Source organism: Tateyamaria omphalii (assembly GCF_001969365.1).
GTDB lineage: Bacteria > Pseudomonadota > Alphaproteobacteria > Rhodobacterales > Rhodobacteraceae > Tateyamaria > Tateyamaria omphalii_A.
The window spans coordinates 283,351-336,655 of record NZ_CP019312.1 but is presented as its reverse complement, the minus strand read 5'-3'; the positions used below and the strand labels follow the sequence as shown (position 1 = coordinate 336,655).

The 53,305-nt window shown below is 63.0% G+C and carries 65 protein-coding genes and 1 tRNA gene (2 of these 66 running past the window's edge); 29 read left to right on the top strand and 37 right to left on the bottom strand.

What is annotated here, in order from left to right; genetic code table 11:
• A protein-coding gene (locus BWR18_RS01665; RefSeq protein ID WP_076626413.1) for a formate/nitrite transporter family protein crosses the window boundary here: on the bottom strand, positions 1 to 832 show its 5' portion. Its footprint begins 41 nt before the window's first position; the window shows 832 of its 873 coding nt (coding positions 1-832); the start codon lies at positions 830 to 832; its stop codon lies beyond the left edge, outside the window.
• A gap of 114 nt (positions 833 to 946) precedes the next feature.
• Between BWR18_RS01665 and BWR18_RS01660 the strand changes: the two genes are divergently transcribed.
• Together BWR18_RS01660 and BWR18_RS01655 are read left to right on the top strand one after the other, a co-directional pair.
• Positions 947 to 2,419, top strand: a complete 1,473-nt coding sequence (locus tag BWR18_RS01660) for a TrkH family potassium uptake protein (RefSeq protein ID WP_076626412.1) — start codon at positions 947 to 949, stop codon at positions 2,417 to 2,419.
• Between the two features lie 6 nt (positions 2,420 to 2,425).
• Complete coding sequence (locus tag BWR18_RS01655) at positions 2,426 to 3,082, top strand: potassium channel family protein (RefSeq protein ID WP_076626411.1); 657 nt, start codon at positions 2,426 to 2,428, stop codon at positions 3,080 to 3,082.
• On the opposite strand, the gene BWR18_RS01650 is transcribed toward BWR18_RS01655, so the two are convergent.
• The 6 genes from BWR18_RS01650 to BWR18_RS01630 all read right to left on the bottom strand — a co-directional run bounded on the left by BWR18_RS01650 (position 3,073) and on the right by BWR18_RS01630 (position 8,053).
• A complete protein-coding gene (locus BWR18_RS01650) occupies positions 3,073 to 3,693 on the bottom strand; it encodes an HdeD family acid-resistance protein (protein WP_076626410.1) in 621 nt (206 codons plus the stop codon). The genes BWR18_RS01655 and BWR18_RS01650 overlap by 10 nt on opposite strands.
• A 43-nt stretch (positions 3,694 to 3,736) precedes the next feature.
• A complete protein-coding gene (locus BWR18_RS21850) occupies positions 3,737 to 3,889 on the bottom strand; it encodes a hypothetical protein (protein ID WP_172839342.1) in 153 nt (50 codons plus the stop codon).
• A gap of 75 nt (positions 3,890 to 3,964) precedes the next feature.
• Positions 3,965 to 5,587 carry a phospholipase D family protein gene (locus BWR18_RS01645; protein ID WP_254684914.1) on the bottom strand — a complete coding sequence of 541 codons (1,623 nt, stop codon included), beginning with the start codon at positions 5,585 to 5,587 and terminating at the stop codon, positions 3,965 to 3,967.
• A gap of 41 nt (positions 5,588 to 5,628) precedes the next feature.
• Positions 5,629 to 7,350 (bottom strand): sensor histidine kinase, encoded by a 1,722-nt coding sequence (locus BWR18_RS01640; RefSeq protein ID WP_076626409.1) that lies wholly within the window; start codon positions 7,348 to 7,350, stop codon positions 5,629 to 5,631.
• Positions 7,328 to 7,852 (bottom strand): hypothetical protein, encoded by a 525-nt coding sequence (locus BWR18_RS01635; RefSeq protein ID WP_076626408.1) that lies wholly within the window; start codon positions 7,850 to 7,852, stop codon positions 7,328 to 7,330. Before BWR18_RS01635 ends, BWR18_RS01640 begins: the two co-directional genes overlap by 23 nt.
• Positions 7,853 to 7,885: 33 nt before the next feature.
• Complete coding sequence (locus BWR18_RS01630) at positions 7,886 to 8,053, bottom strand: hypothetical protein (RefSeq protein ID WP_157598616.1); 168 nt, start codon at positions 8,051 to 8,053, stop codon at positions 7,886 to 7,888.
• A 218-nt stretch (positions 8,054 to 8,271) separates the two neighbouring features.
• Between BWR18_RS01630 and BWR18_RS01625 the strand changes: the two genes are divergently transcribed.
• The 3 genes from BWR18_RS01625 to BWR18_RS01615 all read left to right on the top strand — a co-directional run bounded on the left by BWR18_RS01625 (position 8,272) and on the right by BWR18_RS01615 (position 10,396).
• Positions 8,272 to 8,865 carry a YqaA family protein gene (locus tag BWR18_RS01625; protein WP_216637312.1) on the top strand — a complete coding sequence of 198 codons (594 nt, stop codon included), beginning with the start codon at positions 8,272 to 8,274 and terminating at the stop codon, positions 8,863 to 8,865.
• 116 nt (positions 8,866 to 8,981) lie between these two features.
• Entirely contained in the window at positions 8,982 to 9,341 is a 360-nt protein-coding gene (locus tag BWR18_RS01620) for a DUF3140 domain-containing protein (protein ID WP_076626406.1), read from the top strand.
• An 80-nt stretch (positions 9,342 to 9,421) separates the two neighbouring features.
• Positions 9,422 to 10,396: an amidoligase family protein gene (locus BWR18_RS01615; RefSeq protein WP_076626405.1), complete on the top strand. Its 975-nt coding sequence runs from the start codon at positions 9,422 to 9,424 to the stop codon at positions 10,394 to 10,396.
• Positions 10,397 to 10,399: 3 nt separating this feature from the next.
• Here the strand turns inward: BWR18_RS01615 and BWR18_RS01610 are convergent, their stop codons facing one another.
• A complete protein-coding gene (locus tag BWR18_RS01610; protein ID WP_076626404.1) occupies positions 10,400 to 10,606 on the bottom strand; it encodes a hypothetical protein in 207 nt (68 codons plus the stop codon).
• Positions 10,607 to 10,695: 89 nt separating this feature from the next.
• Positions 10,696 to 10,887 (bottom strand): NepR family anti-sigma factor, encoded by a 192-nt coding sequence (locus tag BWR18_RS01605; RefSeq protein WP_076630053.1) that lies wholly within the window; start codon positions 10,885 to 10,887, stop codon positions 10,696 to 10,698.
• A 333-nt stretch (positions 10,888 to 11,220) separates the two neighbouring features.
• Between BWR18_RS01605 and BWR18_RS01600 the strand changes: the two genes are divergently transcribed.
• Both BWR18_RS01600 and BWR18_RS01595 read left to right on the top strand, forming a co-directional pair.
• A complete protein-coding gene (locus tag BWR18_RS01600) occupies positions 11,221 to 11,412 on the top strand; it encodes a PLDc N-terminal domain-containing protein (protein ID WP_076626403.1) in 192 nt (63 codons plus the stop codon).
• 174 nt (positions 11,413 to 11,586) lie between these two features.
• The gene (locus tag BWR18_RS01595; RefSeq protein ID WP_083957606.1) at positions 11,587 to 12,135 is read left to right on the top strand and encodes a GNAT family N-acetyltransferase; all 549 of its coding nucleotides are present in this window, start codon (positions 11,587 to 11,589) and stop codon (positions 12,133 to 12,135) included.
• Between the two features lie 288 nt (positions 12,136 to 12,423).
• Here the strand turns inward: BWR18_RS01595 and BWR18_RS01590 are convergent, their stop codons facing one another.
• Both BWR18_RS01590 and BWR18_RS01585 read right to left on the bottom strand, forming a co-directional pair.
• On the bottom strand, positions 12,424 to 12,915 hold the full coding sequence (locus BWR18_RS01590) for a PRC-barrel domain-containing protein (protein ID WP_076626401.1): 492 nt from the start codon (positions 12,913 to 12,915) through the stop codon (positions 12,424 to 12,426).
• A 92-nt stretch (positions 12,916 to 13,007) separates the two neighbouring features.
• Positions 13,008 to 13,820 carry a response regulator gene (locus BWR18_RS01585; protein ID WP_076626400.1) on the bottom strand — a complete coding sequence of 271 codons (813 nt, stop codon included), beginning with the start codon at positions 13,818 to 13,820 and terminating at the stop codon, positions 13,008 to 13,010.
• 124 nt (positions 13,821 to 13,944) lie between these two features.
• Here BWR18_RS01585 and BWR18_RS21525 point away from each other — a divergent pair, with 124 nt between their 5' ends.
• The 5 genes from BWR18_RS21525 (at position 13,945) to BWR18_RS01560 (ending at position 16,598) form a co-directional block, all read left to right on the top strand.
• Complete coding sequence (locus BWR18_RS21525; RefSeq protein WP_157598615.1) at positions 13,945 to 14,118, top strand: NepR family anti-sigma factor; 174 nt, start codon at positions 13,945 to 13,947, stop codon at positions 14,116 to 14,118.
• 245 nt (positions 14,119 to 14,363) lie between these two features.
• Positions 14,364 to 14,558, top strand: coding sequence for a hypothetical protein (locus tag BWR18_RS01575; RefSeq protein ID WP_076626398.1), 195 nt, complete (start codon positions 14,364 to 14,366; stop codon positions 14,556 to 14,558).
• Positions 14,559 to 14,666: 108 nt separating this feature from the next.
• Positions 14,667 to 15,491, top strand: a complete 825-nt coding sequence (locus tag BWR18_RS01570) for a ParB/RepB/Spo0J family partition protein (RefSeq protein WP_083957605.1) — start codon at positions 14,667 to 14,669, stop codon at positions 15,489 to 15,491.
• A gap of 121 nt (positions 15,492 to 15,612) precedes the next feature.
• Positions 15,613 to 15,873 carry a DUF7218 family protein gene (locus tag BWR18_RS01565; RefSeq protein ID WP_076626396.1) on the top strand — a complete coding sequence of 87 codons (261 nt, stop codon included), beginning with the start codon at positions 15,613 to 15,615 and terminating at the stop codon, positions 15,871 to 15,873.
• Between the two features lie 11 nt (positions 15,874 to 15,884).
• Positions 15,885 to 16,598: a gamma-glutamyl-gamma-aminobutyrate hydrolase family protein gene (locus tag BWR18_RS01560; RefSeq protein WP_076626395.1), complete on the top strand. Its 714-nt coding sequence runs from the start codon at positions 15,885 to 15,887 to the stop codon at positions 16,596 to 16,598.
• A 79-nt stretch (positions 16,599 to 16,677) separates the two neighbouring features.
• Here the strand turns inward: BWR18_RS01560 and BWR18_RS01555 are convergent, their stop codons facing one another.
• From BWR18_RS01555 to BWR18_RS01530, 6 genes are all read right to left on the bottom strand, one after another.
• A complete protein-coding gene (locus tag BWR18_RS01555; RefSeq protein WP_076626394.1) occupies positions 16,678 to 16,869 on the bottom strand; it encodes a CsbD family protein in 192 nt (63 codons plus the stop codon).
• Between the two features lie 67 nt (positions 16,870 to 16,936).
• A complete protein-coding gene (locus tag BWR18_RS01550) occupies positions 16,937 to 17,404 on the bottom strand; it encodes a baeRF12 domain-containing protein (RefSeq protein ID WP_083957604.1) in 468 nt (155 codons plus the stop codon).
• Positions 17,394 to 17,600 (bottom strand): hypothetical protein, encoded by a 207-nt coding sequence (locus BWR18_RS01545; protein ID WP_076626393.1) that lies wholly within the window; start codon positions 17,598 to 17,600, stop codon positions 17,394 to 17,396. Before BWR18_RS01545 ends, BWR18_RS01550 begins: the two co-directional genes overlap by 11 nt.
• A gap of 2 nt (positions 17,601 to 17,602) precedes the next feature.
• Positions 17,603 to 18,061, bottom strand: coding sequence for a DUF4112 domain-containing protein (locus BWR18_RS01540; protein ID WP_076626392.1), 459 nt, complete (start codon positions 18,059 to 18,061; stop codon positions 17,603 to 17,605).
• Entirely contained in the window at positions 18,033 to 18,191 is a 159-nt protein-coding gene (locus BWR18_RS01535; RefSeq protein WP_076626391.1) for a YqaE/Pmp3 family membrane protein, read from the bottom strand. Before BWR18_RS01535 ends, BWR18_RS01540 begins: the two co-directional genes overlap by 29 nt.
• Before the next feature lie 36 nt (positions 18,192 to 18,227).
• Complete coding sequence (locus BWR18_RS01530) at positions 18,228 to 19,217, bottom strand: YihY/virulence factor BrkB family protein (protein ID WP_076626390.1); 990 nt, start codon at positions 19,215 to 19,217, stop codon at positions 18,228 to 18,230.
• Positions 19,218 to 19,337: 120 nt separating this feature from the next.
• Between BWR18_RS01530 and BWR18_RS01525 the strand changes: the two genes are divergently transcribed.
• From BWR18_RS01525 to BWR18_RS01505, 5 genes are all read left to right on the top strand, one after another.
• Entirely contained in the window at positions 19,338 to 19,823 is a 486-nt protein-coding gene (locus BWR18_RS01525; RefSeq protein ID WP_076626389.1) for a hypothetical protein, read from the top strand.
• Positions 19,824 to 19,826: 3 nt separating this feature from the next.
• Entirely contained in the window at positions 19,827 to 20,225 is a 399-nt protein-coding gene (locus BWR18_RS01520) for a phage holin family protein (protein ID WP_076626388.1), read from the top strand.
• Entirely contained in the window at positions 20,218 to 21,000 is a 783-nt protein-coding gene (locus tag BWR18_RS01515) for a DUF3618 domain-containing protein (protein WP_076626387.1), read from the top strand. The genes BWR18_RS01520 and BWR18_RS01515 overlap by 8 nt, the downstream gene beginning before the upstream one ends.
• Positions 21,001 to 21,086: 86 nt before the next feature.
• Positions 21,087 to 22,046: an AI-2E family transporter gene (locus tag BWR18_RS01510; RefSeq protein ID WP_076630051.1), complete on the top strand. Its 960-nt coding sequence runs from the start codon at positions 21,087 to 21,089 to the stop codon at positions 22,044 to 22,046.
• 99 nt (positions 22,047 to 22,145) lie between these two features.
• Complete coding sequence (locus BWR18_RS01505) at positions 22,146 to 22,412, top strand: DUF883 family protein (protein WP_076626386.1); 267 nt, start codon at positions 22,146 to 22,148, stop codon at positions 22,410 to 22,412.
• 93 nt (positions 22,413 to 22,505) lie between these two features.
• Here BWR18_RS01505 and BWR18_RS01500 read toward each other — a convergent pair whose 3' ends face one another.
• Positions 22,506 to 22,757, bottom strand: a complete 252-nt coding sequence (locus BWR18_RS01500; RefSeq protein WP_076626385.1) for a hypothetical protein — start codon at positions 22,755 to 22,757, stop codon at positions 22,506 to 22,508.
• Positions 22,758 to 22,907: 150 nt separating this feature from the next.
• Here BWR18_RS01500 and BWR18_RS01495 point away from each other — a divergent pair, with 150 nt between their 5' ends.
• The 4 genes from BWR18_RS01495 (at position 22,908) to BWR18_RS01480 (ending at position 29,298) form a co-directional block, all read left to right on the top strand.
• Entirely contained in the window at positions 22,908 to 23,402 is a 495-nt protein-coding gene (locus BWR18_RS01495; protein ID WP_076626384.1) for a YciE/YciF ferroxidase family protein, read from the top strand.
• A gap of 355 nt (positions 23,403 to 23,757) precedes the next feature.
• On the top strand, positions 23,758 to 27,705 hold the full coding sequence (locus tag BWR18_RS01490) for a chemotaxis protein CheB (protein ID WP_076626383.1): 3,948 nt from the start codon (positions 23,758 to 23,760) through the stop codon (positions 27,703 to 27,705).
• The gene (locus BWR18_RS01485; protein WP_076626382.1) at positions 27,702 to 28,070 is read left to right on the top strand and encodes a response regulator; all 369 of its coding nucleotides are present in this window, start codon (positions 27,702 to 27,704) and stop codon (positions 28,068 to 28,070) included. The genes BWR18_RS01490 and BWR18_RS01485 overlap by 4 nt, the downstream gene beginning before the upstream one ends.
• A gap of 343 nt (positions 28,071 to 28,413) precedes the next feature.
• Positions 28,414 to 29,298, top strand: a complete 885-nt coding sequence (locus tag BWR18_RS01480; RefSeq protein WP_254684913.1) for a DUF1206 domain-containing protein — start codon at positions 28,414 to 28,416, stop codon at positions 29,296 to 29,298.
• 72 nt (positions 29,299 to 29,370) lie between these two features.
• Here the strand turns inward: BWR18_RS01480 and BWR18_RS01475 are convergent, their stop codons facing one another.
• From BWR18_RS01475 to BWR18_RS21520, 4 genes are all read right to left on the bottom strand, one after another.
• Positions 29,371 to 29,955 carry an exopolysaccharide biosynthesis protein gene (locus BWR18_RS01475; protein WP_076630049.1) on the bottom strand — a complete coding sequence of 195 codons (585 nt, stop codon included), beginning with the start codon at positions 29,953 to 29,955 and terminating at the stop codon, positions 29,371 to 29,373.
• 91 nt (positions 29,956 to 30,046) lie between these two features.
• Complete coding sequence (locus BWR18_RS01470) at positions 30,047 to 31,687, bottom strand: BCCT family transporter (protein WP_076626381.1); 1,641 nt, start codon at positions 31,685 to 31,687, stop codon at positions 30,047 to 30,049.
• Positions 31,688 to 31,876: 189 nt separating this feature from the next.
• Entirely contained in the window at positions 31,877 to 32,614 is a 738-nt protein-coding gene (locus tag BWR18_RS01465; RefSeq protein WP_076626380.1) for a universal stress protein, read from the bottom strand.
• Between the two features lie 258 nt (positions 32,615 to 32,872).
• Positions 32,873 to 33,028 carry a hypothetical protein gene (locus BWR18_RS21520; RefSeq protein WP_157598614.1) on the bottom strand — a complete coding sequence of 52 codons (156 nt, stop codon included), beginning with the start codon at positions 33,026 to 33,028 and terminating at the stop codon, positions 32,873 to 32,875.
• A gap of 251 nt (positions 33,029 to 33,279) precedes the next feature.
• On the opposite strand from BWR18_RS21520, the gene BWR18_RS01460 reads away from it, so the two are divergent.
• On the top strand, positions 33,280 to 33,516 hold the full coding sequence (locus BWR18_RS01460; RefSeq protein WP_157598613.1) for a hypothetical protein: 237 nt from the start codon (positions 33,280 to 33,282) through the stop codon (positions 33,514 to 33,516).
• Between the two features lie 114 nt (positions 33,517 to 33,630).
• On the opposite strand, the gene BWR18_RS01455 is transcribed toward BWR18_RS01460, so the two are convergent.
• The 6 genes from BWR18_RS01455 to BWR18_RS01430 form a co-directional block, all read right to left on the bottom strand.
• Positions 33,631 to 33,705 (bottom strand) — tRNA-Phe (locus BWR18_RS01455).
• Positions 33,706 to 33,786: 81 nt separating this feature from the next.
• On the bottom strand, positions 33,787 to 33,957 hold the full coding sequence (locus BWR18_RS01450; protein ID WP_076626378.1) for a DNA gyrase inhibitor YacG: 171 nt from the start codon (positions 33,955 to 33,957) through the stop codon (positions 33,787 to 33,789).
• A complete protein-coding gene (locus BWR18_RS01445) occupies positions 33,954 to 34,976 on the bottom strand; it encodes a ribonuclease E/G (RefSeq protein ID WP_076626377.1) in 1,023 nt (340 codons plus the stop codon). The genes BWR18_RS01450 and BWR18_RS01445 overlap by 4 nt, the downstream gene beginning before the upstream one ends.
• The gene (locus tag BWR18_RS01440; protein WP_076626376.1) at positions 34,973 to 35,542 is read right to left on the bottom strand and encodes a Maf family protein; all 570 of its coding nucleotides are present in this window, start codon (positions 35,540 to 35,542) and stop codon (positions 34,973 to 34,975) included. The genes BWR18_RS01445 and BWR18_RS01440 overlap by 4 nt, the downstream gene beginning before the upstream one ends.
• A gap of 9 nt (positions 35,543 to 35,551) precedes the next feature.
• A complete protein-coding gene (gene infA / locus BWR18_RS01435; RefSeq protein WP_005978431.1) occupies positions 35,552 to 35,770 on the bottom strand; it encodes a translation initiation factor IF-1 in 219 nt (72 codons plus the stop codon).
• 81 nt (positions 35,771 to 35,851) lie between these two features.
• Positions 35,852 to 36,742 carry a carbon-nitrogen hydrolase family protein gene (locus BWR18_RS01430; RefSeq protein WP_076626375.1) on the bottom strand — a complete coding sequence of 297 codons (891 nt, stop codon included), beginning with the start codon at positions 36,740 to 36,742 and terminating at the stop codon, positions 35,852 to 35,854.
• Positions 36,743 to 36,891: 149 nt separating this feature from the next.
• On the opposite strand from BWR18_RS01430, the gene BWR18_RS01425 reads away from it, so the two are divergent.
• Together BWR18_RS01425 and BWR18_RS01420 are read left to right on the top strand one after the other, a co-directional pair.
• Complete coding sequence (locus tag BWR18_RS01425) at positions 36,892 to 37,854, top strand: LysR family transcriptional regulator (RefSeq protein WP_076630048.1); 963 nt, start codon at positions 36,892 to 36,894, stop codon at positions 37,852 to 37,854.
• 29 nt (positions 37,855 to 37,883) lie between these two features.
• Positions 37,884 to 38,582: an NAD-dependent deacylase gene (locus tag BWR18_RS01420; protein ID WP_076626374.1), complete on the top strand. Its 699-nt coding sequence runs from the start codon at positions 37,884 to 37,886 to the stop codon at positions 38,580 to 38,582.
• Between the two features lie 44 nt (positions 38,583 to 38,626).
• On the opposite strand, the gene BWR18_RS01415 is transcribed toward BWR18_RS01420, so the two are convergent.
• The 4 genes from BWR18_RS01415 to meaB all read right to left on the bottom strand — a co-directional run bounded on the left by BWR18_RS01415 (position 38,627) and on the right by meaB (position 41,047).
• A complete protein-coding gene (locus tag BWR18_RS01415) occupies positions 38,627 to 39,115 on the bottom strand; it encodes a copper chaperone PCu(A)C (protein ID WP_076626373.1) in 489 nt (162 codons plus the stop codon).
• Positions 39,116 to 39,158: 43 nt separating this feature from the next.
• A complete protein-coding gene (locus tag BWR18_RS01410; RefSeq protein WP_076630047.1) occupies positions 39,159 to 39,500 on the bottom strand; it encodes a hypothetical protein in 342 nt (113 codons plus the stop codon).
• 136 nt (positions 39,501 to 39,636) lie between these two features.
• Complete coding sequence (gene rpmB / locus BWR18_RS01405; RefSeq protein WP_039684004.1) at positions 39,637 to 39,927, bottom strand: 50S ribosomal protein L28; 291 nt, start codon at positions 39,925 to 39,927, stop codon at positions 39,637 to 39,639.
• 106 nt (positions 39,928 to 40,033) lie between these two features.
• Complete coding sequence (meaB, locus tag BWR18_RS01400; protein WP_076626372.1) at positions 40,034 to 41,047, bottom strand: methylmalonyl Co-A mutase-associated GTPase MeaB; 1,014 nt, start codon at positions 41,045 to 41,047, stop codon at positions 40,034 to 40,036.
• Positions 41,048 to 41,120: 73 nt separating this feature from the next.
• Here meaB and hrpB point away from each other — a divergent pair, with 73 nt between their 5' ends.
• Complete coding sequence (gene hrpB, locus BWR18_RS01395; protein ID WP_076630046.1) at positions 41,121 to 43,520, top strand: ATP-dependent helicase HrpB; 2,400 nt, start codon at positions 41,121 to 41,123, stop codon at positions 43,518 to 43,520.
• 3 nt (positions 43,521 to 43,523) lie between these two features.
• Here hrpB and BWR18_RS01390 read toward each other — a convergent pair whose 3' ends face one another.
• From BWR18_RS01390 to BWR18_RS01380, 3 genes are all read right to left on the bottom strand, one after another.
• Positions 43,524 to 44,507 (bottom strand): 2-dehydropantoate 2-reductase, encoded by a 984-nt coding sequence (locus BWR18_RS01390; protein WP_076626371.1) that lies wholly within the window; start codon positions 44,505 to 44,507, stop codon positions 43,524 to 43,526.
• Positions 44,508 to 44,511: 4 nt separating this feature from the next.
• Complete coding sequence (gene argF / locus BWR18_RS01385) at positions 44,512 to 45,417, bottom strand: ornithine carbamoyltransferase (protein ID WP_076626370.1); 906 nt, start codon at positions 45,415 to 45,417, stop codon at positions 44,512 to 44,514.
• A 72-nt stretch (positions 45,418 to 45,489) separates the two neighbouring features.
• The gene (locus tag BWR18_RS01380; protein WP_076630045.1) at positions 45,490 to 46,662 is read right to left on the bottom strand and encodes an aspartate aminotransferase family protein; all 1,173 of its coding nucleotides are present in this window, start codon (positions 46,660 to 46,662) and stop codon (positions 45,490 to 45,492) included.
• 250 nt (positions 46,663 to 46,912) lie between these two features.
• Between BWR18_RS01380 and BWR18_RS01375 the strand changes: the two genes are divergently transcribed.
• Positions 46,913 to 47,818, top strand: a complete 906-nt coding sequence (locus BWR18_RS01375; protein ID WP_076626369.1) for a DMT family transporter — start codon at positions 46,913 to 46,915, stop codon at positions 47,816 to 47,818.
• A 93-nt stretch (positions 47,819 to 47,911) separates the two neighbouring features.
• Positions 47,912 to 48,487, top strand: a complete 576-nt coding sequence (locus BWR18_RS01370) for a GcrA family cell cycle regulator (RefSeq protein ID WP_076626368.1) — start codon at positions 47,912 to 47,914, stop codon at positions 48,485 to 48,487.
• Positions 48,488 to 48,563: 76 nt separating this feature from the next.
• On the opposite strand, the gene cueR is transcribed toward BWR18_RS01370, so the two are convergent.
• Positions 48,564 to 48,953 carry a Cu(I)-responsive transcriptional regulator gene (gene cueR / locus BWR18_RS01365; protein ID WP_076626367.1) on the bottom strand — a complete coding sequence of 130 codons (390 nt, stop codon included), beginning with the start codon at positions 48,951 to 48,953 and terminating at the stop codon, positions 48,564 to 48,566.
• Entirely contained in the window at positions 48,950 to 51,343 is a 2,394-nt protein-coding gene (locus BWR18_RS01360) for a heavy metal translocating P-type ATPase (RefSeq protein WP_076626366.1), read from the bottom strand. Before BWR18_RS01360 ends, cueR begins: the two co-directional genes overlap by 4 nt.
• 132 nt (positions 51,344 to 51,475) lie before the next feature.
• On the opposite strand from BWR18_RS01360, the gene BWR18_RS01355 reads away from it, so the two are divergent.
• Together BWR18_RS01355 and BWR18_RS01350 are read left to right on the top strand one after the other, a co-directional pair.
• Entirely contained in the window at positions 51,476 to 53,125 is a 1,650-nt protein-coding gene (locus BWR18_RS01355) for a thiamine pyrophosphate-binding protein (protein ID WP_076626365.1), read from the top strand.
• Positions 53,109 to 53,305, top strand: partial view of a CaiB/BaiF CoA transferase family protein gene (locus tag BWR18_RS01350; protein WP_083957600.1) — the 5' end (the start) only. Its footprint extends 1,021 nt past the window's final position; the window shows 197 of its 1,218 coding nt (coding positions 1-197); the start codon lies at positions 53,109 to 53,111; its stop codon lies off the right edge, out of view. Before BWR18_RS01355 ends, BWR18_RS01350 begins: the two co-directional genes overlap by 17 nt.

Here is a 53,305-nt window from a genome sequence, read left to right as displayed (position 1 = left end):
TTTTCACCTGGCCCCACGCCAGCATTGTGAAAATGGCCGTGCCGCCCACGATGTTGCCTGCCAGCACGGGCAGGAAGAAATCGACAATGGCGGCGTAGGCACCCAACTGTCCCTGCCAGACCAGATATGCCATTTCGACGGACCCCGCGATGATGTGGGTCAGGTCCCCGGCTGCGATCATCCATGTAAAACCAAGGATGATGAAGAAGCCCCCGCTTTGCGATGATGGCATCATCCAAACGATAGAGGCGACCAGAACACCGGCCGGGATACCGCGCACAAACCCCTGCCACGCGCCCATGCCAACCGCATGTGACGACAGTTCCAGCAGGGATGCCTGCACCGCATCCGACACCACATCGGGCAGTGACAGAAAGAAGCCGGCGACAAACGCGCCCACGACATTGGCCAGAAGAACCAGGGTCCACAGACGCAGCATCGCCACCAGACAGGACCACGATTGCCGGTGCATCACCGGCAGGACGGTCGTGATGGTATTTTCGGTAAACAGCTGCATTCGGCCCAGGATCACGATCAGAAAGCCCAGCGAATAGCCAAGGTTTTCAACCAGAAAGGCATGCGGCGTGTCGGGCAGATACGTGCGCAGCACCGCCTCGCCCCAGACCGAGAAACTGATGACGATCCCGGCGGCCATGCCGGACCAGACAAGGGACGATGTCGGACGCTCCAGCTCTTCCTCGCCATCGCGGCGGATGACTTCGTAGATCAGGCGCGCGGACAGGCGCGTGGCCGTCTGGACCGACGCTTCGTCTTCCTCCGCGTTGGTGTGTTTCGGCTGGGGGTCGGATAGGGGCTGTTCGGTAATGTTCATATAGCGCAACGTCCCAGTCCGGGCATCGGTTCCGGCATCGGAGGGAACGATTCTGCACGACGCGCATTTTGCACATATGAAATCCGCCCTGAATCTTACGTGCCGAGACATCGCATGACGCGTGGCGATGCCGGCGAACTCGCGCGTCGAGGGCAGGCGGCGGCGTCCGTACGCGCGCGTCCCGCATTCGTGGGTCGCGCCGTGCTCAACCAGACGCCGGTGCTGGCCGTGTTGGTCGGCGCGCCCGGTCTGGCCGCCGCGATCGAAGGCGAATGGCCGCTGGCAGCCGCGCTGCTGGGGCCCACGGTCATTTTGGGCGCGCTTGGCGTCTGGTCACGGCAGTTCAAGACCGATGCGGACCTGCGCCGGATCGAGGCCGTCGCCACGCTGGCCCTGATCTTTGTCCTGTCGACGGTGCTGGCGGTGCCCGGCTTCATGGTGCTGGGCCTCGCCCCGCATGACGCGCTGTTCGAGGCGGCCTCCGGCATCACGACCACGGGTCTGTCCGTGGCACGGGATGCAGAAAGCTGGCCCGTGTCGGCCCATTTCTTGCGCGCCTGGATGCAGTGGTGCGGCGGTGTCGCCATTGCGGTGGCCGGTGTTGCGCTGCTGATGGACAGCGGGCGTGCGGCACAGGTGCTGGGCAAGCAATCGGTGGCGGGCACCGATTATCATGCCTCGACCCGGGCCAAGGCGCGTCTGGTGCTGATAGGCTATTCCGCCATCACCGCCGTCGGTGTCGTCCTCTCGATCCCCTTGTTTCCCGGGTGGTGGGAGGGGCCAATGGTCGCGCTGGCCGCCGTGTCCACGGGCGGGTTCACGCCCCGCGACAGCAGTCTTGCCGACTATTCCCGGCCCGCCCAGATCCTGACGCTGGCCCTGTGTGTGGCCACGTCGGTGTCGCTGTTGTTCTACGCGGTCGCGGTCAAGCTGGGCCCGCGGGCCGCCCTGCGCCGGGGCACGGTCCGCACCACGCTGGCCATCCTTCTGGTCGGCAGCGTGGCCTATGTGCTGGGGCACGGTGCCCTGCACGGCTGGGAACGCGAGGCGCTGGTCTCCGGTCTGCTCAACCAGCTGAGCGCACAGACCACGGCGGGGTTCTCGACCGCGCCGCTGATGCCGTTCAGCCCATTGATGCTTCTGTTGATCGTGCTGATGGCCCTTGGGGGCGATGTCGGGTCCACCACCGGGGGCATCAAGACCGCGCGCGCCAGCATGCTGTGGAGTATGGTGGCGCTGGTGTTCCTGCGCCTGCGCCTGCCGGAACGGGCGCTGTCGCATCTCAAGATCGGGGACAAGCGCGCCGATGCCGAAGCCATCCTGTTCGCGGCAGCGCTGCTGGCGCTCTATCTGGCCAGCGCCCTGCTCTTCTGGGCTGCGCTCTACGCCGCGGGCCACCCTGCCCTGCCCGCGCTGTTCGACGCGGTATCGGCCCTGTCGGGTGTGGGGCTGTCGGCGGGGGTGATCGGGCCCGATCTGGGCCCCGGCCTGAAGCTGCTGACAACATTCGCGATGCTCTTGGGGCGGCTCGAATTTTTCGTGCTGATCGCGCTCTTTCTCCCCTCGACCTGGATTTCACGGAGGTAACACATCATGCACATCACTGTTCTGGGGGCGTCGCGCTTTGGCGTGGCGCTGGTGCGACAACTGGTGGATGCGGATCACGAAGTCATCCTGATCGACATTGATCGGTCCCGGCTGGATGATCTGGCCGACGGGCTGGATTGCGCCATGGTCTGCGGCGACGGCACGCTGCCATCCACGCTGCGGGATGCCTATGGCGACGGGTCAGATGCTTTGGTTGCCCTGACAAACCAGGACGACGTAAACATCCTGGCGGCCATTGTCGGCCGGTCCGTCGGGTATGATCGGGTCATTCCGCAGATCGTGCGCGCCGAACTGATGTCGGTGGCCGAGGAATTGTCGCTCGACGATGTGGTGACACCGCATGAAAGCCTTGCCGCCTCGATCCTGTCGAACCTGACCGATCACAGCGAGATGGACACCGATATGGCGCTGCATCGGGACTTGCGCCTTGCCAACCACACGGTGCCGGACCGGATGGATGGATCCGCGATCAAGGATCTTGATCTGCCGGAAAACGCGCGCCCCATCGCCCATGCAGGCCGGGACAAGGAAACGTTCGCGGACCCCGACTCGACCCTGTCCGAAGGTGATCACGTGCTTTTCGTGGTGGCCAGCGAGGATGCTGAGGCGCTGACCAAGATCTTTGCGAAGGATCAGGCGTGACGCTCTGCGCCATGGCCGTCCGACGCGGGCGCGACTTTCCCGGCCCGCACGGCCAGGGCAATCTGCAACGCACCCAAAAGCACCAGGTCCACACCCAGCATGACACCGGGCACCCAGACCGCGCTGAAGGGCAGCCCGAAAAAGAGCAAGATGGCAAGGACAAGAGACAGCACGCCCGCCGCAACCATCCAACCGCCACCGTCGCGCACGGCGCGGGCACCATAGTAGACGCGAAGGGCCCCGCTCACCGCGAAATATGCGATCAGCAGCGTCGTCAACGCCAATAGACCGGCCCCTGGCAGGACCAGCGTCATCACACCCGCCAGGATCGACACGAGGGACAGCGCAAACGACGCGGCAAGCGACCACCCAGCGTCACGACGCACAGCGGTAACAAGACCAACCACGCCGCTTGCAATCAACACCCACCCCGCGAGCAGGGCCGCCGTCAGCGACGCCAGAAACGGCATCGCCAGGGCAATAACGCCCGCGACCACGGTCACGATACCGACCAGCCCAAGAAGCCAGCGGTTTTCCGCGGCACTCTTGCCCGCGCGAAAGGCATCTTCCCGCTCGGGCGCGGATGTATCGGTCGCGGTTTCGCTGGTCATCGCCGGTATCCTTTGCTCAACAACTGAATGATGTGGTGACGGGTCACTTGTCCGGGGCGTCCTTGGCCAGACGCGACTTGGGCGCATCATCGTCATTCATGCGTTGTTCTGTCTTCCGTTTGCTGACAAGGGCAAACACGATGACCATCACCAGGGTGGCGAGGGCAAGGACGGCAAGCAGGTTCGTGGCATCCATTTTCGATCTCCGGTTTCATGACTGCGTTGCGGGTGAAACGCGGCATCGGCAGCTGTGGTTCCCGCGCCTTGGCGTTTAGACCATCGCATCCGGCACACCGGGCAGAGGGCGCCCGAATTCGGTGGCGGGCGCACGATCGTGCGGCACCAGAAAGCCGGTGCGCGCCTCGGGCGCGCATTCGGCATTGCGGGAAATTATGTCCCGAAAGCCCGCAACGGCGCGCGCAGGGTCGTAACATGCAGGGTCCGCATCGGCGGACAGCCAATGGTCGAACACCCGGTGCCGCATCCCGCGGACGTCCTGCGCACGGTCCAGGACGACACCCGCCTCGGTGTCCCATTTCAGGCTGCGGGCGTTCAGATTGGCAGAGGACACGATGGCCCCGGCATCGTCAAAGACGGACACCTTGGCATGCACATAGATGATGGGCGACCCGCACAGGGTGTCGCGGCCGCGCCCCGCCACGCGCATCGGCTTGACAGGAGAGCAGAGCGCCAGCCGTGTCCCGAAGCCGTCGCTGATCCGGTCCAGCGCGCGCGCCTGCTGGTATTCGCCAAAGCGCGCGTCCGACCCGGTATTGCCGTCAAAGGCCACATCCTCGGGCGCGCCGGGCAGGATCAGGATCAGGCCCAGTTCCGGGGTCTTCTGCGCCGCCTCGGCCAACGCATCGGCGATGCGAACGTCCCGAAAGAACTGGGTTTCCAGATAGATCAACTGCCGCGCCTGCCGGATCATGTTGAAATGCGCGTCGGCCAGTTCGCAGACCAGGGGCCGCGGGCCCAGATGCGGCGCCTCCACCCGGCGTCGGCGCGACAACGTGCGCCGCAGGTGCGAGGTCTGCGGCACGTCACCGTCGCCCGCCACCGCATGCAGAAACGTCTCCAGATGCTCCTGCGCCTCCTGGACGACCGCGCCGCGACACATCAGCTGGATATCGTGCCAGGTTTCGTCTCGCGCGCGGTGGTGGCCCTTGTCGTCATAGCGCCGTTCGTCCAGGTCAAGCCCGCCCACACACAGGCGGGACCGGTCAAAGACGGCGATCTTCTGATGGTGTGTGCCCGGCACCAGCGGCGGGGGCCGCCACTTGCGGGCACTGAGGGTGCCACCCGTGCTTTCCTTCAACCAGGGCCGCAGGCCGGGGCTGCATTGCAGGCGCCGCGCACGCTGGTGGGATGGCATCGCGTTCAGTTTTCGGGCCAGCCGCGCGATCTCGCGCACCGTGCGGGGCCACAAAAGCATGCGGGGAATGATCCCCACCCGGCCGGAATGCGTGGCATTGACCACGTGCAGGTCCGCATCCGGTCCCGCCGCCTCGCCTGCGGCGATAAAGGCGCGGCGGGCCGTCCATGCGGCACAATGCAGCTTTGGCGCAAGGATCGGGTCAAAATCCGCCAGCACCATGTTGAGGCGCACGCCCCTGCGCAGCACGTGCACGATCAGGTCGAACCACGTCTCACCGATGGCGCGCCCCTCATCGCTGCGCAGCTTCGTCGCCAGATCGAACACGCGGTAGCTGGCCCAGATCTCACGCTCAGCGGCCAGAAAGGCGCGCTCCATCTCGGGGTAGGTTTCCGCCGCGGTGATGAGGATCTGTACATCGGACTGTGCGGGTGTTGTCGGCCGGGGCGCAGAGGGGTCCATATCGGTCTGATTGAAATCTGCCCGCATCATCGTCGCCCGCCCGCCGTTCCACTGCAAGGTCAAACGCGGCAGAAGCGCTCTTGTTCCCCTCAAGGCCGTCACAGTCGGTCAAAGACCAGTTCGACAATGTAACGGTCGCCTTCGCGGTCCTGCCGAAGGCTGCCGCCGACCTGCAAGGCGAAGGCCCGGATCAGCCGCGTCCCCAGACCGGACTCGCGTGGCTCCAACACATGCCCCGACAGCGAATTTTCGACGCGCAGGCGCATCTGCCGCCCGGTGTCGCCGCCCGTGCGCTTCATGGAAACGGCAACGAAAACAGGGGCATCCACGGAACCGCTGGCGTGTTTTATGGCATTTGTCAGCGCCTCGGTGACAAGCATGGCCAACGGGCCCGCCTGATCCGGCTCCAACGTGACCTTGTCCAGATCGAGCCGCAGGTCGATTTGTCGGTGCGCATCCGTGTTCAGGTTCACGTTCTGACGGGTCAGATCCTCCAACAGCTGATCGGCGCGCAGCTTGGACAGGGACGAGGTTTCATACAGGTCCTGGTGAAACTTGGCGAGGCTGGACAGCCGCTGCTGCACGCGGCGCAACGCATCCTCGGCCTCGGGGCCGACATCCTGACGGATCTGCATGTTGATGATCGAGGACATCAATTGCAGGTTGTTCTTGACCCGGTGGTGCACCTCGCGCAGCAGCAATTCACGCTCGTGCACCTTTTCTTCCAGATCGGCCTCGTCGCGCACCACCTTGTCGGCGACCTGTTCGAACGTCTCGCCGATCTCCTGCAACTCGCGCGGGGCGTTCGAGACGGAATTGGCCCGGAAGATGGCGCGCCCGTCGGCAAAGCTGCGCATACGCATCCGCAGGGCGCGCACTGGCCCGATGACCTGATGGCGCAGCGCCATGATGGCCACCGTCAGGCTGACCAGCCACATGAGCAACGGAAAGGACGCCGCCCGCAGGATCAGCGGCAGATCACCGGTATTCAGGCGTGGCACATCCCAGATCCCCAACGCGTAGGCGCGATCGGGGACAATCGGCGCAAGGGTGTAGTCGCGGCGCTGGCCGTCCACGCTGAGGGCGGAAAAGACGCGCTGACTGCTGCCGACAAGGGCGGTCAATCCGCCGTCGGCAGGCAACAGCGGGGCGACCCCCTCTCGGTCACCTCCGGTGGTCAACAGCTGACCCTGCCCGTCAAAGGTGACAAGGGTCAGGTTCGGGTCGGCATCGGCCGGGGCACGTGTTTCGGCCAGCGGCGTGGCCGGAAAGGACAGCGACACGAACCCGAAAAACGTGTCGTCGCGGCCGCGCACCGGCTGCCTGATGATCACCACCGCGTCGTTTGATACATTGCCCGACGGGTTGAAGGCGACATCCGGCAGGCGTGCGTCGAACAATTGATCAATTGCGGGATTGTCGGAGAAATCAAAGCGCTGCCCGGCGCTGTTGCACGTGGTCACCTGATCCATGTCGATGAAACCGGCAAAGGAGAACTTGTCGTTCTGCCTGACGGCATTCTGCATGGCCGCGACGCAGTCCTCCGAATCCTCCAGCAAGGCCGGAACCGCGTGGCTCAGCCCGCGGGCCAGGCCAAAGGCGCGCGTGATCGCCTCGGCCCCGGGCCGCGCGGCACGCAGGGTTTGCGCGGACAGGCTTTGACGGTAGCCGTCGCGCGCGGTGTTGATCGCTGACCATGATTGCAGGATGGCGATCACGCCGAGGGGCAACAGGGCCAGCGTCAGCAAGGCCCCGATGCGAAACGTCAGCGACGTGCGGTTCGCGTCCGCGGTGTCGTCACCCGAATTGTCTGCTGTCACTGGATTGCCTTCTATGTGCTTGAAGTATCATTGTGATCCTGTCGTTACTCAGGATGTCATGTCTGGCGTCCATGTCCATGAGGCCCGCCAATTTATTGTGCTCGTGGTTGACCCGGCCTTCGACGGTGTCGTGGGGCCCGTCGCACATGTTGGCCGCGTCCGCATCGTGGTATCCCGCGACACAGACCAGCAGCAGGGCCACGCGCTGATCCGCCGGACGCGTGCGCACAGCCGATAGAAGATCGTCACAGGCCAGCCGCTTTTCCTGCGCCGGTGGCGCGGTCCGCGTTGTGGCACCGTGCCCGTCGGCACCAAGACCCGCGCGCTCCGCGCTGCGCATCTGCGAACAGGGGGTGTTGCGCAGGATCGTGAACAGCCGGGCCATCATGTCGGACCCCGGTGGGACCCTAGGCAGCGCCTTCTCGACCGGTCTGTGGACCAGATCCACGACCCGCGCGGGGTCATCGGCAAGGCCCGAAGAAATGGCAAGTGCGGCGCCCATGCGTCTTTCGGGCTGAGAGTTTGCATGACGCACTCATTTCTCTGTCGCCGCGCCGGATGTCTTGCGCAGCGCATTGAGAAGGATGCCCAGCCGCTCGGGCCCCGAGTGCTCAGGCGCGCATGTGCCAAAGGCTTGTCGCAAGGACGCCCGGATCGCTGCCATGCGCCAGCGGTTGGTCTGACCGTTCAGGATCTGTGCCATGTTGCTTTGCCTCTGTGTTTTTTTGTCTGCCCGCTGGATCAAACCCTTCGCTCGCGCGTTTTGTTCCATGGGTGTCTCACACGGCGGACATGCGCAGAACGCACCGCCGGGGTGGATTGCGTGGCGATATGGGGCGCTGGTTGTCATACATGCCGACGGGGTCGGGCCACATGACCCCGTCCGCGCGCAGGGCAGCGCGGGCAAGGAGAGACAAGGGCATGATGCGTGACACCACATCTGATCCGGACACGGACGCACACGATCTGTTGCACCGCCTCGCGCAGCACCGCACTGGACTGGCCGCCGCATCCTTTGCCGAAAGCACGGTGGCCCCCATACCGCTTGAAACGGTCGTGGTGCCGCTGATGGTGGGGCACCCGCGCCGCGCCCTGACCATTGCGCTGGCCATCTGGCTGGGCTGCCTTGCAGGTGCTGCGTTGTTCTACGGGATCGGGCTGTGGCTGGCCGATCCGGTGGTGCGGCCCGCCCTCGCAGCCCTTGGGCTGGAACAGGACTTTGCAGAGATGACGGACCGGCTGGGGACCGATGGCCTGTTCTGGACCGTGTTCCTGGTGTCGTTCTCGCCCGTGCCGATGCAGTTGGCCACGCTGGGCGCCGGGGCGGCAGGCGGCAATGTCGTCAGCTTTCTGGCGGTCATCGCCCTGTCGCGCGGATTGCGATATTTCGGGCTGGCGATCCTTGCCCAGATCGTGGGGCCGCGCATCGCACGGGCCGGAGTGCCGAAACGCGTGCTGATCCCCGCGATGATCGGCCTGCTGGCCGTGGTCTGGGGGATATCCCGACTTGTCTAAGCCTGCGGGCCTCTGACACTGCAAAGAACGCCGTTACGCCTGCGCCGTGCTGCAACCAAAGCCGGTCCAGCGGCGTTCCACCCGTGAACCCACGCTGCTAAAAACGGAGCCTCGGCATGTCCTCCTCGAAATCACGCGACCAGATCTGGACCGAATGGCGGGAACAGGTCAACATGAGCCCGTCCGAGATCGAGGCGTGGCTGGACACGGACGAGAGCAAATCGGTCGGCGACACCGGCGACGCGCGTTCAACCGGGCGCGCATCCGCCAAGCGGATCGTCAAGATCAAGCGCACCAACAAAGACGATCTGACCGATGACCAATGGGACCACATGGCGACGGTCGTGGGCTACATCAATCGCCATTGCAGCCAGGGCGGGCCGGACGCGGATGTGGAACACAGCAAATGGCGCTACTCGCTGATGAACTGGGGGCATGATCCCCTCAAATCGGATGGCTGTTCGGACGCCGCATAAGGCGCAAAGCGGCTGCGCCGCCCCACCCCGCTGACGATCTGTTGACATCCGCCGCACAGCGGCACCACACAGGCCCTGACATGTCCCACACTGACACCCCCTTTGCACCGCTGCCCCGTCCGCAAGGGTCCGATGGCACCGACCGCCGCGTCGGTGTCGAGATTGAGTTTGCCGGACTGACCGAAGACGCCACCGCCACGCTGGTGCGCGCCGAATTGGGCGGCGACATCCACCGGGACGCGACCCATGACCTGCATGTCAGCGGAACGGAGCTGGGGACGGTCAAGATCGTCCTCGACACGGCGCTGCGCAGGCTGGGCGACGCCGGACCGGTCGACAAGGTGCTCGACGCCCTGCGCGGCCTGATCCCGGTCGAGATTGTCACCGATCCCCTGACCCGTGATCAGCTTGTCCGACTGGACACGTTTCGCGACACGCTGCGCCGGAACGGGGCCGTGGGGACGACGGACGGGGTGCTGTTGGGGTTCGGGGTGCATCTGAATGTATCCATCACGGACACACACGATCCTTTCACCTGGCAGACCGTGCTGGCATTCGCCCTGATGCAGGGGTGGCTGCGGCGGCGGATGCCCATCGACGGAACACGGCGGCTGATGCCCTTTGTCGCCCCCTGGCCGGATGCCTTCGTGACAGAGCTTGCGCATATCGGTCCGACACCCACGTGTGACGCGGTGCGCGACCTGTATGCGCAGCACTGCAACAGCCGGAACCATGCGCTGGATCTGCTGCCGATCTTCCGCCATGCCGATACAGAGGCTTTTGATCGCCTGTTCCCGAACCAGTCCAACACCAAGGGGCGCCCGGCCTTTCACTTTCGCCTGCCCGATTGCCGCATAGACGATGCCGCATGGTCGCTGAATCTGGAATGGCAGCGTTGGCGTCTGGTGGAGTTGTTGGCCGCGGATGCGGATGCGCTGTCCGCCCTGACGCGCAAGCGCCGCGCCTGGGCGGCTCAAACGGCTGCGGGCAGGCCCGGCTGGACAGATGTGGTGCAAGAGGTGCTTGGCACGGACTGGGCCGCGCTCACGCGCTGAGGCTTACTGTTTGTCGTCTTCGTCAACCAGACGGTCCACGTCACCCTCGGCCTTCGGCGCGGCAAATCCATATCTGGCATCAAGCAACTGCAACAATTGGCGACGCCCCTCCGGCGTGGTCTCAAGGGCGTTCATATCAAGGTCAGGATGCTCTTTGCGCAAGGATTTTTTCAAAGCGGGCCAGTGTTCTTGGATTTCATCCCAGTTCATGTCGATCTCCCATATCGTGAGACGAACGCGCGCCGGTGCAATCTGTTCCCGGGCGCAAGACCGCCCCGGGCACTGGCGCGTCACAAGGATCAGGTCATGTCGTTGCTGTCCGATTGCCCTGTTTCCGTATCGCCACCTGTTGCGTCCGCATCCCGGGCGCGTAGACGATCCAGCAATTTCAACAGGTGGTCGGGCACGGGTTCTTCCGCCACCTTTTCAAATGCCCGCTTGAGGTTGCGATCAATCTCGTCGTCGACCGTCCTGGAACCGCGACGCGTCATCCTATGCTCCTTGTCGATCCGTCGGATGAATTTATCGGCAAGATGCGGCAGGCGGTCAATGGGACGCACCGGCACGGCGGGGCCGATCCCGACATCGGGACCGCTGACGGTGCCACCGACAGGCCCAGGGCTGGGGCGACGTCGGCAAACCGAGGGGAAGCATGAAAAGCCATTGGGCATCGCTGCGCGCTTTGCCTCAGGCGCAGGACCGCTCCGGTCCTGCCCTCACCCCCTCGTGCCCGCCTTCGGTTGTGACCACCGCGCGGCGCGATGGAACCGTCTGCCCGACAGACAGGTTGTCCACGTGTCACTTCCAAAAAAAGGAGATCCCTCATGGTAGAGATATATGGCGTTGGCGGCTTCATCCTGCTGGTCCTGAACGTTTGGGCCATCGTCAGCATCATCGGTTCTGCCGCGTCCACCGGCGCCAAGGTCCTTTGGGTGCTCTTGATCCTCTTGCTGCCGGTTCTGGGCTTCATCGTCTGGTTGATCGCAGGACCCAAGGGCGCGCGCCGCACGGTGTGACCGGGCCGGTGGCACGATGCGGCGCGACAACGCGCAAGACCGCTGCGCTGTCGCGAAAAACCGTGGCGCGCATCCGATCCTCGCGCGCGATCAGCGGATGTACCGCGCCTGCACCCAGCCCCCCTGCCCGCGCCGTTCCGCGCGGCGGGGGCTTTGACATGAGGACGGCAAGCCATGACAGCGTGCAGACATCATGCGCAAGATATCCTGCCACGGCGCGCCCGACTGACGTCGGGCCGCGACGTTGAAATTCGAATGGTCAAGGCACAGGACAGCGCGCTGATCCGGGACGGTTTCGCGCACCTGTCAGAGCGTTCGCGCTTCATGCGCTTTCTTGCGACGCGCAGCGCACTGACCGACGCGGACCTGGCGCGCATCACGGATGCCAAGGATGAAGGGAACGTGGCCCTCGGGGCTGTCACCCGACCGGACAACACACCCGTCGGCCTGGGCCGCTTCATCCGTCTGGACCCGGAGGGCCCGGACGCAGAGATGGCGCTGACCGTGGTGGACGCATTTCAGGGACAAGGCGCGGGGCGACTGTTGCTGGGCACCTTGGCGCAGGTTGCGAAAGGGTGCGGCGTGACCACATTCATTGCGCTTGTACACCGCGATAACCGCGCGATGCTGGGCTTGCTGCGCAGCTATGGCGCGGTGGTGGAACAGGGCATAGAGGTCGATCTGGAATTGCGCCTGCCGCTGTCATCGGTGCCGGCCATCTGAGTAGCCCACGCGATCTTTATCACTCGTGCTATGCAGTATCGACCGGCGGCAGCGATACGTCCGGTGTCAGGGTCATGCCCTGCCCCCCCCCCCGCTCCCTGCCACATCAAGCGATGCGTCCAGATCGCTGACCCGCTGGCGCAGGATGCGTGCCATTCGGTTGCAGAGGCTCGTGTCGAGCAGATCACGCCTTTAGCCTTTGGCTTTGGTGCATGCTGCTCCGGCAGAGAACACAAAAAAGGGGGGCGTGACGCCCCCCTTCTCAGATGCTGAATGACCGTCAGTCAATCAGTTCCAGAAACCTTCATCGACGCCTTGCATCGCTTCCAGGTCTTCTTCGTTATACTTGGTCACATAGGCATAGGACATGTCATCCACGGCCACCAGGTTCAGGTCCGACACGGAAATGACGACGTGCTTGTCGCCGATGTCCAGAAAGCCGCCCACTTCGGCGACAATGCCTGTCACCTTGCCGTCGCTGGTCAGCACCAGGTCTTCAATCTCGCCGATCTGGTTCCAGTCGGCGCCGACCTCGTCGTAGTTCATTTCGGGGTTCCAGCCTTCGTCATTGGCTTGGTTCATCGTGTAGATGGCCCCACCGGTGATGTCGCGCGAGCGGATCAGCATGCCCTCGGACTGTGCCAGCTCTTCGCTCGACATGGCGGTTTTGGCAGTGTTGTTGTGCATCTCCCACCGGTTGTCCTTGGTCTCCATCTGCGCGAATGCGGCGGATGTGGACAGGGCCAGAACGGCGGCGGTGCTTGTGAGAATACGTGTCATCTTGGTTCTCCTTCGATTCCATCTAGGTTACGATTGAAGAACGCGCCGCAGCGAACGTCGGTTCCCGCCACGGCTGTATTCAAGGCACTTTTTTAAGCCTTCAGTGTCTTGGTCGATGAAAAGAACATCGCCTGGCTGATCGCGGTGCGCACCTGCGGTTCGCTAAAGGGCTTGGTGATCAGAAAGGCGGGTTCCGGCCGGTCGCCAGTCAACAATCGTTCAGGGAATGCGGTGATGAAAATCACCGGAATGTCGCCCAGATCCGCCAGAAGATCCCGGACGGCATCAATGCCGGACGAGTCGTCGGCCAGCTGAATGTCCGCCAGGATCAGGTCGGGCGGCGTCCGGCGCCCCAGATCGACGGCGGCGCTGCGCGTGCGGGCAATGCCCGTCACCTTGTGGCCGCATTCGGCCACCAGCGCCTCCAGATCCATGGCAATGATCGCCTCGTCCTCAATGATCATGACCTGTCCGGCGATGGCGTTGCCCATCTCGCTGTACGCGGTAGAGACCATCAGGTCTGCTTCCTGCCCGTTGATGCCCATGATCTGGGCGATCTCGGACACCGTGAAATCCTCGATCGTGGACAGCAACAGCGCCTCGCGGCTGTTCGGCGTCAACTTGTTAAGGTGCTTGCGCGCCGTGTCTTTCAGCCCGGTTTCGGACCCGGCATCAAGCGCTTCGCTGCGATGCCAGATCGTGTGAAAGACGCGAAACAGGGCCACCTTGTGCGACAGGGACCGGTCAAAGCTGGCTTCATCCCTGAGGATCGCCTCAAGCGTTTCGGCGGCGTATGCGTCACCGCTGGTTTGGCTGCCGGTCAGGGCGCGCGCATATCTGCGCAGATAGGGCAAGACCGGGCTGATCGCGTCCGCAAGCTCTGTCGAAGCGGCATTGGATGTCATGGAAGGGCGTCCTCTCAACAGTTTACGGAACTCAGCGTCCTACATAGGCATTAATCTGATATCCACCACAGGCGTTTATGTCTCTGGGCAAAAGGATCTTCGCAAGACGGAAAGGCAGCGAAACATGACAAGAAACAATAGAGCAGATACATCGCAGGCCCACATAACCGAGAACCTCAAGCGTGCATTTCAGGACACCTCGGACGAAGACGTCCCAGACAAGTTCCGGGTCATGCTCAATATGTTCAGGGATCAAAGCGGCCCCGTCGCGTTGAAACGCGGCACGCACTCCACCTAAGCGTCGGCGAAACATCCAGATGCTGCATCTGCGACATCTCTGGCAGGCAGCATAATCACCCCCGCGCACCGGGGACGTTGGCACCTGGCCGTTGCGCTGAAGCGCAACAGTCGTAATCCGTCGGCATCGCATACGTGCCGACCGCAGCGACCGTATCGCACCGATCACGCGAGCAGATATCGCGGAACCCTTCGGGCGCGGTTTTCGTTTCCCACATTGATACGCACCAAATTAGGAGGCCGCGCATGTCAGCCCCGAACACCAATATCGACCGTCAAAAGAAACGCCACCGTCCTGCACTTTGGGGTATGGCCGTTGTCGCCGTCTTTGCCGGTCTTGTCTTTTTTCTCAACGTGGCATTCTCGGTAGATGGCGACGGGCCTCTTGACGCGTTTTTCACCGACGACGCGCCCGTTCTGGAAAGCGATCCCGAAAACTGACGCAGGCCACCGAACGGTGCTGTCGCCGTTTGTCAATCATTGTCACGCACATCCGCAACCGCGCGCAGGTCGATCTGCGCGCGGTTTTTGCAGTGCAAAGGACATGACATGCCAAATGACTTCCAACTGATTGATCCCGCCCTGTGCCGCCTGTGGCCGGGCAATCCCCGCGCCGCCCGCACCCTGACCGATGACGCCTGCGCCGATCTGATCGACAGCCTGCGCACGCAGGGCCGTCAGGAACTGCCCGCCATCGTCCGACCCCTGCCCCAGGACGACACCCACAGCTACGAGATCATCTGCGGCGCCCGCCGCCACCACGCCGTCATGCATCTGCGCGCGGCGGGTATGGATATCGGATTTCTGGTCGAGCTGCGCGCGCTGTCGGACGAGGAAGCGTTCCGAGTGGCCGATGTGGAAAACCGGACGCGGGCGGACATCAGCGATTATGACCGGGCCAAATCCTATGCGGCGGCGCTGGACACCTATTACGACGGGGTGCAGGCGCACATGGCGGCACGGATGCAGGTCAGCACCGCCTGGCTGAGCCGGCACTTGCAACTGGCCCGTCTGCCGCAGGAGATCGTGGCTGCCTTTGCCGATCCCGGTGACATCCGCGAACGCCATGCCCGCCAGATCGGGCACCTGCTGGCCGACCCGGAGACCGCCCCCGATGTTCTGGCCGCTGCCGCCGCGATCACCGCAGACGGCACCGCGCTGCCTGCCCCGCAGGTTGTGTCGCGCTTGCGCGCCGCGGTGTGCACCGCACAGCGCCTGCCGCATGGCGCGCTCCAGTTTCGCCGGTCCATGCACGACGCGCCGATCACGATGCAGCGCCGGGGCAAGGAGGTCACGCTGCGCTTTTCCCCCACACTCGGGGAAAAGGCCCTGCGCGGGGCGTTCGAACGCTTTATCGCGCATACCTACGGCTAAGGGGCGGCGTTGCCCGTTGGCAATGCCGGTCAAGCCGTTGAAATCGAATATCTTTCCATGCAGGGACACGGGAACCTTTGTCCAGTTGGCGCGTTGCCAATTTGGACAAAGGAGACGCGGAATGACCAAGGATCATGGGCCATCCATCAAGGATGATGACACCTACGAAAGCCTGCGCGACAAGGGCTACGACAAGTCCAAGGCGGCGGCCATCGCCAACGCGCAGGCCAGCGACGACATGGACCCGTCCGCCAAGGGAGGGTCCGCCCCGCCCTACGAAGACTGGACCAAGGACGACTTGATGGACCGCGCCCGCGAGCTGGACATCGAGGGCCGGTCTGGCATGACCAAGGATGAATTGATTGACGCGCTCAGGGATTGAGTGAGGACCTCATGACACGTCCCTGCATTGCCGTCACCACCTCGACCCGGTCGGGCTGGCGCATCTTTCCACTGGTCAACCTGAACCTGTGGCTGGCCGGTGGGCGCGGCGTGCGTTGGGGCGCGGGCCGTCCCGCAGATCTTGACCGCGTCGATGGGCTGATCATCGGGGGCGGCGACGACATCTCGCCCGAGTTATACGACGGCGACGTGCGCCTGAGCGCCCGCATCGACGCGGCGCGCGACGCATTGGAACGGCGCCTTGCGGACGAGGCATTGGGCCAAAACATCCCCGTGCTGGGGATCTGCCGGGGCGCGCAGATGCTGAACGTCGCCCTTGGCGGGACGCTGCATCAGGACGCTTGGGATATCTATCCCGACGCCGATTTCGTGAAAACCATCCTGCCCCGTCGCGCGGTGCGCGTTGTGCCGGACAGCCACCTTGCCCGCCATGCAGGCACCGCGCCGATGCAGGTCAACGCGCTGCACACGCAGGCGGTAGACCGTCTGGGACGCGGTTTGCGCGTGTGTGCCCGCGACACCGCCGGAATGGTGCAGGGGGTCGAGCGGATGCAGGACCCGTTTGCCCTGGGCGTTCAGTGGCACCCCGAACACCTGTTTTACGCCCGCCGCCAACGCCGCATCTTCCGCGCGCTGGTCTTGGCGGCACGTGCCTATGCAAGGGGCCGCGATCAGGTCCACGCCGCCCGGACCGATCCGGCATAAAAAAAGCCGGCCCGAAGGCCGACCAAGGGAAATTGCCGCGACCCGAGGGAGGAAAAAGGGTCGCGGCGGTGGTGTATGTCTAGCTCGACATGCTGTCGAGTTCGCGTTCGGCTTCCTCTTTGGACTTGCCGTATTTCTTCTGGATCAGGCCCACCAGTTCTTCCTGGCTGCCTTTGGCCTGTTCCAGTTCGTCATCGGTCAACTCGCCATATTGCTGGCGCAGCTTGCCCTTTGTTTCGTTCCAGTTGCCTTTGATCTGGTCCCAATTCATCGCTGTCTCCTTTTCTCGTCTGTGTTCGCGGGGTCAACGCGCCGCGCGTCCGTCCGGTTCCACCGGTTCAGTCCGCGTCGGCCAGATCCCGCGCGAGGTGCTTTTCGATCTCGTCGATAGGGTGGTTTGTCAGCACCTTGGCGATGTCGAAGATCACCCGGTCCTGCACCTTCTGGTGCAGTTCCGCGCGCAACTGGCTGAGCACGACGCGGCTGGCGATCAGCACGATATGGTCGAACGCGCCCTTGTGCGCATATTTGTACAGCCGGTCCGCAAGGTCCGAGGCAAAGCGTTCCTTTTCCAGCTCGTGCCAGTCGGTGTCATCCACGGCAGAGCGCTGCACGGACGGGCCGTCGTTGAAGCGGCCGGGGCGGTTGGCGGCCCATTCGCGGGCCGGTGGATTGTCCTGTTCGTCCTTGCGGATGACGGTCAGGTCCATGTCCATCTTGTCGCCCTGGTTTTTCAGGAACAGCGCCTTTTCACCGTCGGCAACGATCACCCATGTGTTCTGGGGCAAGCCTGATTTACGCATCATTGTCTCCTGTCTTGTCTGATTTGGTGACGCGCGTCTGACCGGCGGGGCGCTCGGTCGCGCCCTTTTCTTCATCGCGGCTGGCGATGTCGCGTTGCAGCGTGCCGCCGCTGCGGCCCTGCTGGCCCACAGGGCCCGCTTCGCCCAGTATCTTGTCGCTGTCGCGGCTGCCGTCTTTCGATCTGTGTCTTTCTGCCATGTCTATGCCTCCTTTTCCGGTGTGTTCGTCCGGCGTGGCGCAGGCTGCGGTCGGCCCTCCCGCGCCTCGATCCGGGCCAGTTCGGCCTTCAGAACCTCGATGTTGCGGCGGTGCGACTTGAACGCGATGTCAAAGAGATCGCCCACAATCGGGATCGCCCCCACGGCCATGTCGATGCCGGTGTTGATCGCGATGCGGGTGCAGGCCCGGCGCCGCGCACCGATGCGCCGCGCTTCGTAGAACATGGCGGCACCGGGCAAGGCGGTGGCGATGTCGCCAACCCCGGGAATAAGCCCGAGAATGGAATCCCAGCCCACCGGAATGCCAAGGACGCGAAATCGCGCGTCCAGCTTGGTGGCCAGCCGGTCAAGGCGGGCGACCCGGTTGCGCCGCGCGGCACGCTCCTGCGTCGTGATGCGCGCGGCGCCGGGGTCATCTGCGTGCGATGATGTATATGGCATGTACGATCCCCGGAATGTAGCCCAGCAGGGTCAGCAGGATGTTGATCCAGAAATGCTTGCCGATGCCCACCTGGAGAAAGACGCCAAGCGGCGGCAGCAAGATGGCAATAATGATGCGGACAAGGTCCATGGCGGGGTCCAATCGGTCATGTGTCAGGTTGCCGGCTCAACGCGCAGGCGCGCCTGACTGTTCCGCATCCGCCCCATCATTCTGGTCGCGACGGGCACCCAGCGTGTCGGCCTTGACCGCGCCGCGTTCGCCCATGGGGCGGTCCGGTCCGACGGTCGTGTCCGTGGCGGTCTGCGCCTCAAGCTCGGCATCAAGCAGTGCGCCCAGCAGCACCACAAAGGCCGACAGCCACAGCCACGTCATCAGGATGATCACACCCGCCAGCGCGCCGAAGGTTTCGTTGTAGCTGGCAAAGGACTGGACATAGACGCTGAACCCGACGGTGCCCGCCACCCACAGCACGCAGCTGAACGCAGCACCTGGCGTCACCCAGCGCCAGCGCGGCGCGCGCCTGTCGGGACCGTGGCGATACAGAAAGGCGATGCCCAGCACGCCCAGCGCCAACATGATGGGCCAGCGCAGCATCAACGCGGCATCAATCAGGCCCTGCCCCGCGCCGACAAATGTCAGAGCCGCAGGAATGGCCGCCACCACAACCACCATCACCGCAAGCCCGAGAATGATGGCAAGCGTCAGTCCGATGACCAGCAACTTGGATTTGAGGAAACCACGTGTCTCGTCCTCTTCGTAGATCAGGTTCAGCCCTTCCACGAGACTGCCTGTCGCGCTTGACGCGGACCACAGCGCCAGCGCGATCGACACGATGGCCGCGAGGCCCAAGGCCCCTTGCCCGGCACCGGAGACGTCCGACAGTTGCCCGGTGATGACGTCACTTGCGGCCTGCGGCAGCATGTTCAAAAGCCAGCCCGCCTGGTCCACCAGTGACGCGGGGTCGTAGAACATGCCGGTGATCGCGACGCCTGCAGACAGTGCCGGAAACAGCGACAACAGGCCGTAGAATGCGACGCCCGCCGCCAGCAGGCCGATGTGCAGGTCGCCCATGCCCGACCAGACCCGTGCGGCAACATCAAACCATCCGGGGCGCGTCACGTGTCCGGGCGTGCGTGCGGTGCGTTCGCGGGTCATGGAAAATCCTCCGTTGGCGTACCGATGCAACGCCACGTGCCAGCCATTGTTCCGGGAACTTTCGTCGCCGCGACCGCGTTCAAGGAAGCAATCCACATATTTTGATGCAAGGAGAACGACATGGCCGAGACCTCCCAGAAGCCCTTGGTTAACAAGGTAAAGGACAGCGCCGCCAGTGCCGCGGCCGACATGTCCGATGCAGCAGCCGGAAAGGCCCGGAAGGAAGCGGAGGCGGCGCGCGACATGATGACGGACGAAGCGGAAAAGACCGCCGACGCAGCACAGGCCGCCGCCGATGAGTTCGACCCCGGTTCGATCCAGGCCAAGGCACTGGAAGAGGTGGCCCGCCAGGTCGATCACCTTGCCGATCAGATCCGCACCACCGATATCGACCGGCTGGCCCGCAGCGTGGGACAGGCCGCACAGCGCAACCCGCTCATGTTCGTGGCCGGTGCGGCCCTGGTCGGCTTCGCCGCGACACGCTTCATGCGGTCCCGAGACCCGGAGCGGCGCACGGCATATCGCGTCAACGACCCCCATGCGACCGGCGGCACCACGGACGGCAATGTCTGGCGCGTGAACGAGAACACCAGCGGAGGGGCGTGAGCGATGACGCAACACGCCGATATCAAGGACACGCCGTCGCTGATGGTGAAGGCGTTCCGCCAACTCAGCCAACTGATGCAGGACGAAGTGGCCCTGGCCAAGGCCGAGCTGTCACGCAACCTGTCGCGGGCTGGGGCCGGGCTGGCATTGCTGGGCGTGGCGGCCATCCTTGCGCTGACGGCGCTTGACGTGCTGGCCGGGGCGCTGGTGGCCTATCTTGCGACCACGGACATGAGCGTGGGCACCGCCGCGCTTATCGTGGGTGGCGCATGTCTTGTCGTCGCCCTTGTGCTGGCCTTTGTGGGCAAGTCACGCCTGTCGGCGGACGCCTTGTCGCCCGACCGCACGATTCACAACATATCCAAAGACCTTGATGCCATGAAGGAGGCGACCGATGCCTGACGGATCCTTGCCCGATATTGAACAGCGGGTCGCGCGCGACCGGGCCGAGCTTGCCCGCTCGCTCGACGTCTTGAGCAGCACGCTGGACCCCGACCGCCTCAAGCGCGAGGCGTCTGACTTCGTCGACAGCTACGGGTCCGATCTGGGCCGGCAGGCATGGACAGCCGCGCGGGAAAATCCGGCAGCGTTTGCGCTGGTCGGGGCCGGGCTGGCATTGCTGCTGAGCGGAACGGGCCGCCGCGATGAGGGTGATGCCGTGCCTGCAGCGGACCCGCCGGTGGCGGTTCCACCCGACGCGGCGATGGACGGTTTTGACGCCCGCGTCGCCGCTGCAGATGCACAGATGCGAAAACAGGAAGAGGCCGCGCACGCACCAGCGAGCGCCAGCCGCCTGCGGGCCGCACTGCACAGCGGCCTAGACACCTTGCCGCCCGAAGCGAAGGTGCGCATCCTGAACGCGCGAGAGGCCGCGATTTCCGCACAGGAGGCCGTGGAGCGACAGACCGCGAAAATGGCCGGTCAAGCGTACAGCATGGCCCGCCGCAACCCCATCGGTTGCGCCGCGGCAGCGTTTGGTGTGGGCGCCCTGGTTGCGGCCCTGTTGCCGTCCACCCGACGCGAGGATGAATTGCTGGGGGCACATCGCGACGCAATGATGGCCGAGGCACAGACCGTGTTGCAGGCAGAGGTGGCGCGCGCCCGCGACGCCGTGGCGGACGCAATCGCCGAAACCGACAAAGGGCAGCGCGACGCGGGCTTGCACGTTCCGTCGTGAACAAGCACCAGGCGCCGTCCGCGCCTGTGGGATCTTCACGCAGGGCCTTTCTGGATGTGTTGACGACGCCGCGCGCCCGGTCCGTCATGCTGTTCATCCTGACGATTTTCGCCGTCGGGGGCATCATGATGTGGGCGCGACCGGTGCTTGCCCCCATGACGTTCGCACTCGTGGTGGGGATCGTGGCATCGCCGCTCGCTGATCGGCTGCATGACTGGGGCGTGCCGCGGATTGCCGTCGCCGCCGCACTTCTTGTGTTGACCAGCGGCGCTCTGGTCCTGGGGTTCGTTCTGCTGGAGCCTCTTCTCAATTCGATGGCGGCCCGGCTGCCGGAGATCCGGGCCGAGATCGAAGGCTGGGTGCAGAGCGCCTCGGGTCTGGTCCGCGGGATCGAGACGATTTCAAACGAGATCGAACAGACCGTCGGCGCATCGGACGCGGATGGCGCGGCACCCGAGCTGCCCACCGTCATGGATGCGCTGTGGCTTGCGCCCGATCTGGGGGCGAGCGTGCTGATCTTTGCAGGAACCCTGTTTTTCTTCATGTTGACGCGCACCGACCTGTATGCCGCCGCTGGCCGGTTCAGCGGAACGTTGTTTCAAGCAGACCGCGCGGTGGCACGGTACTTTCTGGCGGTATCCATCGTGAACGTGGCACTGGGCGTTGCCGTAGCCGTTGTCATGTCCGTTATCGGGTTGAACAACGCGGTTTTGTGGGGGCTGGCCGCGGGCCTGCTGAATTTCATCCTGTATCTCGGGCCGCTGACCATCCTGTTCGGCCTTCTGATCGTCGGCATGGTTCAATTCAACGGCGCGTATTCCCTGCTGCCACCCTTTGCGTTTTTGTGCCTGAACCTGATCGAGGCGCAATTCGTGACGCCCGGTTTCGTCGGGCAGCGCCTGCGGATCAGCCCGCTGGCCGTATTCGTGGCCATCGTGATCGGGCTGTGGCTTTGGGGGCCGGTCGGCGCGATCGTCGCGCTGCCGCTGACATTGTGGCTGGCGGTCCTTCTGAATGCGCGCGGCCCGGCAGACAGGGCCACCTGAACACGCGGGGCACGCCCTGCCGATGTATCGGCGGCGGAACCGATCATGCCGCACCGCGTTAACCCTGCAAAGGTTCACCCCACGAAGGAGGCGCATTCAATGACCACATATCACCCCGACCCATCGACCGAAGCGACGAACGGCAATGGCAGCGACACGTTGGCCGACACGGCGCGCAAGGAATTTGAAACCCGCCGCGCACAGGCGAGCGACGCAATGGAAAACACGCGCCGCCAAGTCGCGGACACGGCGCAACGCACCTCCGATCAAGGGGCGCAATTCGTGCGTGACAATCCCGCCCTCGCCCTGGCGGGTGCTGCTGGGATCGGTTTCTTGCTGGGCCTTGCGTTTCGCGCGCGCGATTAAGCGGCAGACGTTTTCAACTTGTAAAAAAGGGGTGTCGCGGCGGACACCCCTTTTTTATGAGAACCTCTAGGCAAACAAAGGCTCATGCGTGTGTCAGACTTCGGGATCACCGGGCCGAGGGATCGCGTCTGTCCGGTCCTTGCGCGTTTCATCCCACGCAGGATCGTTACGCTTGATGCGGCGCGAGATGGCGTAGGCGACAGGCCATGACAGCGCAAAACCCAAGGCCGCGGACCACAGGATCGGCACCCAGCCATAATAACCAAGGCTGAGCGCGACAATGACGAACCCGCCGGTCAGCACCGCACCTGTCATCAGCGTCAGAAACATGCTTAGTCTATCCATTGGACACCTCCTGCTCGATGAACCAGCAAACCGGCATCCCGGTTCCGTCATCAACCATATGCGTGCCGGAACGGCGGAAGGCCCCCCGGAACAAATTCGACCGGGGCGGGTTGCAGATGGGACAGCACAACTGCAACCGGAGGATGCACCATGTCACTCAACTCCCTTCACGACGTATATATCGACCAGCTTCAGGACATCTACAGCGCCTGCAAACAGTCAGGTGGCGTGACCCGCAAGCTTGCCGATGCCGCCACGGATACATCGCTCAAGGACGCGCTGGAGCGTGGGGTCGAGGGCATCGAGCGCGGGATGGACACGCTTGGCGACATCATCAAGGGCCACGATGCCGACCCCGACGGGGAGCATTGCAAGGGCATGGAAGGCCTGGTCAACGAAGCCCGCGCGCACGGGCTGGAGCAGGACTTTGGCGACAGTGCCGCACAGGACGCGATGATCATCACGCAATACCAGCGCATGGCCCACTACGCGATTGCGGGATATGGCTGCTGCCTGGCGTTCGCCCGGCGCATGGACCACACCGAGGATGCGTCGAAACTGGAGGAGTGTCTGAACAAATCCTACGATGGCGACCGGGCGATGACAGATCTGGCGACCGGGAACATCAACAGGGATGCGGCCTGATACGCCCGGCATATGACGGCTGCCCCTTTGGCCCTTGGCACAGTGTCCTGCAGTGTGGATTGCATGTGACATCGCGGGACGCGCCGGGCTGGTTTTGTTGGTTTTTTGATCCAGCGGGCCGTGGCGTATGGCCTGTCGCGCGCGCAGGCCGGACGCGATATCGGATCACAAGATCAACTCAAGGTTGACGCAAAGCGCGTCGCAGGAAAAGCTGCGCTGTGGCTTTTTTGGCGGGAGCACGAGACCAGTGGCACATGGCATCCATGAGTGTAAGCTTTTCCTTACACCTGCACATTGGTTTTCGGGTGACTTCCGCTACGTTGCGGCATTGACGCTGTAACGAAATGTATTGCCTATGACACAGATCGACGCCCCCCAGGCCGAAACGCCCATCATCGGCATCGGCGCGTCCGCGGGCGGGCTGGAGGCCCTTAAAGGCGTCGTTGCGCACATTCCTGCAAATCTGGGCGCGTGTTTTGTCATCGTGCAGCACCTGTCGGCGGATCAGGACTCTATCCTGGACCAGTTGCTGCAGCCGGTGTGCCCCGTGCCTGTCACCCAGATCAAGGATGGAGAATTTCCGCGACCCAACCATGTCTACATGGTGCCGCCGGGTTCAACGCTGCAATTGTCGGACGGTCACTTCAAATTGACGAAGCGGTCGCAGGACCGCGGCGCGTTCCGGCCCATCGACATGTTCTTTCGGTCGCTGGCGGACACCATGGGGCGGGATGCGTATTGCGTGGTTCTGTCGGGCACCGGTACGGATGGATCCGAGGGGGTGCGCGCGATAAAGTCGGCCGGGGGGTTTGCGCTGGTGCAGGAAAGCACCGGCGCACGGTTTCCGGGCATGCCGGACAGTGCCGTGGCGACCGGACTGGTGGATTTCGTGCTGCCCGCGCGCCAGATACCCGCGCGTCTACACGAGATTATCACCCATCGCCGCCAGCTGATGGACGACACCGCGCAGGCCGACCTGCGCAGCTCTGTCGAGGCGCACCTGCCCCAGATCACCGCGCGCCTGGCGGATGTGGCAGGCAATGACTTTTCCCGATACAAGCCCGGCACGCTGGTGCGCCGGATCGAACGGCGCATGGCGCTTTTGCGGGTTCAGTCGGTCGAGCGGTTCATTGATGTGCTGACTCAGGACGACATGCAGGCCGAATTGCTGGCGCAGGAATTCCTGATCGGCGTGACGAAATTCTTCCGTGATCCCGAAACGTGGTCCGCGCTGCGCGCGCAGGTCGTGCGTCCGCTGCTGGCCCGTGACCAGACCCATATTCGCGTTTGGGTTCCGGGATGTTCCACGGGCGAAGAAGCCTACTCCATCGCGATGCTGTTCCTTGAAGAGATAGAGGCGCAGGGCGCGCAACACTCGCTGCAGGTGTTCGGGACCGATATCGACACCGCAGCGCTGTTCAATGCGCGCCATGGCGTGTTTGCGCCTGCGTCGATGGAGGCGTTGAGCGACGCGCAGCGCGAACGGTTCTTCGCCATCGAGAACGGGCAGTACCGGGCCCTGCCGGTCCTGCGCGATTGCTGCGTGTTTGCACCCCACAACCTGATACAGGATCCTCCATTTTCCCGGCTGGACCTGATTTCCTGTCGCAATCTGATGATCTACCTGTCCGCCGAATTGCAGGCGCGCGTTGTGCCGCGCCTGCATTTTGCATTGCGCGAGGGGGGGCATCTGCTGCTCGGGCCGTCCGAAGGCGTCGGTGATGAGGACAACCTGTTCCTTGAGGTCGACCGCACCCACAGGATCTTTGCCAAGAACGCCGAGGCGGTCACCAAATACTCCGCGCTGAGTGATCCCAAGCCCCGGGCGCGGGCCGCACAGCCGCGCCCGACCCAAGGCGATGTCGCGGCCCTGCCCGCTGCGCATACGGATGCGGCACGCCAGACAATCGCGGAGCGTGAATATCTGAGCCGGTTCGCGGCCCCCTATGCCCTGATCACGGGCAGCGGTGACATCGTCTTTCTGTCCGAAGGCATGACCGCGTTTGTCGCGCCCAAATCGGGGGTGCCGTCCAGCAATATCGACGCCTATCTGCGCCCCGAACTGCGCCTGCCCGTGCGCAACGCGTTAAAGCAAGCCCGCGCGCGCCGCGGCATCATAGAGGTGCAGGACGTGATGCTGGACGACGATGGGGTGACGTCGTTTGTCGATGTGCATCTGGGCGTGACGCGGCAGGACGACACGCTGTTTCTGGTCCGGCTGAACCGTGTGCGCAGCCTCGCCCAGGAGGCGGTCAGCGACGCCGTCGCCAGGCGCGAGACCACGGATCAGGACATGCTGGAGGCCGAGAATTTCAGCCTGCGCCGCCAGTTGACGGACGTTTTGCAGGAACATGAGGCATCCAGCCAGGAGCTGAAGAACACCAACGAGGAATTGCTGTCGATGAACGAGGAGCTGCAAAGCTCGAACGAGGAGCTTGAAACCTCGCGCGAGGAATTGCAGTCGATCAACGAAGAACTGGAAACCGTCAATGCCGAGTTGCAGGAAAACAACCGCCTGCTGACGCGCGTCAACAGCGACCTGAAAAACCTGTTCGAAAGCACGGACGTCGCCGTTTTGTTTCTGGATCGCAATTTCTGTGTACGGAATTTCACCCCGACGACCACGCGGTTGTTCGGCATCCGCAGGCGCGACATCGGGCGGCCCATTTCGGACCTGTCGTCGAAGATGGATTATCCCGGTCTGGCAGAGGACGCCGCAAAGGTTGACGACACCCTGCAACCGATTGAGCGCGAGATCGGCATTGATGCGTCGGGCGAGACGTACCTGCTGCGCATCAGGCCGTATCGGACAACCGAAAACCTGATCGACGGCTATGTGCTGTCCTTTTTCGACATCACGTCGCGCAAGCAGTACGAAGATACGTTGCAGCGCAACCAACAGGAGTTCACGCGGCAATATGCCGAGTTGGAAAACCTGTATGACACGACCCCCGTGGGCCTGGCACTGGTGGATACCGAATATCGCTGGATGCGCATCAACGAGAGCCTTGCCGCCATCAACGGGTATCCGGTGGATGCCCATATCGGAAAGTCGCAACGCGAGTTGCTGCCGGAAATTGCGGACGGTATCGAGGCGGCCTTTCAAAAGGTCATCGACACGCGTGAACCGGTGCTTGGCGTGGAAGTGACGGGCGAGACCAAAGCCGAACCCGGCGTCACCCGGCACTGGATTGCGGATTACTATCCCGTCTCGGCGGACGAGACGGTGTTCGCGGTCGGCGCATGTGTGCGCGAGGTGACGGACCAGAAACGGCTGCAGGCGGAATTGGAGGAAAGCCGCGCGCGGCTGCAACGGCTGTTTGATGCATCACCGGTGTATGTTGCGATCACCGAAGGGCCGAACCACGTCTTTACCTATTCCAATCCGCCCCATGACGCGATCTATGGGCATCGTCCGCTGATCGGCAAACCCGTGCTTGACGCCATTCCCGAACTTGAGGGCCAAGGCGTGATTGAGCGGTTCGATCAGGTGTACGACACTGGTGAAACGCTCAAGATCCCGGAATTCAAGGCCGTCTTCGACCGCCACGGCAATGGGGATCACGACGAAGGCTGGTTCGTGCAGACGCTGGAGCCGATCCGCGACGGCAATGGGGATGTCTCCGGCGTTGCATCGTTTACCTTTGAGATCAGCGACGCGATCGAGGCGCGCGACGCCGCCAAAGCCTCGGACGCGCAAAAGACCCTGCTGTTGGGAGAGTTGGAGCATCGGGTCAAGAACACCCTGGCCACGATCAGCGCGATTTCCAAGCTGCTGCTGAAGGGCACGGACACTGCCGCCGACTACCAAAAGCGGCTGTCCCAACGGTTGCAGGCCATCGGGCGGACACACAACCTGTTGACGGGCGTCGACTGGACCGGCGCATCGCTGGATCAGCTGGTTGCGGCAGAACTGGCGCCGTATGCATCCGACGGCCCGGCGCCGGTGTTTGAACGGCGGGGGCCCGATGTCGCGCTGGACAGTTCGGAGGCGCTTCCGCTCGGCATGGCGTTGCACGAATTGACAACAAATGCCGCGAAATACGGCGCGCTTTCGGTACCGAATGGCACAGTTGTCATTGCGTCGTGCATCGATGCGATGGAGGATGGTCAGGAAAGGGTCACGCTGACCTGGCAGGAGGAGAATGGCCCGAAAATCAAGAAGGCGCCGGACCGCAGTGGTTTCGGCTCACTCATTCTCGACAAAGTGCTGGCCCGCGATCTGTCTGCGGACGTAAACAGCGACTTTGCCCCGGATGGCCTGATCTTTGAAGTGAGTTTTGTTCGGGAGGTGCCCGCATGAACCAAAAAAACATTCTGATCCTCGAGGACGAGGCGATCATCGCGATGGACATGGAGATGATGCTGGAAGACAGCGGATTTTCCGTTCTGGGGCCGTGCAGTTCCGTTGAAGCGGCACGAGAGGCCATGGCGTCGCGGCGCCCCGACGTTGCGATCCTGGATGTCAACCTGGGCCGCGGGAAAACAAGCTTTGCCTTTGCCGAGGAAATCCACGCGTTGGGCGTGCCGTTTGTATTTCTGTCGGGATATTCGGAAAACAGTGTCCAAGCCCCCGAAGTGCTAAAAAGCGCATTGCGTTTGGCAAAGCCCGTGCAGGAAACCGACCTTTTGTCGGCGGTGAACCAATTGATGTCCGGACTTAGGTGAAGCACCTATTTTAGACCGGTTGCGATAACCGACTTGGATACGGTCCAATGCTATCCACGCGGTCCGGCAAGCTGGTTGCGCCGAAAATGTCCACCTTGTTCACGGCGTCCGGCACACGGCCGAGGGGGGATGACGCCTACTTTCGCCTGAGCGCTGCACCAACGACCAAGGCATCGACGACGGGTGTGGATTGAAGATGGCGGAGCCTCAATTGCGAACACCTGCGTGGATGATGACGGCGATCCATCCGTTTACGCGCGACGGAACGATTTCATCCGCTCAACTGTTGGACAACCGACGCGTTTGCCATTGTTGAGCGACGCACAGCTTTTGGAGCGGCCCAATGGATATCACGCAAGCGTTGGCACTGGACGGGACGTCTGACCGGGCAAAGCGCCTGCGGCAGGTCAATCCGGATGACCACCGATGGGCTGTCCCGTTCATGCGAGCGGGCTATGCCGGGCGCGCGCTGGTCTACCTTGTCGTGTCCGGATTTTCGCTTTGGTCGATCGCCCAAGGCGGTCAGGCCGAAGGAACGAAAGGCGTGACGGAACAATTGACCGGAAGCGGCTGGCCCGTGCTGGTGCTGATCGCACTTGGCATGGCGGCCTATGCCGTCTGGCGGCTGATTGACAGCATCGCCGATCTGGAAGCCTACGGTACAAACGCAAAGGGGTTGATCGCGCGTACGGGCATGATCGTGACCGGACTTGTCCACCTTGGCATCGGTTTTCTTGCGCTGTCCGCCCTGATCGGGTCGTCATCCGGTGACAGCGGCGGGCTTGTTGCGTCGCTGATGCAGATGCCCGGCGGGCGTTGGATCATCGGGATCGCGGGCGCGCTGACCGCATGTGCGTCGATCTACTACTTCCGCAAGGGGTTGAAGGAAGATTATCGCGGCAATCTGAAGGCCAACGCGTTTACGGCGCGCGCCAACATTGTCCTGAAATGCGGCGTGCTGGCGCAGGGGGCCGTGGTCGGGATCATCGGCGGTCTGATCGTCTATGCCGCGCTGCAGGCGGATTCGTCGCAAGCGGGTGGCATGGGCCAGGCGTTCGAGTGGCTGCGGGGTCAGACCTTTGGCCGCGTCCTTGTCGCTGTTTTGTGTGTCGGCCTTGTGGGCTTTGCGTTTTTCTGCGCTGTGAATGCGGTCTATCGCATTGTGCCCAAAGCCTATGATGGTGCTGGCGAAACGCTGGCCGCCAAGTTCAAATCTGCCATCAACTGACCGGACCGCAGCGGTCGCCCCGCTGCCGCTTTCGCGTGCTCAGTCGATTTCGCGGGCCATGACGTGTCGCGATTACGCTGACGTCATGCGCACCACGATGAAGCCCAGACCCGCATAGGGCAAGAGGGCGAGGATGAAGAACAGGCCATCGGCCGTCAGCATCGCAACCACCAGAAAGCACACGGCAATCGCGGCCGCCGATGCGGAGAAGGGAATGATTTCCAGAAAGGGCATCGCAAGACCGGTTGCCAGGCAAAGCGCTTGCGGAACCCAGAGAAGGGGACGGTGGAACAGGACCGACAGTCGGCGTTTCGTCCGCCGTTCGACCCAGTAGACGACGGGTTCGATCCGCGACAGCGCATCCGCCAGCTTGTCGGCGTCGATTGATCTGGATCGCATTTTCCGGGGGAGGCGTACCTTTCGAAACCCCAGCAGCAGTTCGAATGACAGGATCGCGATCATGATGCCGCAGAAGGCCGACAGGCCCGGAATGCCGGACAAGGGAGTGGCTGCGACAATCGCCGGGACCAGTATGATGGGCAAGAGCCCGCGTTCCTTCAACGCATCAATGATCTCGCCCACCGAAACCTGCCCGCCGGACGCGGCGGCACGAACATCGTCGAGCGATTGTGTCAGGGGTCCGGAGGGTTCAGGCATGGGCGGGACGACCGGTTTCATGGACAAGGGATGGTTGAACGGGCTTTGTCGTTTGTCCCCCGGCCCGATGGTCGGGCCGGGAGTGGAGTGATCAGGTCTTGGCCCGTTCGCTGGCAAGGCCGCGCCAGATGCACCAGCACATGAGCAACAGCACAACGGTAAACAGAAGCCCCGTAGAAATGACCATCGACTGAAGCGCGGCCAGCCCGCCCCCCACGAGAAGGGCGATGGCCACGGCGCCTTCGAAGATGCACCAGAACACCCGCTGCGGGAGCGGGGCGTCGATCTTGCCGCCTGCCGTGATCGTGTCGATCACCAATGACCCGGAATCGGACGACGTGACAAAGAACACGATCACCAGCACGATCCCGATGAAGGACGTGATCCCGGCAAGGGGCATCGGTTCGAGCATCTTGAACAGCTGCAGCGGAAGGTCCGCTTCCTGGGCGGCGGTATAGCCATCGGCCAGGACTTGGTTGATGGCCGTGCCGCCAAAGATCGCCATCCATGCCACACAGACGAAGGATGGGATGATCAGCACGCAGGTCACGAATTCGCGCACCGTGCGGCCCCGGCTGACCCGCGCGATGAACATGCCGACAAAGGGTGACCAGCTGATCCACCACGCCCAGTAGAACGCAGTCCAACCTTGGCTGAAGTTCACATCCTCTCGCCCGAACGGATTGGCGAGCGCGGGAAGGTAGGTGACATAGGCCACCAGGCTGTCCCAGAAGAAGGTCAGCAGGAACGCAGTCGGTCCGACAATCAGGACAAACAGCGCCAGTATCCCGGCAAGCCCCATGTTGATCTCGGACAGCACCTTTACACCGCCATCGAGCCCACGCAGGACAGAAATGAGCGCCACCGCCGTGATCAGGGTGATCAGGACAACCTCGGACGTCGTGCCCATGGGAATGCCAAACAGCGCATTCAGACCCGCCGTTGCCTGCGTGGCACCAAAGCCAAGCGATGTCGCAAGACCGAAGAGGGTCGCGAACACTGCGATGATGTCGATGATGTGCCCGGGCCACCCCCAGACACGCTCGCCCAGGATGGGATAGAACGCTGACCGGATCGTCAGCGGCAACCCCTTGTTGTAGCTAAAAAGCGCGAGGGCCAGGGCGACCGTCGCGTAGATGGCCCAAGGGTGCAGACCCCAGTGAAAGATCGTCGCGGCCATGCCCAGTCGAATGGCGGCCGCCTCATCCCCGCTGGCGGCCCCAAGCGGCGCCCAATCGGTGCGCAGGTCGTTTTCGGCAGCCGTCCCGCCGAAGGCCGTGGAAAAATGCGTCAGGGGTTCGGACACACCGTAGAACATCAGGCCAATGCCCATGCCTGCGGCAAACAACATGGCGAACCAGGCGGGATAGCTGTAGTCCGCAGTGGCGTCGGACCCGCCAAGGCGAACGGAGCCGAACGGCGTTACGATCAACAAGAGCGCAAAGATCACCACGAGGTCGGCCGCACCCAAAAGGAACCAATCGAAGTTCTTGGTCGTAAAGTCGAACATGGCAGAGAAAATTCCGCCCGCCTGCGTCGGAAAGACCAGTGTGAAAAACACGAATGCCACGACGGCCAGCCCCGAGATCACGAAGACCGGATTGTGGATATCGAGACCGAAGGGCCCCAGGCTTTTCTGGATGTTGTCCTGACCGACTTCGTAATTGGTTTCGATAATCTCACTTGCGCCATCTGGTTCGGGAATACCCGTTCCGGCGGTTGTATCTGACATATCAATGTCCCTTTCCGTGCGACAAACCGCGTTGTGTCCGAGCCTTGCACCCCGGAGGATCGCGGTATGCGACTGACGGCGCCCATATGGTGCGCACGCCTGATTTTCTTGATGTCAGGGCACCGGGTCACACGCATGTCGACGGGACGCAACCCGATGTCCGAGATCTCCTTGCAAACTCTTTCGTGATCAATTCGGTTCCGGCACCACAAGGACCGGGCACGGCGCTAATTTCGTGACATGCCTGTCCAACGCGGGATTAAACACCCCCTCCAGCCATGACCTATTGGGCGATCCAACGACGATCAAATCGGCCTTCCAAGTCTCGGCGTAGACAACGAGTTCATCCTCAATCGGTCCCGACCGGATTTCTATTTCAATGGTTTCACCGGTGCGGCAGGTGTCACAAAGTTCTGCCAGGAGCTTTTTCCGATCTGCGATGACCTCGGAATTGTCGACGCTGACGACCTGTGCCGTACCGGCCATCGGCAAGGCCGTTGCCGGACCGACTGCCTCAACATCAGATGGAACGACACTCAACAGCGACACGTCCCCACCGGACAGGTTCGCCAGGTCCAATGCATGATCCAACACGACACGGTTCAGGTCTTGGCTTGAGGTGGTCACGACAAGGATCCGCTTGAACCGCTGCGCGGTGTTCTGGATAGCGTCCTTCGAAAGCACAGCATTTTCCTTGGTTTTGCTGAGCTTTTCCAGTGCAAGGCGAAGGTCTTCGGCCTTGTAGGTCTGGTTTGGGCTTTCCATGCCTTCCGCGGTGGCATCGATCAACTGCTCCGCGTCAACCGCCATTGACTGAAGGACTTTCTCCTTTTCCTCCAACGACAGGTTATCGTCTTTCAAGACTTCGTCCGGCGCATCAAAGAAATACACGGGGTTTGCAATGCGTTGCTGTGCGTAACGGGTCATGGTGTGGTCGTGTTCTCCTTTTATATCTTCGTTTTCTCCAGGGTCGGCGATTGTCGTTGGATCAGGTCAAAGCCGGGTCCCCGTCATGCGCTGCGCTATCAATTCCCTGGCGGAGAATGCTTCTACGCATGTGGTCGGACTGAGCGTTGGATGCTGCGCGGTGTCGGCCGGCCCCGCAAATCTGGGGGAATTACAAATCGTCGCACACAGTTGTTTGTCCACGTCAGGTTTCCCCGAGCAACCGGGACGATGTACTTACTATGTTTTGCCGCGGTTTTGCCCGCCATTGTCGTGATCCAAAAAGCCGCGTGCTTCACCAACGTCCGGCATCGCAGGCGGTATCACCGATAGACTTTGTCGATAGGCACGCATCACTTTTGTGGGTGTAACTTGCGCGTCGTCGATAAGTTCCATTTGAGCCGCCATTGTTATCAGCGGCAGTTCTTTATCGAGGGATTAATGGCTATTCGTCCGAGCCAGCGTAAGGGGCATACTCCGCAGGCTGATGTTTTTATGATGACGTCTTGGCTCGCTTTGATATGCAAATTCTGAACTGGCTTTTCGTGAGGTTCTGCGCACACCGAACACGGTCGGGCGGACTTTGGACGGCGCGGCGGCGTTGGCTTGGGGCGGAATGCTCCAATGCGCTGCAGGACCTCCGCGCGATGTCGAAGGTCGATCCGCGCATCCTGGAAGCCGCGACCAGGCTGAAAGACCTGATGCCGCCGGAAATTCGGGAAAATATCTCGCTCGGACGGCACTCCGCGGAGTTGGCCAATAGGGCCAAGGCCATCCGCAAGACCGATCCCGAACGCGCCGGACTTATCCAGGCCACGGGCCTGCTTCTCCAATCCGCGCAACGCCTTCTCAGCGGATACGAACACCCTTCGTGCGCGTGTTGACCCATCTCCTCAAAAAGTTGCCCCACGGTTGCCCCGAGGCAAGAAACGCTGCAGAAGACTTCGACATGCCGCTTCGCAAACGGAAAAATGTGGATACACTTCAAACGCTTAAAGTGGTGCCCGGGGGCGGAATCGAACCACCGACACGAGGATTTTCAATCCACTGCTCTACCCCTGAGCTACCCGGGCATGGGTGAAGCCTGCGGCTTCGGGTGGAGGCGTGATAAGCGTATCCCAAAGGACTGTCCATAGGAAAATCGCAGCAAATTTCTAGTGCGTTACCGGGTCTTCGTCGCGAGGAAGATCGTCATTCTCTTCGCGTTGTGATGGCACTGTGTAGCGGCCGTTCATCCAGCCCGCGAGGTCAATGTCTGCACAACGGCGAGAACAGAACGGGCGGTACTTCTGCACTCTCTCTTTGGCGCAAATCGGGCAGCTCATGTCAGCACCTCTGCCAGGGGCTGGCGGGCACGTTTGCGTTGCAATTCAAAGTGACCCAGAGGCGTCCAACCGGCCATTACCGTGTCGATATCATCCCGGCGCAAAGCCGCCCGCAATGTGGCTTCGAATGTTGCGCGTTCCTTTTTTGGCATTGGCGCCAAGTCTATTGTGATCTGCCCGCCCAAGCCTTGCACGCGCAGAGCCGAGGGCAGCGCCCTCGCACACGCAAGGTTCGCCCGCAATCCTGAGGCAAAGGAGCCATCAGCGCCAGTGTTCACATCAACAGCCACCAAAGCGCGCGTGGTCTCAACATACATGCTGGCGTCGCCGTCGAGCGGGATGCGCCCCGCCCGGATAGCATCAATGGCGTCCAGAACGCCATGCGCTTCAAAACAACCGGTTTCTGTCACCACGTGCGCCGGTTCCACCCAATCTCTCCACGCCAGAACGTGAGGGCCGTCACCGTCAGTCAATGTTTCCGGTTCCGTGCCTATGTCTGACATGACTTGCTCGGCGAGCTCACGCATCGCGGCGATGTCCTCCAGCACTTCATCTGTATTTGCATCCGCGGCTGCGGACCGCAAAATGAGGCCCATATCGCTGCCCTCCATCCCGTCGTGGGCGAGCGCGAGCAGCGCATCGCGCACATCATCGTCGCGAATGCTGCGCGACAGGTTCAATCCGGGCGCCTCAGGCGTGACAATGGCGTAGCGGCTTTTGAAAAGAACCTTGTGAGAAACGGGAATGGCTTTGCCCGGTTCAGCATAGCCAGTGACCTGCACTTGCAGCACCTCGCCCTGCCCGATCCCTTTGACCCCCCGCAAGTAGGCAGACCCATCGGGGGTTTTGAGGAAAACACCGCCCTGGCTCTTGACCGGCCTGTCTGTGATCGCGCGATAGATTGTGCCGGGTCGCGGTGCATCTGAGGCAATCAGCAGATCATCAAGCCGACCATCGACCATAAGGGCTGCTGCCTCGCGGCCCTTGATGTGATCCAACAGGATTTCGCGACCCTTCATGCCCACACCTTCATGCCAGCAGCGCCGAGCAGTCCGGCGGTTTCCGCGAGCGGCAGGCCCACGATGCCCGTGAAAGACCCGGAAATCCATGGGATCAGCGCGCCAGCGGGCCCTTGGATCGCATACCCTCCCGCCTTGCCGCGCCAGTCTTCGGTTGCCAGATATCCGGCGATATCGGCCTGAGATAGAGCTTTCATACGCACTGTACTCACAACGTCCCGCTCCCAAATGCGATCACCTCTACGAACGGCCACCGCGGTGATCACACGATGTCGGCGACCGGACAGCATGGTCAGAAATTCGCGCGCCTCGCCTTCGTCCGCGGGCTTGCCCAGAATGCGCCGCCCGAGGGCAACGGTCGTATCGGCACAGAGCACGACGTCATTTTCGTCAGCCACGACAGCCGCAACCTTTTCGCGCGCAATTCTTGCGCAATAGGGGCGCGGCAACTCACCCGCCAGCGGGTCTTCGTCGATGTCAGGGGGCCGGACCGAGTCGGGCGCAATGCCCAACTGCCCGAGCAGCTCAAGCCGTCTCGGGCTTCCCGATCCCAGAATGAACGCCACGCGCGTGGCTTATTTGAAGCGGTAGTTGATCCGACCCTTGGTCAGATCGTAGGGGGTCATTTCGACCTGCACCTTGTCGCCTGCCAGAACACGAATGCGGTTCTTGCGCATTTTTCCTGCCGTATGTGCGATGATCTCATGGCCATTTTCTAGCTCGACCCGAAACGTCGCATTGGGCAGGAGTTCCTTCACGACACCGGGAAATTCGAGCGTATCTTCCTTGGCCATGGTCTCTCCTTCGTTACACAGCCCGCCAATTTGCGGACGCGCCACTAAATGCGCCTCCGCGTCCCATAATTCAAGGGCTAATCAGGCCAGTGTTACGACTGTGACAGGATCGGTACGACCGTCCTGCAGCGCCCAATCCCTGCGATTCAGAACAACACCGTCGGCACGCACCGCCGCAACGGCCGATACATCAACCTCGCCATAGACCCATCCGGGTTCGTTCAGCGGGCCCTGCGCGATGACGCCAGTGTCGGGAAAGCCCTTGTCCGGCGGGCCGTAGATACCGCCAGCCCCTACTGAGACGTCAACGGCCTCTGACCAGGGCGCCGCGCCGACAACGGAGGACATCACCGTCACGCACTGGTTTTCCAACGCCCGGGCTTGCGCGCCGATCCGGACACGGGAGTAACCCGAAAGCGCCTCTGTCACCGATGGGACCAACAAGATGTCGGCCTCGGCCAATGCCCTGCCGAGCAATGGAAATTCGCTGTCATAGCAGATCAGAACACCGATCTTGCCCAAGGCTGTGTCGAACAGGTGCAAGGGACCACCGGGTGCGACATTCCAAGTTTCCGCCTCAAAGCGGGTCATGATTTGCTTGTCTTGCCACCCTGTCGCACCGCCGGGTGCAAAGAACCGCGCCCGGTTGACCGGGCGCCGGGTGCCATCGGGCAGGTCGCGCGTTGCGGGTCCGGATGCCGCAAGGATGTGAACCCCGAATTGCGTGGCCAGATCCGCATGCAGCGCATCCGCCTCTTCCAAGCGGTCCGCCACTGCAAAGAGTGACGCCTCCAGATCTCCAGCGACATCGGAACCCGCCAGCGTTGCAAGTTCCATCGCGCCATACTCCGGAAACACGAGCAGCTGGCCACCCGCCTCTGCGGCCTCGGCCACCCATGAGGTCAGCTTGTCCTCATATGCGGCCCAGCTGGGCAAGACATCGAGGGGGTAGGAGGCGGTCGCGATTTTCATACCTCGTTGTGCCTCGGGCAGGGCACCAGGCGCAAGACTCGCGATGTGCCTTTCAATTTTTGAAACTTGAGGCGGGCCGAATGCACATTTTTCTTGACCAACTGGCTGTTCGCACATTCAAAGATCATGAAACTGCAATGGGGCGATACATGCTGAGCAAGGGAGTCACGCTGCGCGGCCTCGAAGTGTTCGAGGCATTGGCCGCCACCGGGTCCGTTGCGCAGGCAGCGGCCGTCACGGGTCTGAGCCAACCAGCGGTGAGCCAGCAGCTTCGCAATCTTGAAACGGCGCTTGCCACGGACCTTGTCGATCACGGTAAACGACCGATGCGGCTGACGCCAGCCGGCACCAGCTTTCTAGCGCGGGCCGAGGCCGCGCTCTCGCAATTGCGTCTGGCCCAATCGGAACTGACGGTCATGGACCTCGCCCACCTGTCGGCGCTGTCCATCGGGGTCATCGACGATTTTGAAAACGACTTGACGCCGCGGCTGGTGACAATCCTGGCTGATAGTCTGACCCGCTGCAAGTTCACGCTGGCCACGGCGCCGAGCCACGAAATCCTGCAGGCCATCGCAGACAAGAGCCTTCACATCGCCATCTCGGCCAGCGACGGGACGATGCGCGATGGCGTGCTGGAATATCCGCTGGCCCGCGATCCGTTCATCCTCGTTGCGCCGCGCGGTGTGGTGCGGAACAACGATCCGATGGCGATCCTGCCCGACCTGCCGTTCCTGCGCTACGAACGGGATCAGCTCATCTCTCGCCAGATCGAAGCGCATCTGGCACGCCAGAAGCTCAACTTCGCAGATCGGTTCGAGATCGGCAGCCACCTGGCCCTCATGGCCATGGTCGCGCGCCGGATCGGCTGGGCCGTGACCACACCGCTGGGCTACATGCGCGCCGGGCGCTTCCACGATCAGGTCGACGCGTTCCCCCTGCCCTTCAAACCTTTTTCTCGGACCATCTCGCTCTATGCCAGTGCCGACTGGGCAGGCGAAGTGCCGACGGATGTCGCCAACACCATGCGCAGACTGATCAAGACGCACATGATGGACCCGGCGCTGACCCAATTGCCGTGGCTGGCTGGCGAATTGCGCCTTTTGGACGCTTGACCGATGCGAAACAGACAAGGAGGTAAGGCATGTCCGCACCGTCTATCGTGATCCTGACCGGGGCAGGTATTTCCGCCGAAAGCGGGCTTGGCACCTTTCGCGAAGAGGGTGGATTATGGGCGCAGCACCGGATCGAAGATGTCGCCACGCCGGAAGGGTTCGCGCGCAACCCGCAACTGGTGGTGGACTTTTACAACGCCCGCAGAAAGCAGGCGGCGGAGGCCGTGCCCAACGCAGCACACGCCGCCCTCGCCCGACTGCAGGCAGAGCACAAGGGTCAGGTCACCCTGGTCACGCAAAATGTCGATGACCTGCACGAGAAGGGCGGCAGCAGCGACGTCATCCACATGCATGGCGCGTTGAACTCTGCGCTGTGCGCAAGCTGCGAACACCGCTGGCCTGCTCCCTTGGCGATGACCGTTGGTCACGGGTGTCCACGATGTGGCGCACCCTCCGCCCGACCGGACATCGTCTGGTTCGGCGAAATCCCGTACCACATGGAACGGATCGAGCGGGCGCTCGCAGAGGCGGACATCTTTGTTGCCATCGGCACCTCCGGCAACGTTTATCCTGCAGCCGGGTTCGTCCAAATGGCCCGCCATGTCGGTGCGCGCACGGTCGAGATGAACCTTGATCCTGGTGAGAATGTCAGCCTGTTCGATGATGTCCGCTCTGGCAAGGCATCAGACACAGTGCCCGTTTGGGTGAATGAGGTGTTGGCACAGTAAGGCGGATCAGGATCCGCCTTACGATTGATCAAGCGCGCAGGCGCCTAGTTGCCGTGATCGCCATGACCAGCATGACCATGCGCGCCCGCTTCGGGTTTGCGTTCGTTGTCGACAGGGATCGTGATGTTCACGTCCCCTGCGTTTTCAAAGACCAGTGTCACGTCGATCGTCCCATCCTGTTCAAGCGGGCCACTCAAGCCCATCAGCATCACGTGATCACCGCCGCGCATCATGTGGTGCATCTCACCGGCAGCAATCGCAAAGCCCTCTTCGACCTCCACCATTTGCATGATGCCGTCGCCGGTTTCGATGTGGGTGTGCAGTTCCACGCGGGCGGCGGCGTCCGTGCGGGCCGCAATCAGCCTGTCGTCTTGCCCGGTGTCATTATGGATTATCATGAATGCGGCACCGGACTGCGCCGACGGGCTTGCCGAGCGCGCGTAAGGATCCATGATCATGATGCCATCGGCCAGGGCCGGAACGGAAAGAAGGGTCGCCGCACATGCAGCGGCAAGGGTCGTGCGCAAGGACATATCGTCCTCCTGTTTTGGAACGTTGAGGTCGGGTTGAGTGAAGTCAGACCGAAACAGGGGGCGCACGTGCGGACGGGCTTGGGACGGCGTTGCCGTCGTGCGCCGCACCGGCAGGCCGTGCGACGTAGGTTGTCCCACGGAACAACGGCGTCGCGACAGCAGCGGGCGGTATGACAGCCGCCAGCAAATGCAAGGCGCAGTCAGGGCAAAGATGCGGTGCCGTCGTCGGTTGCCCATCGCTATCGACGAACACCGTGACAACGGTAGAGCCAGAGCAGATCACAATCTGATCCACTGCGGTGGCTGAGCCACGGGCCATAGCCGCGCTCTGGCTCGTCACCACCAGCACAAGGCTCAGGAAAATAGCGTAAAGGGCGCGCTTCATGCCATCCATCTAAAGCGACTGCTGCGCGGCCTCAACTGCGGCACAATCGCATATGCCATGGTTCGGGAACCGGAACGCAAAAACGTTAAAGCCCCGCGTACAAAGCACGCGGGGCTTTAACGTGGATCTTCTAAGCTCAAGCTGTTGCGGCTTGGGCTTTCGCGATCTCTTTCTTGACCTTCAAGGCACGGTCGGACAGTTCGACATCCTTGGCTTTGGCCAGGAACGCGTCCAGACCACCGCGGTGATCAACCGATCGCAGCGCCGCCGCCGAAATGCGCAGCTTCACGCCGCGGCCCAGTGTTTCGGACTGCAGGGTCACGTCGTTCAGGTTCGGCAGGAAACGCCGACGGGTCTTGTTGTTGGCGTGGCTGACATTGTTGCCAGTCATCGGGCCTTTACCGGTCAGTTCGCATACGCGCGACATGGGTTTATCCTCTTCTCCGCTGTGCCGCCTGGTCCGTTTTGCAAGGCCCGAAACGACATAGGCACCGCGCAGGTCCGGCGGCGCCATCGAAATTCGTTTGGTGGCTTTAGGGGGAATCAGGGACCGGGTCAACCCGGGCCGGGCCGAAATTGCCATCCAGCACGTCCAGCATCTGTGCTGCCGCCGCAGATGGCGCAAGTGCGCCCTCTGCCACACGCGATCCAAGCTGTTCCATAGCACGCTTTGCGGTGGCATCATCCAGCTTGGACAGCAAGGCCGACCGCACGTCTTCCTCGAACCAGTATCGCGCTTGCGCCGCGCGGGTCGCGTCGAAAAAGCCAGCCTCTCGACGCCAGGAAACAAGCGCCTGCATATCAGCCCAGGCGGTGTCCAAACCCTCTTCGGCCAGCGCCGATACCATCATCGCCTTGGGGTAACCGTCAGGGTCCTGGGGACGTTTGCGCAACAAGCGCAACGCGCCCGCATAGTCCGCACAGGTGCGCATGGCCGCTGGCTTCAGGTCCCCATCCGCCTTGTTGATCAGGATCATATCTGCCATCTCCATGATCCCGCGTTTCACACCCTGCAACTCATCGCCGCCCGCAGGCGCAAGCAAGAGCACAAACAGGTCAGACATCTGCGCCACCACAGTCTCGGACTGGCCGACACCCACGGTTTCGATCAGCACCACGTCAAAGCCCGCCCCCTCGCAGAGCGCCACAGCCTCGCGGGTGCGCCGCGCGACGCCGCCCAAGTGGGTCTGGCTGGGTGACGGGCGAATGAAGGCACCCGCCTCACGGCTCAGCCGGTCCATGCGTGTCTTGTCCCCAAGGATCGAGCCGCCTGACCGGGCCGAGGACGGATCAACGGCCAGAACGGCCACGCACAACCCAGCCTGAACAAGCGTCATGCCAAAGGCTTCGATGAAGGTGGACTTGCCAACACCCGGCGTGCCCGACAGGCCAATGCGCAGCGCTTGGCGGTCGCGCGGCAGGGCCGCCAGCACCTGCGTTGCCTGCGCCCTGTGATCTGCACGCCCGCTTTCGACAAGCGTGATACCGCGGGCCAGCGCGCGGCGTTCACCGGCGGCAATGCGTTGGGACAGGTCCTGAATATCCATTGCGGCTTTCTGCGGGCGCATCCCTGAAATGTCCAGTGTTGGCGCCCCCCGCGCCTTCGGCCATAAGGCACGCATGAGCCGCCTGCCCATTGACGATATCCTGCCCGACCTGATCGAGACCCTGCGCGCGCGGGGCCGTGCCGTGCTGCAAGCGCCGCCAGGCGCGGGCAAGACCACCCGCGTGCCCCTTGCGATGCTGGACGCGGGCGTGACCGAGGGACGTATTCTGATGCTTGAGCCGCGCCGCCTTGCCGCGCGGAACGCGGCCGAGCGCATGGCGCAGACGCTGGGCGAAAAAGCAGGGCAAACGGTCGGCTATCGCATCCGCGGCCAAAGCGCGGTCAGCAGAGGCACGCGGATCGAGGTTGTGACCGAAGGTATCCTGACCCGCATGTTGCAGGACGCCCCGGACTTGCCCGGCGTCGGCGCCGTCATTTTCGATGAATTTCACGAACGCTCGCTTAACGCCGATCTCGGCCTCGCGCTTTGTCTGGAAGTCTCCGAGGCGCTCAGGGACGACCTCATGCTCCTTGCCATGTCGGCCACGCTAGATGCAGGACCGGTTGCAGATGTGATGCAAGCTCCGATCCTCACATCCGAAGGGCGCAGTTTTCCCGTGACGCCGCACTGGCTGAAAACCCCTCTGCCCAAAGGCACGAAGTTCGAAACGGCGATGGCCGAGCTGATCCGCACGGCATACCAAGATGCGCCGGGCGGGCTGCTCGCCTTTCTGCCGGGCGAAGGTGAAATCAGACGCACGGCCGCGCTGCTGTCTGATCTGCCAAATGTACAACCGCTTTTTGGTGCGATGGACTTCAAGGCGCAGCGCGCCGCCGTGACCCCGTCCGACACGCGTAAAATCGTTCTGGCCACATCAATTGCCGAAACCTCGCTCACCATCCCGGACATCCGGATCGTGGTCGATGGCGGCCGGGCAAGGCGGGCGCAATTCCATCCGTCGTCTGGCATGTCGCGGCTGATCACCGAGCGTGTCACGCGGGCCGAAGCCACCCAGCGCGCGGGCCGCGCCGGGCGCGTGAGCCCGGGCGTCGCCTACAAGTTGTGGACCAAAGGAGAAGACGGCGCGCTGTCCGCCTTCCCTCCCCCCGAGATTACCGTTGGTGACCTGACCAGCTTCGCTTTGGAATTGGCGATCTGGGGCGCGGGCGAAACGGACCTGCGCTTTGTCACGCCACCCCACGCGGGCCGTCTTGAGGAAGCGCGCGGCGTCTTGCGCATGTTGGGTGCGCTCGACCCGCACAACCGCATTACGGCGCACGGCCGCGAACTGGCGCGCCAACCGCTGCATCCCCGCCTTGCCCACATGCTTGTGAAAGCAGGCGCAGGGGCCGCGCCGCTTGCCGCACTTCTGGCCGACCGGGATCCGTTGCGCGGTCGTGGAGTGGACATCGGCTTGCGTCTGCGCGCGCTGAAGTCGCCGCAGGACTTCGGGGATGCCGCGCATCGCGGCGCCATCGCGCGCATCCGGGACGAGGCAAAACGACTTGCTGCACGGCAAGATCAGGGGCCTGCCCTCAGCCCAGCGGCGATGGCCGCACTGGCCTACCCGGACCGGATCGGCAAACGTCGGCCCGGCGATGCGCCGCGCTATGTCCTCTCCGGCGGCAAAGGCGGGGTGATGCCGGATGGGGACGCCTTGGCTGGTCAAACGCTGATCGTCGCAACCGACCTCGACGGTAACCCGCGCGAGGCACGGATCCGGCAAGCTGTAGCGCTGTCTTTGTCCGAGCTGGAAGACCTGTTTCCAGACCAGATCACCTGGACCCATACCTGCACATGGTCCAAACGGGACGGTGCGGTGTTGGCACGCACACAGCGGCAGTTCGGTGCGCTGGTGCTGGAGGACCGCGCCTGGCACGACGCGCCCGATGACGCCATAGCATGCGCCATGCTCAGCGGGGTGCGGCAGCTCGGCCTCCTGCCCTCGAAAGGCGCAAAGCGGCTGCTGGCGCGCGCCGCGTTGATGGGTGGCGACTTTCCCGATCTTGGGCCCGACGCGCTGATGGACAGCTTGGAGGACTGGTTGCTGCCTCACCTGCCTGGTGTTCGGACTGCGGCGGATTGGAAAACCTTCGACATCCTGCCCGCGCTAGAGGCGCACCTTGGCTGGGACAATATGCAACGCTTGAACCGCGTGGTGCCCGGCCATTTCGAGACGCCGTTGGGCCGAAAAATCCCAATCGACTACGACGCGGGGACGCCCGGCATTTCCGTCAGACTGCAGGAGATGTTCGGCGTGACCGGCCATCCGATGGTCGGACAGGTGCCATTGCAGATTACCCTTCTGTCGCCGGCGCAGCGGCCCGTGCAGGTGACATCCGACCTGCCGGGCTTCTGGGCCAACTCCTACGCGGATGTGCGCAAGGACATGCGCGGGCAGTACCCGAAACATCCCTGGCCCGAAGACCCGACGCAAGCGGACCCAACGCTGCGGGCCAAGCCAAGGCGATGACTTCTACCGCCTGATCTGATCGGGTTTCAGGCCCGGCGAACCCTCGCCCGCCACCTCCGCTTCACGGATCAGGTGGCGCATCCGCGCGTTGAGCGGTGCTTGTCGCCCGTGGCGGTCTGCAAGCGCGATGATCGTGCCTTGCAGGGCGTCAATCTCGGTGCGTCGCCCGCGCTTCAGGTCCTCCCACATGGACGATCTGGCATGGGCGTCAATCGTCAGCATCTGTGCGGCGATCCGGCGAAAGACTGGTGTCGGCAGGCGCAGGATATGAGGGATGAGCTTGGGTGGAACGGCCGTGGTCTTGGCAGGCGATATGCCTGCGACGGCGAGGATCCGCAGCGCTTCGGCCATCTGGTCCGCCATCAGCCGACGCCACGCGCGGCTTTGCAATTGCGTGAGCAGGGGCAGATCGGACAAAGCGTTTATCGCGTTCCCCAGGTTGATGAGCAGCTTGCCCCACTGCACCGCTTCGATGTTGTTGACCTGGCGCCAAGTCAGTGTCGGCGTCGACATGTCCGGCAGCGGCCCAGCTTCGACCAAGATCTCTCCAGATGTCGCCCGATGATAATGCGCGGGCCCCTCGGCCACGACGTTGAACGGCACCATCGCTGCCCGGATATCTGCTGCGGGCAAGGCCGCGCGCAAGAGGCCCGCGTTCTCGACGCCGTTTTGCAGGCTGATCACCTGCGCCTCAGGGGCGTGCGCCGCAATCTCGGCTGCCATCGCGCCCGTGTCGCCCGACTTCACGCAGACCAGGATCATGTCCGCACCCGTCAAGGCGTCCGCCGATGTCTCGACCATGCATGGCGCGGCAACGTGTTCGGCATGACCGGCATAGTCCGTCAAGCTCAACCCGGCTTGAGCGCACGCCGTCACGACCCGCGGTCGCGCAAGGAACCGCACATCATGCCCGGCCGAGGCGAGCAGACCACCCACGTAGCAGCCGATGCTGCCCGCGCCTGCGACCGCTATGCGTGGGCCAGTCAAAGCGTCAGGTGCCCAGGCACCAGCGCATGATCGCCTTTTGCGCGTGCAAGCGGTTCTCGGCCTCGTCGAAGATGACGGAATGCGCGCCGTCCATCACTTCGGACGTCGCCTCGTCATCGCGGTGGGCGGGCAAGCAGTGCATGAATAGGCTGTCGGGCTTGGCGCGGGCCATCAGCTCCGCATTGACCTGATAGCCGCGCAACTGGTTGTGCCGCCGCTCGCGGGCCGATTGCGGGTCATGCATGCTGACCCATGTGTCGGTCACAATCAGATCCGCCCCCTGCACGGCAAGGTTTGGATCACGCTCAGTCGTATAAAGGCCATCAAGCGCAGGTTCGGGATCCAGCGGCTCGGGCCCGGTAAATGTCAGATGAAAGCCGAACTGCTTGGCCGCGTGCGCGAAACTGGCAAAGACGTTGTTGCCATCCCCCGACCACACGACCTTCTTGCCTTTGATCGGGCCGCGATGCTCCTCGAACGTCATCACATCGGCCATGATCTGGCAGGGATGGGTCCGGTTGGTCAGCCCATTGATGACGGGAACGGAAGCGTATTCCGCCATTTCGAGCAATGTCGCCTCTTCAAAGGTCCGGATCATGATCAGATCGACATAGCGGCTAAGCACGCGGGCCGTGTCGGCGATCGTCTCGCCGTGGCCCAATTGCATGTCACTGCCCGACAGCACCATCGTCTGGCCACCCATCTGGCGCACGCCCACGTCAAAGGACACGCGTGTCCGCGTGGACGGCTTTTCAAAGATCAGCGCGACCATGTGACCAGCGAGCGGTTGTTCGTCATCCGGCGCGCCCTTGGGCCGTCCGGCCCGCGCGGTTTTCATGGCCTGGGCGCTGTCGATGATCTTGCGCAGCTCGGGCCGGTCCGTGGTGTGAATATCTAGGAAATGCGTCATGTCATGTCTCTTGGTGGAGAGCGCCGGGGGCCAGCCCCCCGGACCCCCGGGATTTTTCTGAAACAGAGAAGATCAGGCAGCAACAGCCTGCGCTGCGGCATCGAGGCGCGTGATGGCCTCTCCAATCTCTTCATCCGTGATGTTCAACGGCGGCAAAAGGCGGACTGTGTTGTCAGCAGCAGGTACGGTGATGACATTGTGCGCGTAGCCGGCGGACACGACATCGCCGCACGTGGCCTTGCACTTGATACCCAGCATCAGACCAGCGCCGCGGACCTTTTCGAACACATCGGGATGGGCGGCAATCAACCCCTCGAGTTTCTGGCGCAGCCGACCCGCCTTACGGTTCACTTCCGCCAGAAACGCGGCGTCGCTGACGATGTCGAGCACGGCGCAGCCCACGGCACATCCCAGGGGGTTGCCGCCATAGGTGGAGCCGTGCGTGCCAGCAGTCATACCACTTGCCGCGTCTTCAGTCGCCAGAACAGCACCAAGGGGAAAACCGCCCCCGATGCCCTTTGCGACCATCATGATGTCCGGCTCGATCCCGGCCCATTCGTGCGCAAAGAGCTTGCCGGTCCGCCCAACGCCACATTGCACTTCGTCCAGGATCAGCAGAATCCCCTTTTCATCACAAAGGTCGCGCAATCCCTTCAGGCATTGATCGGGCACGGGGATGATCCCCCCTTCGCCCTGCACGGGTTCGATCAGGATGGCGGCGGTTTGATCCGTGATGGCGGGCGCAATCGCATCATGGTCGCCGAACGCCAGGTGGGTGAAGCCGGGCAATAGCGGTCCAAACCCCTTGGTCATCTTCTCGGATCCCGCGGCGGCGATCCCGGCGGAAGACCGGCCATGAAAGCTGCCCGAAAAGGTGATGATATCGACCTTGTCCGGGCGCCCTTTGTCATACCAGTACTTGCGGGCCATCTTGACGGCCAATTCGCAGGCCTCAGTGCCCGAATTGGTAAAGAACACGGTGTCGGCAAAGGTCGCATCGACCAGCTTGTCCGCCAGCGCCTGCTGCTGCGGGATGTGGTACAGGTTTGACGTGTGCCACAGCGCGCCCGCCTGGTCGGTCAGCGCCTGCGTGAGGGCAGGATGGGCATGGCCCAACGCGTTCACCGCAATGCCCGCCCCCAAATCCAGAAAACGTCGGCCATCCGCCTCGATCAGCCATGCACCTTCACCTTTGACAAAGGTCAAAGGGGCGCGGTTGTATGTTGGCAGAACGGACGTGATCATGAGGATCATCCTTTTTTGGAAAGCCAATGCGTCAGAGCACGTTGGTGCATGAGGCAAAAGGCGGGGTCAACAATTTTGAGGATAGGGGCGTACCATCACGGCACCAATGATCAGTCGCAGGCGTTAGCTGCGTCGCGCGGGTCGTCGAAGGGTGCTCAAACTGATCATGGCGCTCGTTTAGCGAAGCGACGCCCGACATACCAGCAAAATCACACTTGCGCTCGCCACCGCAGAAGCGCACGCATCCAACATGTTCGCGCCCAAGGTTCAAAACCCCGCGCTTGCGGCGCTGCTCATCGTGTGCGCCTGCGCATTCATTGCCGCCACCACGCTGTTTGCAAAGGCGCTGGGGACGGATCAATTTGGCACGCCACTTCACCCCTTCCAGATCAGCTTTGGGCGCTTCCTGTTCGCCTTACTGACCCTCGGTACAGTAGCACTGATCCTGCGCCCGACACTGCAGCGACCGCATCTTGGCCTGCATCTGGCACGAACAACAAGCGGTTGGGCGGGGGTCACACTGATGTTCGCATCGGTTGCCTATATCCCCCTGGCGGACGCAACCGCCATTTCCTTTCTGAACCCTGTCTTCGGCATGATCCTGGCGATCCCGCTTCTCGGAGAGCGGGTGGGAAAGTGGCGCTGGTTGGCGGCGGGCATCGCACTTGTCGGTGCGATGATCCTGCTGCGCCCAACGCCGGAGGGTTTCCAACCCGCAGCACTGCTGGCGTTGGGTGCCGCTGTGGCTCTGGGGCTGGAATTAAGCTTTATCAAAAAGCTGACCGGTCGCGAGGGGCCGTTTTCGATCCTTTTGGTCAACAATGCGATCGGTCTGTGCATCGCGGGATTTGCCGTGTCCTTTGTCTGGACCCAGCCCAGCGGGGCGCAATGGGCACTGATGGCGGGTGTTGGATGCGCAATGGCCGCCGCACAGGCCTGTTTTGTCAACGGAATGGCGCGTGCGGACGCCAGCTTTGTCGCACCCTTCAGCTACGCGACCCTGATATTCGCGGCGCTCTATGACGTTGCGTTTTACGGGGTGATCCCCGATGGCGTCACCGTCCTTGGGGCTGCGATCATCATCGGGGGCGCGCTGCTTTTGGCGCTCCGCGAAGGGGGCCGCGCGAAACCCACTGCAAAACGTCCTCCCTTGTAACTTCGACGCGCGTGATTAGAATAGGACGCTAACACCAAATGAGACACAAAGGCGGCCCCGTGTGAGGCCGCTTTTTAAATCGGAAAGCTGCTGATGTCCTGGACCGACGAACGCGTTGAACTCTTGAAGAAAATGTGGGGCGAAGGTCAATCGGCCAGTCAGATCGCCAAGGAGCTTGGCGGCGTCACGCGCAACGCAGTCATCGGAAAGGTGCACCGGTTGGGCCTGTCGAACCGCGCGGGCAGCGGTGGCAGCGCAACGACCGCGAAAGCAGACGCAAAGCCAAAGGCCGCTCCCAAGGCCAAGGCAGAGCCGAAACCGCAACTCAAGACGGAACCGGCGGTCAAACCTGCCCCCGCGCCGGAAACCAAGGCGGCCGTTCCGGCCCGCAAGCAAATCATCCCGGCAGGCCAGCCCCTGCCGCCGCAACCGTCGGCGAATGAAATCAGCCCCGAGGCGCTCGCCAAGGTCAATGAGATCGAGAAAAAGGCCAAAAAGATCAGCCTGATGGAACTGACCGAGCGGACCTGTAAGTGGCCCGTAGGTGATCCCGCAACAGACAATTTCTGGTTCTGCGGTCTGCCGGTGCAACAGGGCAAACCCTATTGCGAGGCACATGTGGGCGTGGCCTTCCAGCCCATGTCGTCGCGCCGCGACCGTCGGCGCTGATCCAAAGGCCGCCTGACGGCGACAGCATTGTTTTGGGGGCTCTGCCCCGTCGCTGGCGCGACCCCCCGAAGTATTTTCAGCCAGAAGAAGACAGCTTGTTCAGGATAGGGCAGTCCGGTCTGTCATCCCCTGCGCATGTCTGCACCAAGTGGCTCAGAGTGTCGCGCATCGCCGTCAGATCGGCAATTTTCGTCTCGATCGCCTGGAGATGCTCCTGGGCAATTTTTCGAACGTCTGCGCTGGCGCGGGCGCGGTCTTCCCACAATGCAAGAAGCGAACGGCAGTCTTCGACCGAGAACCCGAGCGCGCGGGCGCGTGCCAGGAATGTCAGTTGATGGATATGCGTGTCCGAGAATGACCGGTAGCCATTGGCGCCACGGTCAGGGCTGATCAGGCCGATGTCTTCGTAGTACCGGATTGTTTTGGCTGGCAGATGTGTCACTTCGGCGGCTTGCGAAATGTTCATGCCTCCCCCTTTCTGCGCAAGCGCAACGCGTTGGTCACGACGAACACGGACGACAGCGCCATGGCCAGTGCCGCAAGCGCGGGCGACAGTTGCGGTCCGCCAAACGGCACCAGCACCCCCGCCGCGACCGGGATGAGGGCAGTGTTATATACAAAAGCCCACCCGAGATTTTGCCAGATATTGCGCAAGGTCGCCGCACTTATGCGCAAGGCGCGCAGGACGGCAGCGGGATCCGGAGACATCAGCACCACGTCTGCCGCTTCGATGGCGGCATCTGTGGCCCCGTTCACGGCCAGGCCCACATCGGCGGAGGCCAGCGCGGGCGCATCGTTCAGCCCATCCCCGACAAAAGCCACCTTGCCATGCGCTGCCCGCAACTGTTCCAGGGCCTCCACTTTTTGATCCGGCTTCACGCCTGCCACGACCGTTTCGATCCCGAGTGTTCGGGCCACGTGTTTGGCTGCTGCGTCCGTATCGCCTGAAATCATTGCAACGACGCGCCCTTGCGCCTTGAGCGACGCGATGGCCCCTTTGGCGCCGTCCCGCACCGTGTCCCTGACGCAAAGCGCTGCAATATGTGTATTGCTGGCGGCAACGTGCACGACGGTTGCGCCCGTTTGCGCCCATTGGTCAGCCTCAGCAACAAGCGCCTGATCCAGAGAGATGTCTTCGCGGACCAAAAGGTCGACATTGCCAACGACAACGCGTTGCTGCTCAACATACGCAATGGCACCGGCCCCAAGAACAGCGTCAAACGCTGTCACATCTGTCGGTGTCCTCGGCGCCGCGCTGACAATGGCGCGCGCGATCGGGTGCTCGGACAGGCTTTCGACACCTGCGGCCAGGGCCAGAACCGTCTCAGCGCTCCAGCCATCTGCAACGGCCGTGTCGTGCACGCGCGGGGTGCCAAGGGTCAATGTTCCGGTCTTGTCAAAGGCAACGACAGCCGCGTCCTGCAGACGCTGTAGCGCGTCCCCCTTGTGAAACAGAACCCCAAGTTCCGCCGCCCGCCCCGTGCCAACCATGACCGACATCGGGGTGGCCAGCCCCATGGCACAGGGGCACGCGATGATCAGCACGGATACGGCGGCGACAACAGCTGGCGCTAATCCGGAAAGGGCCCACCACGTCACAAAAGTCACCATCGCAATAAAAAGAACCGCGGGAACAAACCACGCCGTGATGCGGTTGACCAACGCCTCGACCGGAAGCCGCGCGGCCTGGGCGTCCCGGGTGAGGGTCGTGATGCGCGCGAGGACGGTGTCTTCGCCCACATGCGTTGCCCGCAAGGTCAGGCTGCCAGTTGTTGCAACGGTGCCACCCGTGATCGGATCACCGGTCTGCTTCAGAACCGGCACCGGCTCGCCCGTCAACATGCTTTCGTCGACATGGCTGTGGCCTTCTTCAACAACGCCATCGACGGGCACACGACCACCTGGCCGCAGACGCAGCAGATCACCGACCATGATCTGCGCAAGCGGCACCTGCTCTGTTCCTCCGTCCACAACGCGCTCTGCGTGGTCCGGGCGCAGGGACAACAGACGACGCACCGCATCCCCTGTTCGCCCTTTCGCGCGCGCCTCCAGCCAGCGGCCCATCAGGATCAGCGTGACGATGACCGCCGCCGCTTCGAAATACACGCCGGATGGTGGCAGGATGCCCGGAGCAAGGACCGAGAATGCCGAAAACGCAAATGCCGCCCCCGCGCCAAGCGCCACCAGCGCATCCATATCCGGGCGCGCCTTGATCAGGTTTGGAAAACCGCGACGGAAAAACCCCGCGCCGGGCCCGGCCAGAACAATGGCGGTGAGAACCAGCTGGCACAGGTGGCTGTTTACGGTGCCAATGTTGCGCATCACCCAGTGGTGCAGCGGTGGAAAGGCATGCCCACCCATTTCGATCAGAAAGACAGGCAGCGTGAGCAGCCCGGCAATCACAAAGCGCCTGAAATCCTCCGCACCCGCGTCGGCCTTGTCCGGGGCGTCTGTGGGGTCCGCACGATCTGCCGGATAGCCGGCCGCCTCCAGGGCCGCGTACACTGCCGCATCCGGGCCAAGCGTTTCAAACACCACGGTTTTCGTAGGCAGGCGCGCGTCGGCGCGCACCACATCCGGCACCGATCGCATCGCGGCCTCGATCCGTCCGACGCAGGACGCACAGGACATGCCCGGCACATGGACCTCAGCCCGCTGTACCGCCGCAGGATAGCCCGCCGCGTCCATGACCCGCACCACATCGGGCGCCGAAACGCCGGACACGCGTGCGCTGTGGTCGGCCAGGTTCACGCGCGCCTCGCGCGCCCCCGGCATCCCGGCCAGCGCCGCCTCGGCCCGGCGCACGCACGAGGCGCAATGCAAACCGGACAATCCAAAGGTCAAAACGGTACTCATAGGACGCAGATAGGCCTTCCAGTGACTGGAAGGTCAAGCCCCACGGTGAAACAAACCATGGCGGAGGTGTGAGTTGTACGTCAGCCCCGACCATGACAGGAAGACGCGGTGCCAAACTCTGGAAGACGACCGATGAAAGACATCTCTCCCGCCTCACCCCGCGCAGCCGATGTTTTGGCAACACGCCTCCATGACGCCGGGTGCCGCTTTGCCTTTGGCATGCCGGGGGGCGAGGTGCTGACCATCGTCGATGCGCTGCAACGCGCGGGCATCCGGTTCATCCTGTGCAAGCACGAAAATGCCGCCGCCTTCATGGCCGAAGGGGCGTGGCACCGCACCGGAGCGCCCGGCATTCTGGTCGCCACAGTAGGGCCGGGCGCGCTGAACGGGGTGAATGCCGTTGCAAACGCCCATCAGGACCGCGTGCCGCTGATCGTACTCGCCGGGTGTGTCGATGCGGACGAGGCGCAAACCTACACCCACCAGGTTCTGGACCAAACGCAAGTGTTCCGCCCGATCACTAAGGCCACGTTCACCCTGAACACCGGCGCGGCGCACGTGATTGCGGACAAGGCCGTGGGCATCGCGCTCGAGGGACGACCCGGCCCGGTGCATATCGACGTGCCGATCAGCGTTGCGGTGACCCCAGTGACACCTGAAATTCCGGCACGGCGTTCGGCCGCGGAACCCGTTGTTCCAGCGCCCGCGACATTGGAAAAGATGCGCGCGGCCCTTGCCCTCGCCGAACGCCCCGTTCTGATTGTCGGCGTTGACGCCCTGAACCAGGGCTTCGACACCCGCCGCCAGGACATGTCGGCAGCGCTCAGGGATTTTGTCGAAACGTACAGTGTTCCCGTCATCACAACCTACAAGGCCAAGGGCCTGATGCCTGAGGATCACGCGCTCGCGCTGGGGGGGGCGGGCCTGTCACCCAAGGCTGACAAGATCCTGCTGCCGCTCGTACAGCGCGCCGATCTGATCATAGGGCTGGGTTATGACCCGATCGAGATGCGCACCGGATGGCGCGATTTCTACTACCCCGGCATCCAGACCATGATCGACATCACGGCAGAGCCGAACCACCACTACATGCACCAGGCGACGATGAACGTGATGGGCGACTGTGGCGCAACTCTTGCGGCGATGGCCGATGGCGTCGCACCCCGCGACACCTGGACGGCGGGCGAGATTGCAGCGGCTCAAACGGAGCTGGCCAAGGCATTCCCGAGCAACGACGAATGGGGCCCCGGCGCCATCATCGACACCTGCCGCGCGGCACTGCCCCGCGACGCGCTCGCCACCGCTGACAGCGGCGCGCACCGCATTCTGCTCAGCCAGATGTGGGAATGCTACGAACCCCGCGGCCTCATGCAATCGTCGGCCCTTTGCACAATGGGCTGCGCCATCCCGCTCGCCATGGGCGCGCAGGTGGCAGACACCGACCGCACGGTCGTCAGCTTTTCCGGCGACGCGGGTTTCCTCATGGTCGCGGGCGAATTGTCGACCGCGGCTGAACTGGGTTTGAAGACCATTTTCGTGGTGTTCGTGGACGCGTCACTCGCCCTGATCGAATTGAAACAGCGCCAAAGGCAACTGACCAACGCAGGCGTGGATTTTGCCAAGCATGATTTTGCCGCCATTGGCCGCGCTTTTGGTGGTGCGGGCCACACGGTCACGTCTCGGAGCGAGCTGCAAGAGGCGCTGACCGCCGCCCAATCGGCCGACACCTTCACCGTCATCGCCGCCGTCATCGACCGGGGGGCCTATGATGGTCGCATCTGAGACACCTGGCGCGCTCGACGGCCTCTTTGTCCTCGACCTGTCGCGCATCCTGGCCGGTCCAACAGCCACGCAACTGTTGGGCGATATGGGCGCCACGGTCATCAAGATCGAAAACCCCAAGACCGGCGGCGACGACACGCGTGCCTGGGGGCCGAACTACGCCCGCGACAACGATGGCAA

Excerpts from the sequence above, each read along its gene's own strand:
- BWR18_RS01660 (WP_076626412.1), top strand. The coding sequence starts at position 947 with ATGACGCGTGGCGATGCCGGCGAACTCGCGCGTCGAGGGCAGGCGGCG.
- BWR18_RS01655 (WP_076626411.1), top strand. The coding sequence starts at position 2,426 with ATGCACATCACTGTTCTGGGGGCGTCGCGCTTTGGCGTGGCGCTGGTG.
- BWR18_RS01650 (WP_076626410.1), bottom strand. The coding sequence starts at position 3,693 with ATGACCAGCGAAACCGCGACCGATACATCCGCGCCCGAGCGGGAAGAT.
- BWR18_RS21850 (WP_172839342.1), bottom strand. The coding sequence starts at position 3,889 with ATGGATGCCACGAACCTGCTTGCCGTCCTTGCCCTCGCCACCCTGGTG.
- BWR18_RS01635 (WP_076626408.1), bottom strand. The coding sequence starts at position 7,852 with ATGGGCGCCGCACTTGCCATTTCTTCGGGCCTTGCCGATGACCCCGCG.
- BWR18_RS01630 (WP_157598616.1), bottom strand. The coding sequence starts at position 8,053 with ATGGCACAGATCCTGAACGGTCAGACCAACCGCTGGCGCATGGCAGCG.
- BWR18_RS01625 (WP_216637312.1), top strand. The coding sequence starts at position 8,272 with ATGATGCGTGACACCACATCTGATCCGGACACGGACGCACACGATCTG.
- BWR18_RS01620 (WP_076626406.1), top strand. The coding sequence starts at position 8,982 with ATGTCCTCCTCGAAATCACGCGACCAGATCTGGACCGAATGGCGGGAA.
- BWR18_RS01615 (WP_076626405.1), top strand. The coding sequence starts at position 9,422 with ATGTCCCACACTGACACCCCCTTTGCACCGCTGCCCCGTCCGCAAGGG.
- BWR18_RS01610 (WP_076626404.1), bottom strand. The coding sequence starts at position 10,606 with ATGAACTGGGATGAAATCCAAGAACACTGGCCCGCTTTGAAAAAATCC.
- BWR18_RS01605 (WP_076630053.1), bottom strand. The coding sequence starts at position 10,887 with ATGACGCGTCGCGGTTCCAGGACGGTCGACGACGAGATTGATCGCAAC.
- BWR18_RS01600 (WP_076626403.1), top strand. The coding sequence starts at position 11,221 with ATGGTAGAGATATATGGCGTTGGCGGCTTCATCCTGCTGGTCCTGAAC.
- BWR18_RS01595 (WP_083957606.1), top strand. The coding sequence starts at position 11,587 with ATGACAGCGTGCAGACATCATGCGCAAGATATCCTGCCACGGCGCGCC.
- BWR18_RS01590 (WP_076626401.1), bottom strand. The coding sequence starts at position 12,915 with ATGACACGTATTCTCACAAGCACCGCCGCCGTTCTGGCCCTGTCCACA.
- BWR18_RS01585 (WP_076626400.1), bottom strand. The coding sequence starts at position 13,820 with ATGACATCCAATGCCGCTTCGACAGAGCTTGCGGACGCGATCAGCCCG.
- BWR18_RS21525 (WP_157598615.1), top strand. The coding sequence starts at position 13,945 with ATGACAAGAAACAATAGAGCAGATACATCGCAGGCCCACATAACCGAG.
- BWR18_RS01575 (WP_076626398.1), top strand. The coding sequence starts at position 14,364 with ATGTCAGCCCCGAACACCAATATCGACCGTCAAAAGAAACGCCACCGT.
- BWR18_RS01570 (WP_083957605.1), top strand. The coding sequence starts at position 14,667 with ATGCCAAATGACTTCCAACTGATTGATCCCGCCCTGTGCCGCCTGTGG.
- BWR18_RS01565 (WP_076626396.1), top strand. The coding sequence starts at position 15,613 with ATGACCAAGGATCATGGGCCATCCATCAAGGATGATGACACCTACGAA.
- BWR18_RS01560 (WP_076626395.1), top strand. The coding sequence starts at position 15,885 with ATGACACGTCCCTGCATTGCCGTCACCACCTCGACCCGGTCGGGCTGG.
- BWR18_RS01555 (WP_076626394.1), bottom strand. The coding sequence starts at position 16,869 with ATGAATTGGGACCAGATCAAAGGCAACTGGAACGAAACAAAGGGCAAG.
- BWR18_RS01550 (WP_083957604.1), bottom strand. The coding sequence starts at position 17,404 with ATGATGCGTAAATCAGGCTTGCCCCAGAACACATGGGTGATCGTTGCC.
- BWR18_RS01545 (WP_076626393.1), bottom strand. The coding sequence starts at position 17,600 with ATGGCAGAAAGACACAGATCGAAAGACGGCAGCCGCGACAGCGACAAG.
- BWR18_RS01540 (WP_076626392.1), bottom strand. The coding sequence starts at position 18,061 with ATGCCATATACATCATCGCACGCAGATGACCCCGGCGCCGCGCGCATC.
- BWR18_RS01535 (WP_076626391.1), bottom strand. The coding sequence starts at position 18,191 with ATGGACCTTGTCCGCATCATTATTGCCATCTTGCTGCCGCCGCTTGGC.
- BWR18_RS01530 (WP_076626390.1), bottom strand. The coding sequence starts at position 19,217 with ATGACCCGCGAACGCACCGCACGCACGCCCGGACACGTGACGCGCCCC.
- BWR18_RS01525 (WP_076626389.1), top strand. The coding sequence starts at position 19,338 with ATGGCCGAGACCTCCCAGAAGCCCTTGGTTAACAAGGTAAAGGACAGC.
- BWR18_RS01520 (WP_076626388.1), top strand. The coding sequence starts at position 19,827 with ATGACGCAACACGCCGATATCAAGGACACGCCGTCGCTGATGGTGAAG.
- BWR18_RS01515 (WP_076626387.1), top strand. The coding sequence starts at position 20,218 with ATGCCTGACGGATCCTTGCCCGATATTGAACAGCGGGTCGCGCGCGAC.
- BWR18_RS01510 (WP_076630051.1), top strand. The coding sequence starts at position 21,087 with ATGCTGTTCATCCTGACGATTTTCGCCGTCGGGGGCATCATGATGTGG.
- BWR18_RS01505 (WP_076626386.1), top strand. The coding sequence starts at position 22,146 with ATGACCACATATCACCCCGACCCATCGACCGAAGCGACGAACGGCAAT.
- BWR18_RS01500 (WP_076626385.1), bottom strand. The coding sequence starts at position 22,757 with ATGGATAGACTAAGCATGTTTCTGACGCTGATGACAGGTGCGGTGCTG.
- BWR18_RS01495 (WP_076626384.1), top strand. The coding sequence starts at position 22,908 with ATGTCACTCAACTCCCTTCACGACGTATATATCGACCAGCTTCAGGAC.
- BWR18_RS01490 (WP_076626383.1), top strand. The coding sequence starts at position 23,758 with ATGACACAGATCGACGCCCCCCAGGCCGAAACGCCCATCATCGGCATC.
- BWR18_RS01485 (WP_076626382.1), top strand. The coding sequence starts at position 27,702 with ATGAACCAAAAAAACATTCTGATCCTCGAGGACGAGGCGATCATCGCG.
- BWR18_RS01480 (WP_254684913.1), top strand. The coding sequence starts at position 28,414 with ATGGATATCACGCAAGCGTTGGCACTGGACGGGACGTCTGACCGGGCA.
- BWR18_RS01475 (WP_076630049.1), bottom strand. The coding sequence starts at position 29,955 with ATGCCTGAACCCTCCGGACCCCTGACACAATCGCTCGACGATGTTCGT.
- BWR18_RS01470 (WP_076626381.1), bottom strand. The coding sequence starts at position 31,687 with ATGTCAGATACAACCGCCGGAACGGGTATTCCCGAACCAGATGGCGCA.
- BWR18_RS01465 (WP_076626380.1), bottom strand. The coding sequence starts at position 32,614 with ATGACCCGTTACGCACAGCAACGCATTGCAAACCCCGTGTATTTCTTT.
- BWR18_RS21520 (WP_157598614.1), bottom strand. The coding sequence starts at position 33,028 with ATGGAACTTATCGACGACGCGCAAGTTACACCCACAAAAGTGATGCGT.
- BWR18_RS01460 (WP_157598613.1), top strand. The coding sequence starts at position 33,280 with ATGTCGAAGGTCGATCCGCGCATCCTGGAAGCCGCGACCAGGCTGAAA.
- BWR18_RS01450 (WP_076626378.1), bottom strand. The coding sequence starts at position 33,957 with ATGAGCTGCCCGATTTGCGCCAAAGAGAGAGTGCAGAAGTACCGCCCG.
- BWR18_RS01445 (WP_076626377.1), bottom strand. The coding sequence starts at position 34,976 with ATGAAGGGTCGCGAAATCCTGTTGGATCACATCAAGGGCCGCGAGGCA.
- infA (WP_005978431.1), bottom strand. The coding sequence starts at position 35,770 with ATGGCCAAGGAAGATACGCTCGAATTTCCCGGTGTCGTGAAGGAACTC.
- BWR18_RS01430 (WP_076626375.1), bottom strand. The coding sequence starts at position 36,742 with ATGAAAATCGCGACCGCCTCCTACCCCCTCGATGTCTTGCCCAGCTGG.
- BWR18_RS01425 (WP_076630048.1), top strand. The coding sequence starts at position 36,892 with ATGCTGAGCAAGGGAGTCACGCTGCGCGGCCTCGAAGTGTTCGAGGCA.
- BWR18_RS01420 (WP_076626374.1), top strand. The coding sequence starts at position 37,884 with ATGTCCGCACCGTCTATCGTGATCCTGACCGGGGCAGGTATTTCCGCC.
- BWR18_RS01415 (WP_076626373.1), bottom strand. The coding sequence starts at position 39,115 with ATGTCCTTGCGCACGACCCTTGCCGCTGCATGTGCGGCGACCCTTCTT.
- BWR18_RS01410 (WP_076630047.1), bottom strand. The coding sequence starts at position 39,500 with ATGAAGCGCGCCCTTTACGCTATTTTCCTGAGCCTTGTGCTGGTGGTG.
- rpmB (WP_039684004.1), bottom strand. The coding sequence starts at position 39,927 with ATGTCGCGCGTATGCGAACTGACCGGTAAAGGCCCGATGACTGGCAAC.
- meaB (WP_076626372.1), bottom strand. The coding sequence starts at position 41,047 with ATGGATATTCAGGACCTGTCCCAACGCATTGCCGCCGGTGAACGCCGC.
- hrpB (WP_076630046.1), top strand. The coding sequence starts at position 41,121 with ATGAGCCGCCTGCCCATTGACGATATCCTGCCCGACCTGATCGAGACC.
- argF (WP_076626370.1), bottom strand. The coding sequence starts at position 45,417 with ATGACGCATTTCCTAGATATTCACACCACGGACCGGCCCGAGCTGCGC.
- BWR18_RS01380 (WP_076630045.1), bottom strand. The coding sequence starts at position 46,662 with ATGATCACGTCCGTTCTGCCAACATACAACCGCGCCCCTTTGACCTTT.
- BWR18_RS01375 (WP_076626369.1), top strand. The coding sequence starts at position 46,913 with ATGTTCGCGCCCAAGGTTCAAAACCCCGCGCTTGCGGCGCTGCTCATC.
- BWR18_RS01370 (WP_076626368.1), top strand. The coding sequence starts at position 47,912 with ATGTCCTGGACCGACGAACGCGTTGAACTCTTGAAGAAAATGTGGGGC.
- cueR (WP_076626367.1), bottom strand. The coding sequence starts at position 48,953 with ATGAACATTTCGCAAGCCGCCGAAGTGACACATCTGCCAGCCAAAACA.
- BWR18_RS01360 (WP_076626366.1), bottom strand. The coding sequence starts at position 51,343 with ATGAGTACCGTTTTGACCTTTGGATTGTCCGGTTTGCATTGCGCCTCG.
- BWR18_RS01355 (WP_076626365.1), top strand. The coding sequence starts at position 51,476 with ATGAAAGACATCTCTCCCGCCTCACCCCGCGCAGCCGATGTTTTGGCA.